Origin of the sequence: Nonomuraea sp. NPDC003804, assembly GCF_040610675.1 — a bacterium.
In the GTDB taxonomy this organism is placed as follows: Bacteria; Actinomycetota; Actinomycetes; order Streptosporangiales; family Streptosporangiaceae; genus Nonomuraea.
The window spans coordinates 1-54,965 of record NZ_JBEXMT010000023.1; the positions used below are offsets into that span (position 1 = coordinate 1).

60 protein-coding genes and 1 pseudogene (1 of these 61 running past the window's edge) are annotated in these 54,965 nt (G+C 67.5%); 33 read left to right on the forward strand and 28 right to left on the reverse strand.

The genetic code is table 11. From position 1 onward, the window contains the following. Positions 1–485: 485 nt before the first annotated feature. Complete coding sequence (locus ABZX22_RS28605) at positions 486–1,157, reverse strand: response regulator transcription factor (protein WP_354914513.1); 672 nt, start codon at positions 1,155–1,157, stop codon at positions 486–488. Further along, positions 1,154–2,368, reverse strand: a complete 1,215-nt coding sequence (locus ABZX22_RS28610; protein WP_354914515.1) for a sensor histidine kinase — start codon at positions 2,366–2,368, stop codon at positions 1,154–1,156. Before ABZX22_RS28610 ends, ABZX22_RS28605 begins: the two co-directional genes overlap by 4 nt. 289 nt (positions 2,369–2,657) lie before the next feature. Between ABZX22_RS28610 and ABZX22_RS28615 the strand changes: the two genes are divergently transcribed. The 5 genes from ABZX22_RS28615 (at position 2,658) to ABZX22_RS28635 (ending at position 9,287) form a co-directional block, all read left to right on the forward strand. Next, on the forward strand, positions 2,658–3,809 hold the full coding sequence (locus ABZX22_RS28615; RefSeq protein WP_354914517.1) for a monooxygenase: 1,152 nt from the start codon (positions 2,658–2,660) through the stop codon (positions 3,807–3,809). Beyond that, on the forward strand, positions 3,806–4,333 hold the full coding sequence (locus ABZX22_RS28620; RefSeq protein WP_354914519.1) for a Rieske (2Fe-2S) protein: 528 nt from the start codon (positions 3,806–3,808) through the stop codon (positions 4,331–4,333). Before ABZX22_RS28615 ends, ABZX22_RS28620 begins: the two co-directional genes overlap by 4 nt. Positions 4,334–4,388: 55 nt before the next feature. Continuing rightward, positions 4,389–6,560 (forward strand): MMPL family transporter, encoded by a 2,172-nt coding sequence (locus ABZX22_RS28625; protein ID WP_354914521.1) that lies wholly within the window; start codon positions 4,389–4,391, stop codon positions 6,558–6,560. 287 nt (positions 6,561–6,847) lie between these two features. Then, positions 6,848–7,201 (forward strand): hypothetical protein, encoded by a 354-nt coding sequence (locus ABZX22_RS28630; protein ID WP_354914523.1) that lies wholly within the window; start codon positions 6,848–6,850, stop codon positions 7,199–7,201. 415 nt (positions 7,202–7,616) lie between these two features. Beyond that, the gene (locus ABZX22_RS28635) at positions 7,617–9,287 is read left to right on the forward strand and encodes a protein kinase (protein ID WP_354914525.1); all 1,671 of its coding nucleotides are present in this window, start codon (positions 7,617–7,619) and stop codon (positions 9,285–9,287) included. Between the two features lie 369 nt (positions 9,288–9,656). On the opposite strand, the gene ABZX22_RS28640 is transcribed toward ABZX22_RS28635, so the two are convergent. The 3 genes from ABZX22_RS28640 to ABZX22_RS28650 form a co-directional block, all read right to left on the reverse strand. Beyond that, positions 9,657–10,577, reverse strand: coding sequence for an RICIN domain-containing protein (locus ABZX22_RS28640; RefSeq protein WP_354914527.1), 921 nt, complete (start codon positions 10,575–10,577; stop codon positions 9,657–9,659). Beyond that, positions 10,550–11,239, reverse strand: coding sequence for an endonuclease/exonuclease/phosphatase family protein (locus ABZX22_RS28645; RefSeq protein ID WP_354914528.1), 690 nt, complete (start codon positions 11,237–11,239; stop codon positions 10,550–10,552). The genes ABZX22_RS28640 and ABZX22_RS28645 overlap by 28 nt, the downstream gene beginning before the upstream one ends. Before the next feature lie 421 nt (positions 11,240–11,660). Continuing rightward, positions 11,661–12,245 carry a hypothetical protein gene (locus ABZX22_RS28650; protein WP_354914530.1) on the reverse strand — a complete coding sequence of 195 codons (585 nt, stop codon included), beginning with the start codon at positions 12,243–12,245 and terminating at the stop codon, positions 11,661–11,663. A gap of 365 nt (positions 12,246–12,610) precedes the next feature. Here ABZX22_RS28650 and ABZX22_RS28655 point away from each other — a divergent pair, with 365 nt between their 5' ends. Beyond that, complete coding sequence (locus tag ABZX22_RS28655) at positions 12,611–13,339, forward strand: SDR family oxidoreductase (RefSeq protein ID WP_354914532.1); 729 nt, start codon at positions 12,611–12,613, stop codon at positions 13,337–13,339. A gap of 43 nt (positions 13,340–13,382) precedes the next feature. Here the strand turns inward: ABZX22_RS28655 and ABZX22_RS28660 are convergent, their stop codons facing one another. Further along, a complete protein-coding gene (locus ABZX22_RS28660; RefSeq protein ID WP_354914534.1) occupies positions 13,383–14,111 on the reverse strand; it encodes a TetR/AcrR family transcriptional regulator C-terminal domain-containing protein in 729 nt (242 codons plus the stop codon). A gap of 190 nt (positions 14,112–14,301) precedes the next feature. Here ABZX22_RS28660 and ABZX22_RS28665 point away from each other — a divergent pair, with 190 nt between their 5' ends. The 5 genes from ABZX22_RS28665 to ABZX22_RS28685 all read left to right on the forward strand — a co-directional run bounded on the left by ABZX22_RS28665 (position 14,302) and on the right by ABZX22_RS28685 (position 18,428). After that, complete coding sequence (locus ABZX22_RS28665; protein WP_354914536.1) at positions 14,302–15,771, forward strand: MFS transporter; 1,470 nt, start codon at positions 14,302–14,304, stop codon at positions 15,769–15,771. Positions 15,772–15,892: 121 nt separating this feature from the next. Then, the gene (locus ABZX22_RS28670) at positions 15,893–16,639 is read left to right on the forward strand and encodes an AfsR/SARP family transcriptional regulator (RefSeq protein ID WP_354914538.1); all 747 of its coding nucleotides are present in this window, start codon (positions 15,893–15,895) and stop codon (positions 16,637–16,639) included. A gap of 233 nt (positions 16,640–16,872) precedes the next feature. Then, positions 16,873–17,310, forward strand: a complete 438-nt coding sequence (locus ABZX22_RS28675; RefSeq protein ID WP_354914540.1) for a transposase domain-containing protein — start codon at positions 16,873–16,875, stop codon at positions 17,308–17,310. Further along, entirely contained in the window at positions 17,310–17,840 is a 531-nt protein-coding gene (locus ABZX22_RS28680) for a transposase (protein WP_354914542.1), read from the forward strand. Before ABZX22_RS28675 ends, ABZX22_RS28680 begins: the two co-directional genes overlap by 1 nt. 12 nt (positions 17,841–17,852) lie before the next feature. Next, positions 17,853–18,428 carry a hypothetical protein gene (locus ABZX22_RS28685; protein WP_354914543.1) on the forward strand — a complete coding sequence of 192 codons (576 nt, stop codon included), beginning with the start codon at positions 17,853–17,855 and terminating at the stop codon, positions 18,426–18,428. A 24-nt stretch (positions 18,429–18,452) separates the two neighbouring features. On the opposite strand, the pseudogene ABZX22_RS28690 reads toward ABZX22_RS28685, so the two are convergent. The 7 genes and pseudogenes from ABZX22_RS28690 to ABZX22_RS28720 all read right to left on the reverse strand — a co-directional run. Then, a pseudogene (locus tag ABZX22_RS28690) lies at positions 18,453–18,689 on the reverse strand (IS5/IS1182 family transposase); the annotation flags it as partial. A gap of 63 nt (positions 18,690–18,752) precedes the next feature. Continuing rightward, positions 18,753–19,022, reverse strand: a complete 270-nt coding sequence (locus ABZX22_RS28695) for a hypothetical protein (protein WP_354914544.1) — start codon at positions 19,020–19,022, stop codon at positions 18,753–18,755. Then, positions 19,019–20,137 carry an acyltransferase gene (locus tag ABZX22_RS28700; RefSeq protein WP_354914546.1) on the reverse strand — a complete coding sequence of 373 codons (1,119 nt, stop codon included), beginning with the start codon at positions 20,135–20,137 and terminating at the stop codon, positions 19,019–19,021. Before ABZX22_RS28700 ends, ABZX22_RS28695 begins: the two co-directional genes overlap by 4 nt. 66 nt (positions 20,138–20,203) lie before the next feature. Then, entirely contained in the window at positions 20,204–20,602 is a 399-nt protein-coding gene (locus ABZX22_RS28705; protein WP_354914548.1) for a TIGR03618 family F420-dependent PPOX class oxidoreductase, read from the reverse strand. A gap of 26 nt (positions 20,603–20,628) precedes the next feature. Continuing rightward, positions 20,629–21,426 carry an SDR family oxidoreductase gene (locus ABZX22_RS28710; protein WP_354914550.1) on the reverse strand — a complete coding sequence of 266 codons (798 nt, stop codon included), beginning with the start codon at positions 21,424–21,426 and terminating at the stop codon, positions 20,629–20,631. Positions 21,427–21,452: 26 nt separating this feature from the next. Next, complete coding sequence (locus ABZX22_RS28715) at positions 21,453–22,853, reverse strand: FAD-binding oxidoreductase (RefSeq protein ID WP_354914552.1); 1,401 nt, start codon at positions 22,851–22,853, stop codon at positions 21,453–21,455. Then, positions 22,822–23,022: a hypothetical protein gene (locus tag ABZX22_RS28720; protein ID WP_354914554.1), complete on the reverse strand. Its 201-nt coding sequence runs from the start codon at positions 23,020–23,022 to the stop codon at positions 22,822–22,824. The genes ABZX22_RS28715 and ABZX22_RS28720 overlap by 32 nt, the downstream gene beginning before the upstream one ends. A gap of 27 nt (positions 23,023–23,049) precedes the next feature. On the opposite strand from ABZX22_RS28720, the gene ABZX22_RS28725 reads away from it, so the two are divergent. Further along, the gene (locus ABZX22_RS28725) at positions 23,050–24,300 is read left to right on the forward strand and encodes an NAD(P)/FAD-dependent oxidoreductase (RefSeq protein ID WP_354914556.1); all 1,251 of its coding nucleotides are present in this window, start codon (positions 23,050–23,052) and stop codon (positions 24,298–24,300) included. 128 nt (positions 24,301–24,428) lie between these two features. Then, positions 24,429–24,614, forward strand: coding sequence for a winged helix-turn-helix transcriptional regulator (locus ABZX22_RS28730; protein ID WP_354914815.1), 186 nt, complete (start codon positions 24,429–24,431; stop codon positions 24,612–24,614). Between the two features lie 69 nt (positions 24,615–24,683). Here ABZX22_RS28730 and ABZX22_RS28735 read toward each other — a convergent pair whose 3' ends face one another. From ABZX22_RS28735 to ABZX22_RS28765, 7 genes are read right to left on the reverse strand one after another with little or no spacing between them, the layout of a single operon-like run. Further along, on the reverse strand, positions 24,684–25,523 hold the full coding sequence (locus tag ABZX22_RS28735; RefSeq protein WP_354914558.1) for an LLM class flavin-dependent oxidoreductase: 840 nt from the start codon (positions 25,521–25,523) through the stop codon (positions 24,684–24,686). Between the two features lie 23 nt (positions 25,524–25,546). After that, positions 25,547–26,473, reverse strand: a complete 927-nt coding sequence (locus tag ABZX22_RS28740; RefSeq protein ID WP_354914560.1) for an NADP-dependent oxidoreductase — start codon at positions 26,471–26,473, stop codon at positions 25,547–25,549. Between the two features lie 9 nt (positions 26,474–26,482). Beyond that, positions 26,483–26,773: a DUF6295 family protein gene (locus ABZX22_RS28745; RefSeq protein ID WP_354914562.1), complete on the reverse strand. Its 291-nt coding sequence runs from the start codon at positions 26,771–26,773 to the stop codon at positions 26,483–26,485. 15 nt (positions 26,774–26,788) lie between these two features. Beyond that, a complete protein-coding gene (locus ABZX22_RS28750) occupies positions 26,789–27,532 on the reverse strand; it encodes a dienelactone hydrolase family protein (RefSeq protein WP_354914564.1) in 744 nt (247 codons plus the stop codon). A 25-nt stretch (positions 27,533–27,557) separates the two neighbouring features. Further along, positions 27,558–27,896: an antibiotic biosynthesis monooxygenase family protein gene (locus tag ABZX22_RS28755; protein WP_354914566.1), complete on the reverse strand. Its 339-nt coding sequence runs from the start codon at positions 27,894–27,896 to the stop codon at positions 27,558–27,560. A gap of 16 nt (positions 27,897–27,912) precedes the next feature. Further along, positions 27,913–28,245, reverse strand: coding sequence for an antibiotic biosynthesis monooxygenase (locus ABZX22_RS28760; RefSeq protein ID WP_354914568.1), 333 nt, complete (start codon positions 28,243–28,245; stop codon positions 27,913–27,915). Positions 28,246–28,271: 26 nt separating this feature from the next. After that, the gene (locus tag ABZX22_RS28765) at positions 28,272–29,894 is read right to left on the reverse strand and encodes an FAD-dependent monooxygenase (RefSeq protein WP_354914570.1); all 1,623 of its coding nucleotides are present in this window, start codon (positions 29,892–29,894) and stop codon (positions 28,272–28,274) included. A gap of 175 nt (positions 29,895–30,069) precedes the next feature. On the opposite strand from ABZX22_RS28765, the gene ABZX22_RS28770 reads away from it, so the two are divergent. The 17 genes from ABZX22_RS28770 (at position 30,070) to ABZX22_RS28850 (ending at position 46,158) form a co-directional block, all read left to right on the forward strand. Continuing rightward, positions 30,070–30,750: a 4'-phosphopantetheinyl transferase superfamily protein gene (locus ABZX22_RS28770; RefSeq protein WP_354914572.1), complete on the forward strand. Its 681-nt coding sequence runs from the start codon at positions 30,070–30,072 to the stop codon at positions 30,748–30,750. A 176-nt stretch (positions 30,751–30,926) separates the two neighbouring features. Then, on the forward strand, positions 30,927–31,205 hold the full coding sequence (locus tag ABZX22_RS28775; protein WP_354914574.1) for an acyl carrier protein: 279 nt from the start codon (positions 30,927–30,929) through the stop codon (positions 31,203–31,205). A gap of 17 nt (positions 31,206–31,222) precedes the next feature. Continuing rightward, positions 31,223–32,248, forward strand: coding sequence for a methyltransferase (locus ABZX22_RS28780; RefSeq protein WP_354914575.1), 1,026 nt, complete (start codon positions 31,223–31,225; stop codon positions 32,246–32,248). Positions 32,249–32,261: 13 nt separating this feature from the next. Continuing rightward, on the forward strand, positions 32,262–32,510 hold the full coding sequence (locus tag ABZX22_RS28785; protein WP_354914577.1) for an acyl carrier protein: 249 nt from the start codon (positions 32,262–32,264) through the stop codon (positions 32,508–32,510). Then, positions 32,510–32,968 carry an SRPBCC family protein gene (locus ABZX22_RS28790; RefSeq protein WP_354914579.1) on the forward strand — a complete coding sequence of 153 codons (459 nt, stop codon included), beginning with the start codon at positions 32,510–32,512 and terminating at the stop codon, positions 32,966–32,968. Before ABZX22_RS28785 ends, ABZX22_RS28790 begins: the two co-directional genes overlap by 1 nt. A 66-nt stretch (positions 32,969–33,034) precedes the next feature. Beyond that, complete coding sequence (locus ABZX22_RS28795; RefSeq protein WP_354914581.1) at positions 33,035–34,531, forward strand: amino acid adenylation domain-containing protein; 1,497 nt, start codon at positions 33,035–33,037, stop codon at positions 34,529–34,531. A 15-nt stretch (positions 34,532–34,546) separates the two neighbouring features. Beyond that, a complete protein-coding gene (locus tag ABZX22_RS28800; protein ID WP_354914583.1) occupies positions 34,547–34,876 on the forward strand; it encodes a TcmI family type II polyketide cyclase in 330 nt (109 codons plus the stop codon). Beyond that, the gene (locus tag ABZX22_RS28805; protein WP_354914584.1) at positions 34,864–35,304 is read left to right on the forward strand and encodes a cupin domain-containing protein; all 441 of its coding nucleotides are present in this window, start codon (positions 34,864–34,866) and stop codon (positions 35,302–35,304) included. The genes ABZX22_RS28800 and ABZX22_RS28805 overlap by 13 nt, the downstream gene beginning before the upstream one ends. 3 nt (positions 35,305–35,307) lie before the next feature. After that, complete coding sequence (locus tag ABZX22_RS28810) at positions 35,308–36,576, forward strand: beta-ketoacyl-[acyl-carrier-protein] synthase family protein (protein ID WP_354914586.1); 1,269 nt, start codon at positions 35,308–35,310, stop codon at positions 36,574–36,576. Next, positions 36,569–37,789 carry a ketosynthase chain-length factor gene (locus tag ABZX22_RS28815; RefSeq protein WP_354914588.1) on the forward strand — a complete coding sequence of 407 codons (1,221 nt, stop codon included), beginning with the start codon at positions 36,569–36,571 and terminating at the stop codon, positions 37,787–37,789. The genes ABZX22_RS28810 and ABZX22_RS28815 overlap by 8 nt, the downstream gene beginning before the upstream one ends. Positions 37,790–37,814: 25 nt before the next feature. Continuing rightward, a complete protein-coding gene (locus tag ABZX22_RS28820; RefSeq protein WP_354914590.1) occupies positions 37,815–38,138 on the forward strand; it encodes an antibiotic biosynthesis monooxygenase family protein in 324 nt (107 codons plus the stop codon). Between the two features lie 3 nt (positions 38,139–38,141). Next, positions 38,142–39,887 (forward strand): acetyl-CoA carboxylase carboxyltransferase subunit alpha, encoded by a 1,746-nt coding sequence (locus ABZX22_RS28825; protein WP_354914592.1) that lies wholly within the window; start codon positions 38,142–38,144, stop codon positions 39,885–39,887. Further along, positions 39,865–40,341, forward strand: a complete 477-nt coding sequence (locus ABZX22_RS28830; RefSeq protein WP_354914594.1) for a biotin/lipoyl-containing protein — start codon at positions 39,865–39,867, stop codon at positions 40,339–40,341. The genes ABZX22_RS28825 and ABZX22_RS28830 overlap by 23 nt, the downstream gene beginning before the upstream one ends. A gap of 9 nt (positions 40,342–40,350) precedes the next feature. Next, entirely contained in the window at positions 40,351–41,700 is a 1,350-nt protein-coding gene (gene accC / locus ABZX22_RS28835) for an acetyl-CoA carboxylase biotin carboxylase subunit (RefSeq protein WP_354914596.1), read from the forward strand. A 5-nt stretch (positions 41,701–41,705) separates the two neighbouring features. Next, on the forward strand, positions 41,706–42,458 hold the full coding sequence (locus ABZX22_RS28840; RefSeq protein ID WP_354914598.1) for an alpha/beta fold hydrolase: 753 nt from the start codon (positions 41,706–41,708) through the stop codon (positions 42,456–42,458). A 27-nt stretch (positions 42,459–42,485) separates the two neighbouring features. Then, positions 42,486–43,823, forward strand: a complete 1,338-nt coding sequence (locus tag ABZX22_RS28845; protein WP_354914600.1) for a cation:proton antiporter — start codon at positions 42,486–42,488, stop codon at positions 43,821–43,823. A gap of 565 nt (positions 43,824–44,388) precedes the next feature. Continuing rightward, complete coding sequence (locus ABZX22_RS28850) at positions 44,389–46,158, forward strand: BTAD domain-containing putative transcriptional regulator (protein WP_354914602.1); 1,770 nt, start codon at positions 44,389–44,391, stop codon at positions 46,156–46,158. Here ABZX22_RS28850 and ABZX22_RS28855 read toward each other — a convergent pair. Further along, positions 46,151–47,194, reverse strand: a complete 1,044-nt coding sequence (locus tag ABZX22_RS28855) for a sugar phosphate nucleotidyltransferase (protein WP_354914604.1) — start codon at positions 47,192–47,194, stop codon at positions 46,151–46,153. The genes ABZX22_RS28850 and ABZX22_RS28855 overlap by 8 nt on opposite strands. Before the next feature lie 65 nt (positions 47,195–47,259). After that, positions 47,260–48,273: a methyltransferase gene (locus tag ABZX22_RS28860; protein ID WP_354914605.1), complete on the reverse strand. Its 1,014-nt coding sequence runs from the start codon at positions 48,271–48,273 to the stop codon at positions 47,260–47,262. A gap of 296 nt (positions 48,274–48,569) precedes the next feature. Between ABZX22_RS28860 and ABZX22_RS28865 the strand changes: the two genes are divergently transcribed. Together ABZX22_RS28865 and ABZX22_RS28870 are read left to right on the forward strand one after the other, a co-directional pair. Further along, on the forward strand, positions 48,570–49,484 hold the full coding sequence (locus ABZX22_RS28865) for a helix-turn-helix transcriptional regulator (protein ID WP_354914606.1): 915 nt from the start codon (positions 48,570–48,572) through the stop codon (positions 49,482–49,484). Between the two features lie 85 nt (positions 49,485–49,569). After that, positions 49,570–50,634, forward strand: a complete 1,065-nt coding sequence (locus ABZX22_RS28870; protein ID WP_354914608.1) for a histidinol-phosphate transaminase — start codon at positions 49,570–49,572, stop codon at positions 50,632–50,634. 50 nt (positions 50,635–50,684) lie between these two features. On the opposite strand, the gene ABZX22_RS28875 is transcribed toward ABZX22_RS28870, so the two are convergent. After that, positions 50,685–51,290 (reverse strand): MFS transporter, encoded by a 606-nt coding sequence (locus ABZX22_RS28875; protein WP_354914610.1) that lies wholly within the window; start codon positions 51,288–51,290, stop codon positions 50,685–50,687. On the opposite strand from ABZX22_RS28875, the gene ABZX22_RS28880 reads away from it, so the two are divergent. Continuing rightward, complete coding sequence (locus ABZX22_RS28880) at positions 51,226–51,576, forward strand: hypothetical protein (RefSeq protein WP_354914825.1); 351 nt, start codon at positions 51,226–51,228, stop codon at positions 51,574–51,576. The genes ABZX22_RS28875 and ABZX22_RS28880 overlap by 65 nt on opposite strands. A gap of 356 nt (positions 51,577–51,932) precedes the next feature. Here the strand turns inward: ABZX22_RS28880 and ABZX22_RS28885 are convergent, their stop codons facing one another. The 5 genes from ABZX22_RS28885 to ABZX22_RS28905 form a co-directional block, all read right to left on the reverse strand. Continuing rightward, a complete protein-coding gene (locus tag ABZX22_RS28885) occupies positions 51,933–52,280 on the reverse strand; it encodes a glycosyltransferase (protein WP_354914817.1) in 348 nt (115 codons plus the stop codon). Positions 52,281–53,101: 821 nt separating this feature from the next. Continuing rightward, entirely contained in the window at positions 53,102–53,596 is a 495-nt protein-coding gene (locus ABZX22_RS28890; RefSeq protein ID WP_354914612.1) for an MBL fold metallo-hydrolase, read from the reverse strand. After that, the gene (locus ABZX22_RS28895; protein ID WP_354914614.1) at positions 53,569–53,904 is read right to left on the reverse strand and encodes a hypothetical protein; all 336 of its coding nucleotides are present in this window, start codon (positions 53,902–53,904) and stop codon (positions 53,569–53,571) included. The genes ABZX22_RS28890 and ABZX22_RS28895 overlap by 28 nt, the downstream gene beginning before the upstream one ends. 27 nt (positions 53,905–53,931) lie before the next feature. After that, positions 53,932–54,768: an alpha/beta hydrolase gene (locus tag ABZX22_RS28900; protein WP_354914616.1), complete on the reverse strand. Its 837-nt coding sequence runs from the start codon at positions 54,766–54,768 to the stop codon at positions 53,932–53,934. 19 nt (positions 54,769–54,787) lie between these two features. Next, positions 54,788–54,965 carry the 3' end of an alpha/beta hydrolase gene (locus tag ABZX22_RS28905; protein WP_354914618.1) on the reverse strand. Its footprint extends 647 nt past the window's final position, so only the last 178 of its 825 coding nucleotides appear in the window; its start codon lies beyond the right edge, outside the window — the gene reads right to left on this strand; it ends in the stop codon at positions 54,788–54,790.

The window sequence follows — 54,965 nt, forward strand, 5'->3', positions numbered from 1 at the left end:
GATCCGCCGCCGTCAACGCACCGGCATACTCAACAGGCTGGGACACGCGGACACGCTCGCACGTCCCAGCCTGATCACGCAGCGAAACCAAGCAGATACCAGGCGCGATCTAGTGATGTAGTACTAGCCGTGTCACATCGGAGGAGGAAGCCATGACTGCGCCGAGCAGGAGCAGGAAACGGGCCCTGGTCGTGGGGCTCGGCGTCAGCGGCATCGCCACGGCGATCGCCTTTCGGGGCATCAGCTGGGATCCGGTGATCGTGGAGAGAGCGCCGGGCCGTCGATCGGGTGGTTACTTCGTCGTGCTTTTCGGCGCCGGTCGGGCTGCCGGCAGGCGCAGGTCTCTGGCTCAGGGGCGGCGGTCGCCGGTGACTGCTCGGTCAGACCGCAGGCCGCCGCTTGGGGCGTTCCACCGCGTTGGACAACGGCAAGCTCACCTCCATCCGGATGAGCTCGTCGCTGCGCGAACGCGGCGTGGTCGTGCCTTACAGGGCCGGGCTGACCAGCCCTGTCTGGTAAGCGATGAACACCAGCTGCGCACGGTCGCGCGCCTCCAGTTTCGCCATCGCGCGGCTGACATGGGTGCGCGCGGTGGCCGGGCTGAGAAACAACGCGGCACCGATCTCCTGATTGCTCAGGCCCTGCCCCACCAGGGCCAGGACCTCGCGCTCGCGATCGGTCAGCACCGCGAGCCGGTTCGCTGCGACCCTGGCGACCGTTCGCCGAGCGGTGAGCTGGCCGATCAGGCGCCGGGTGATCCGCGGCGCGAGCAGCGCCTCGCCGGCGGCGATCACCCGGATGGCGTGCAAGAGCTCGGCCGGTCCGGCATCTTTGAGCAGGAAGCCGCTGGCGCCGGCCTGCAACGCATCGAGGACGTACTCGTCGGTGTCGTAGGTGGTGAGGATGAGGACTCGCACCTGCTCCAACCCGCGCGTCCCGGTGATCTGGGCGGTGGCTTGGATCCCGTCCAGCTTCGGCATGCGGATGTCCATGAGGACGACGTCGGGGCGGGTGGCGCGAGCCGTTTCGACGGCTTCGGCGCCGTTGGCGGCTTCGCCCACCACCGTGAGGCCCTCCTCGAGGTCGAGCAGGACCTTGAACCCGGATCGCACGAGCCTCTCGTCGTCGGCCAGCAACACCTTGATCGGAGCGTTCACAGGCGTGCCCCGCTCAGCGCGAGGGGCAGCCGGGCCCTGACCTCGAACCCGCCGCCCGGAAGCGGCCCGGCGTCGAGCTCCCCGCCCAGCAGTTGACAGCGTTCGCGCATGCCGAGAATCCCGCGACCCGCTGGGCGCGGATCCGCCGAGCGATGGCCTGGGGCGGCACGGCTCCCCTCATCGGTCACGCGGATCTCCAGGGCCTCGATCCCGGGGTTCAGCGCGACCGTCACCCTGGTGGGACCGGCGTGGCGGACCACGTTGGTGATCGATTCTTGAACGATGCGGTAGGCGGCGCTCCCCACCGCGCTGGGCAACGGAGCCGCGGGCGAGGTCTCCTCGAGCTCGACCTCCAGCCCGGCCTCACGCGCCTTGGCGGCCAGTTCGTCGATCTGCCCCAGACCTGGGTACGGCTCGCGCCGGCCGTCGTCGCCATTGTCGTCGCGGAGCACCCCGAGGATGGCTCGCATCTCGTGGAGTGCCCGGGAACTGGTCTGCTCGATGGCATGCAGCGCCTCGCGCGCCACGTCCGGCCGCTTGTCGAGCACGTGCGCGGTGACACCGGACTGGACGTTGATGATCGCTATGGCGTGCGCGACGGTGTCGTGAACCTCGCGCGCGATCCGGAGCCTTTCGGCGTCGACCCGCGCCCGCGCTTCCTCCTCGCGCGTCCGTTCGGCCAACTCGGCCCGCTCCTGCGCTTCGGTCGCGATGACCTGCCGTGTCCGGACGGACTCGCCGAGCGCCGCGCTCATGACCGACGCGCCGATCCGGAAGAACACCCACCCGACGGCGGCGCGTGGCTCGATGTCGGCAGCGGCGACCAGCCAGACGGCGGTGAGCACCGAGGTGCCCACACCGGCGATCACCAGCGACCGGCGCCCGTCACCGTAGGCGGTGAGGGTGTACAGGGCGACGAAGAGCCCGAGCCAGCCAGGCCCGTCCGGGAAGTCGAGGCTGTAGTACACCGAGCTGGCGAGCGCGGCGGTGACGAACGCCGGCACCGGCCATCGGCGGCGGACGGCGACGACCACGCCGCTCACGATCAGCAGGCCGAACCCCAGATGTCCGAGGTCGGTGAGTGGGCGCTGCACCACCTCGCCGGTATTGCGGACGATCGTGCCCTGAACCTGCATCACGGTGATGAAGAGCGCGAGTAACACGTCCTGCGCCTGCGCCGGCAGGCGCGACCACATCACGCGATGTTTCATGCCGCGATCCTACGGTTCCCGCGCGTGGGAGCACTCCGCTCAGCTGCGCGAGCGCCTACGACGACGGACGTAGCCGGGCACGAGACGGCTACGCAGAACTGCGTAGGCGCTGCCGTCGCTGGTCGGAGGCCCACGGCGGCTCGGCAACGCGACGATGAATCCCGCGAAAGACCTGCGAACACCTCCATGAGGGCAGCCCATCAGCTGGACGCATGCCATGCCCAGCGCTTGGGCGTGCCCGTGCCAGACACGAAAGGTCATCATGAGAATACGGATGAGGCACCGGCGCATGACTGCCCTGGCAGCGGGTTCGGTGGCCATGGTGATGGGGCTCGCCGCCTGCACGTCGGAATCCGCGGATTCCGTGGCAGCCCCGGCGCCGCACCAGGGCCATGGCAGTTCCTCGCCCGCGGCATCGCAGCCGCTGCGGACCGGCGAGCGGTTCGTCAACCTGACCATGCCGGAGTCGTATACGCCGTCCGCTCCCCAGGGCGGCACCGATGACTATCGGTGCCTGCTGATCGATCCACACGTGACCAAGCCGATGTTCCTGACCGGAGCCCTCTTCCAGCCCCAGAATGCGAAGATCGTGCACCACGCCGTCGTCCAGGTGGTGGCACCCGAGGCCGCAGCGCGGGCGCACGCCAAGGACGCCGAGACGCAGGGCCCCGGCTGGACCTGTTTCGGCGACACCGGGTTGGGCCGGGTAGCGGGGACCTACGCCAGCGCCTGGACCCCCAACGGCACAGAAAGCGTCCTGAAGCAGGACGTCGGCTTCCCCGTCAAGCCCGGCAGCCTGATCGTCGTTCAGGCGCACTACAACCTGCTGGCCACCGACGGCCGCACGGGCGAGACGGACCGGTCCAGCGTCCGGTTGCGACTGACCGACGGCACGGCGGCCACCAAACCCCTGCGCACGCTCCCTCTGCAGGCGCCGATCGAACTGCCCTGCGCCAGTGGGGAGTCCGGTGTGCTGTGCGACCGCGCCGCCTCGGTCGTGGATGTCACCAAGCGCTTCGGCGACAGAGTCGGGGGCATCGCCCAGCAATTGCTGGAACTCTGCGGCAACGGCAAGCCGGTGCCCGGCAACACCCAGCGCTGCGATTACCCGATACAGCAGCCCATGACGGTGTACGCGGCGCTGGGACACATGCACATGCTCGGGCGCTCGATCAAGGTCGAGCTCAATCCCGGCACCGCCCAGGCCCAGACCTTGCTCGACGTCCCCACCTTCGACTTCGACAATCAGAAGACCTGGCCATTGCCCACCCCTGTCGACGTCAAGCCAGGGGACACGCTGCGGGTCACCTGCACTCACGACGCCAGTTTGCGGAAGCAACTGCCGGCGCTGAGCAAACTCCCACCGCGATACGTGGTCTGGGGCGACGGCTCAAGCGATGAAATGTGCACCGGCTTCATGATCACCTCGGCTGCCGCATGAAGATGATGCGCCGGGTACTGCTGCCGCTGCGCGCGAAGGTGCGTCGCAAACTCGGTCTACTGACGCGTGGCACGCCGGATGAGGGGCCGGCCGTGCAGGAGGACGTCAAGCGCCGAACCGCGCTACGGGGCGGTCTGATCGCGGCCGCGACGACCGTTGTCGGAGTGGCCGCGGGGAGCGCGCTGACACTCGCCCGGCGCCCCGAGACCTCCCCGGAGGACTCGCCGAGCACCGGGCCGGTGATCGCTGCCGCCGCCGACATCACCGCCGGATCGGCGAGACCCTTCACCGCGCCGAACGGGGCACCTGCCTATCTCCTGCGCCCGACCCCGGACACCTTCCTGGCGTTCAACGCCACCTGCACCCATCAGGGTTGCCCGGTCTCCTACGTCGGTCCCGGATTTCGCTGCCCTTGCCACGGCTCCACCTTCGACGAGAACGGCCAGGTGACCGGAGGGCCGGCGCGCGCATCGCTGATCGAAATCCCGGTCAAGGTCGTCGACGGCCAGGTCACGATCGCCTGAAGGCTCTGGGACAGACGAGTCCTTCGGTTATTGCCAACGACGTTGAGGAGAAGAATTGAGCACGTCCAACACCGATGGAGCCCTGGCCAGGCTGGCCCGATTCTGTTATCGGCGCCGCCGTCTGGTCCTGCTTGCCTGGATCGTCGGCGTGATCGCCGTGGCGGTGGTCGGCTTCGGGTACGGCGCGGCCCCCGACAACGACTTCACCGGCGGAAATTCCGAATCCGCCAAGGCGCAGGAATTGATCGAGCGGCATTTCCCCGAGCAGGAAGGCGACACGCTGACCCTCGCGATCAAGGCGGACAAGGGAATCGATGATCCCGCCGCCCGGCAGAAGATCGAGAAGGTCCTCGCCGGGCTCGCCGACTCTGCTGTCACCGGACCGATGACGTCGCCGTATGACGACAAGAGCCTGGTGACGGCGGACCGTCGGATCGCCCGCACGACGATCCCGCTGAGCGACAAAGAGGTGGACAAGACCGAGGTCAAGCCTCTGGTGGACCTGGTAAAGGCGGCCTCCGACGACAGCGTCACGCTTGGCCTGGGCGGGTACATGGCGGAAAAGGCTGAGACGCCCCCGCAGGGTCCGGCCGAAAGCGTCGGCCTCCTGGCGGCAGCGGTGATCTTGTTCATCGCCTTCGGCTCGCTGGTGGCGATGGGTTTGCCGATCGTGACCGCCCTCCTGGCGATCGCGGCCGGCCTCGCGCTGATGAAGCTGGTCGGTTACCTGGTTCCCGGGCCGGATTTCACCTTGGTCTTCGGCGCGATGATCGGGCTCGGGGTCGGTATCGACTACGCCCTGTTCATCGTGACCCGGTACAAGGACAGCCTGCAGGAGGGCGATGACCCCGAGAGCGCCACGGTCAAGGCCCTCACCACGGCCGGGCATGCGGTGCTGTTCGCCGGCGTCACCGTTGTGATCGCGTTGCTGGGCCTGGTCGTCATGGGGCAGCGGCTGATGACCGGGGTGGCCGTCGCCACGTCGGTGATCGTGCTGGTGACGATGATCGCCGCGGTGACCCTGCTGCCCGCGTTCCTGGGCTTCACCGGCTACAAGATCAACTCGCTGCGCCTGCCCCGTCGCGCGCCGCGGGGCAACCAGCCCGTCACCGGTGCGTCCCGGCAGCGCCGTACCCCCGCCGAGCGCTGGGCCGGCACGGTGCAGCGCAGGCCGGTGATCGCCGCGACGCTGGCCGGCGCGGTTCTGCTGGTGCTGGCCGCTCCCACCTTGTCCATGCGGCTGAGCCAGCCTGACGCCAGCGTTCAGCCCCACGACAGGAGCAGCTACACCTCCTACAAGATCCTGTCCGAAGGCTTCGGACCCGGCTACGGCGCACCGCTGATCTTCACCACGCAGGTCGACTCCACTGGCGCCGACCTGAGCCCCGTCGTCGAAGCGGTGCGCAACACCGACGGCATCGCCTACGCCACACCACCTCGCGTCAGCCGGGACGGGCGGGCCGCCACCTTCATCGCCTTCCCCTCGACCGGCTACCAGGATGAGGCGACCGCGAACCTGGTGTACAAGCTCCGCGACGAGGTGCTGCCCAACGCACCCGGTGGCCGGAACGTCCTCGTCGGCGGCCCGAACGCCGCCACCATCGACGTCGCGGAGGAGTCCGGCTCGCGCCTGCCTCTGATGATCGCGGTCGTCATCGCGATCTCCATGGTGCTTCTGATCGCCCTGGTCCGGTCGGTCACGATCGCCCTGCAGGCGGCGGTCATGAACCTGCTGTCCATCGGCGCCGCTTACGGGGTGATCGTCGCGGTCGTCCAATGGGGATGGTTCGGCCCCGCCCTCGGCTTTCCCGCCGCCATGCCGGTCACGACCTGGGTCCCGATGATGATGTTCCCGGTCCTGTTCGGCCTGTCGATGGACTACCAGGTCTTTCTGATCTCCCGGGTCCGTGAGGAATACGAGCGAACCGGCGACACCCGCACGGCCGTTGCCCGAGGGCTGGCAGGGACCGCCAAGGTCATCACGGCCGCCGCCGCTATCATGATCGCCGTCTTCACCACGTCCCTGCTCGGCCCGGACATCGCCGTCAAGCAGGGAGGCCTGGGCATGGCCGTCGCCGTGCTCATCGACGCCACCATCGTCCGGATGATCCTCGTTCCCGCCGTCATGGAGCTGTTCGGCAAGGCCAACTGGTGGATGCCCGGACGCCGGGCGTCGAAGTCGGCCCCGGCCGCACCGGCCAGGCTCGAAGAACAGGCCGGAGTCTGACCCCTCGCCGAACCGGCGTGCCGGAAACCTACGGGCGGGTTCCGCACCGGCCGAGGTGGCCCGCGAGTTCGGCATGAACGCCAGCACCCTCGCAGCTGGGTGAACGTGCGCAAGGCCGCCCACCCGGACCGTGAGCGGCCGTTGGCCCAGGCCCGGGCGGCTACACCGAGGTCTTCCAGCGCTGGGAGCCGTTCCGCACCCTGCGCACCCTGACCGCGCTGGCCGCTTTCGTCCTCGTAGTCACTGTCGCCGTCGTTGCCCGACCCGCTACCCGCTAAGGAAGAATCATGTTCTTGCGCATCGCGATCATCGCCCAGACCGTCGCTCTGCTGCTCCAGGCGGTGACCGCCGGGATGCTGCTAGCCTCGCCCGGCGGCTGGATGGCGCACAGTGCCACGGCCCCCGGTGTCGTGGTCACCGTGCTGCTGTGCCTGATCGCCGCGCTGGTGTCACGGCGGACAGGCGCCATCGTGCCCGCCGCTGGCATGCTGATCATGACGCTGGCCCAGATGGCGCTGGGCATGGCGCACGTGAAGAGCCTGCACGTGCCGCTGGGCGTGCTGATGTTCGGCGTGAGCATGGTGCAGCTGGCACGGGCCTGGTCCGTCAGCCGCACTGAGACGGCGTCGGCATCGCGATGACCAGACAGACGGCAGGCGCTGCGGCTGCTGGGCGTGGATGCGGCGCTGAGAAACTCTGGCTGCTCGCTGGCCGGACCCCGCTGCCCCAGCCAAGATCACCCGGTCGTCGACTCGCCGCCTTGCGGCCGGGTGGGCGCTGGTGGGAGCACGCACTGGAACAGCGGGAAGCCGCATGGGGTGCGCCGACACGGACACGAGTCGTGCCTCTGCCCGAGGTTCTCCCGGCCGCTCAGACTCCCAGGTGGGCATACGCACTCGCCATCCCGACGCGCTCGCTGCGAAACGCATGATTCCGGTGAGACCACGTCAGCTGGTATACAGGCCTACCGCAAGCGACAAGATCTTCCTTCGGGACACGCGCCCATTTGGGATCATCGTCCCCGACCGGTGCAGATCTCGACGCGAAAGAGGTGCCATGGCCGACCTCCTGCACGACGGCGATCCGACCCTCATCGGCTCCTACCGGCTGCACGCGAGGCTCGGCGGGGGAGGTATGGGGCAGGTGTTCCTGGGCCGTTCCCCGGGCGGGCGCCTGGTGGCGGTCAAGGTGGTCCGGCCAGAACTGGCCGGCAACGCCGACTTCCGGCGGCGTTTCGCCGCCGAGGTGGACGCGGCCCGTAAGGTCGGCGGGTTCTACACCGCGCAGGTCGTGGACGCCGACACCGATGCCGCCCGGCCGTGGCTGGCCACCGCCTACATCCCCGGTCCCTCCCTGCACCAGGCCGTCGACGAGCACGGGCCGCTCCCTCTGGAGTCGGCCGCGGTGCTCGGCGCGGGGCTGGCAGAAGGACTCGCCGCCGTGCACGGCTGCGGGATGGTGCACCGCGACCTCAAACCCGCCAACGTCATTCTCGCCGAGGACGGTCCCCGCCTGATCGACTTCGGCATCGCCCGCGCCCTGGACGCCACCAGCCATACCCAGACCTCCACCGTGCTGGGCACCGCGGCGTTCATGTCCCCTGAACAGGCAGTGGCGCAGGAGGTCGGGCCGGCCTCGGACGTGTTCTCGCTCGGCTGCGTGCTCGCATTCGCCGCCACCGGCCGCGGCCCGTTCGGAGCCGGCCCGGCCCACGCGGTCGTCTACCGCGTCGTGCACACCGAACCCGACCTGCGCGCGGTGCCCGCCCCGCTGGCCGATCTCGTGGCCGCCTGCCTGGCCAAGGACCCCGCCGCCCGGCCCGGCCTGCAGTACGTGCTGACCCGCCTCACCGCTCTTGCGACACCCGGCCAGGGACGGTGGCCGGAGGCGCTCACCCAGGTCATCACCGAACGCCGGACCACGGCACTGACCGCCCTGCACGACCCGGCCGCTGCAACCGGCGGTCTCCAGCAGATGCCGCCGCCGCCAGAGCACACTGGTCAGCAGCGTTCACCCCAATCGTTGCTGGTCAACGAACGCCGCCGGCGCCGCGGCAGCGGACCGAAGTTCCCCTCCACCGGCTACCAGATCGCCGTGTACGTGCTGCTCGCCCTGTTCGCCCTGGTGTCGGTGTCCACGGTGGCCCACCAGATCACCGTCCTCGACGACGCCGGACGGTACTACGACGAGTCGACCTTCGACGACATGCGCGATCTCCACGAGAGGGTCGGCGCCGTCCTATGGGCGGCCCAGATCGTCTCCGGCCTGGGGCTGGCGGCCTCGTGGCTGCTCTGGTTCCACCAAGCACGCGTCGCAGCCGAACAGCTCGCGCCCGGAAGGCTGCGATACCAGCCCTCCATGGCCGTGTACGGCTGGCTCATCCCGATCGGCAACCTGCTGCTGCCCAAACAGATCGCCGACGACATCTGGCACGCCTCCAGCCCGCCCGGACGCGACGGCACGACCGCGCCGGCCTGGCTCCTGCACGCGTGGTGGGCTCTGTGGCTGGCCACACTCCTGACCTGGCCCCTGTTCTGGATCGAATGGACCACACTTCTCGGGACAAGCTCCATACTCCGGGAGGATGGCGAGATCCTGACGTACGAGTTCAGGCTGAGAACCTGGCCCAGCCTGGCCGTGCACGCGCTGGTCGTGCCGACAACGATCGTCACTGCCCTGTTCGTGCGGCGGCTAGGCACCATGCAGGCGGCCAGACTCGACAACTGACCGCCGAGCACCTCCACGCCGGCTGTCGGGTTCCGGCCGTCAGGTGCTCGCCGGGTCCGTCATCGAGGCGCCGGTGTCGGGCCAGGGCTCGCGGGGTGACGACAGTCGGCTCCGAACCCGCCGGGCTTCACTCCTCTGCCTGCTCCTCCTTCAGGCGCGTCTCCTCGCCCGATCCGCAGCGGCTTCGATCATGGGTCATATGGGCAAGCATGATCGCGAGTTCGTGGCCGAGGAGTGGTTCGATCGGTATCTGACTGAACGGCAATTCTGGTGGGCGGCTGGGGCGCGAGCGGACCGCCGCCCGCGCCCCAGCCGGTTACTGGGTCACCATGACCCAGCCGGGCACGGGGACGCCGGGCGCGTACCGGTTCACGGTGAGCTGGTCGTTGTCCGGTGCGGGAGGGTTGAGGAACACGCGGTCGGAAGGCGAGGTGTAGTTGCTGAGGAACACTCCGCCCGAGCCGTTGGGCGTGCGGCACCACAGGTAGCCGTCGTCGTTGGCGCGGAAGTCGCCGATCGTGACCGCGCTGTGGTCCAGGGGCTCTTGCGGGTGGCCCGCCGTCGAGTTGACGTACTTCTGGTCGATGACCAGGTAGGAGCAGTCGTCCGCGCCGGTCTGGCCCCCGGGGATCGTGATGAAGCGCTGCCAGGGCCGGGCGACAGGATCATCGGGGCGGGATCGGTCTCGAGGAGGTCGGCCTCGATCGCCAGCGGCGGGTTGGCCGACCCGAACAGGAGGACCTCGTTCATCTGCTCCGCCGTACCGGCTGCCTGGAGGAACCAGCGCTGGCCGGTCGAGCCGTCGAAGTCGCGGCCCGCCAGCGCCCCACCGCTGGTGAGGACGGTGAGCACCTGCTGGGTGGCGTGGTTCTCCAGCGTCCAGGTGCCGTCGCCCTGGTAGACGGGGCGCCAGAGCTGGTCCATCGCCTCGTTCGGCCACAGCACCATCCGCGCGTCGCGGGCGCCGGCCTCCTGCCCCAGGTAGCGGCCCGCCCACGGGTTGCCCGCGATCAGCCGGTAGTAGCCGGGGAACTCGGCTTCGGCCGACAGGCGGAACACCTGGGTCGGCGCCTGGGCGGAGCGCGACTGGTCGCTGACCGCGTGGCTGCTGCTGCCGCTGCCGGAGGGTCCGGCCAGGTTGGTGGTGGCGGCGTTGCGCAGCACGACCGTCTGCGGCAGCGGGGGCACCACCTGGGCCGGGGGCGCCGCGGGGTCGGGCAGGTTGCTGAGTTCGAACGTGACGGGGAAATGATCGGAGATGGTCATCCTGCTGGACATGCCGATTGACATGACGTTGGGCTGCCCGGCGCCGACGGGGACGACCGCGTAGTCGAGGACCCGCGACGTGACCGGATCTCCGTTGGCGGGCTGGGGGTGTGCGGGGCGAACACCCTGAACTCCCCGGCGAGCACGGTGGACAGCGACCGGTCCGGCGTGCCGTCCGTCGGCGGACGCGGCGCGCGGTTGTAGTCGCCCAGGGCGATCCAGGGCAGGGGCGTCCCGCCGGGTCCCGCGGTGGCCATCCGGGCGCGGATGTTGCGCAGCAGACCAGGGTCGTCGTTGCCCGCGCCGTTCCCCGAGAGCCCGTGAATCGTGAAGTAGACGACACCGCCGATGTTGACGCCGAGCGCGGGCCGGCCGACCCAGCCGTCGTCCAGCCCGGCCTGGACCACGTAGATGTTCTGCGGCTGGACCTGCGTGCGGGTGGCGATGGCCAGGTTCACCCGGCCGGTGGCGCTGTTCCAGGCATCGTCCGTGCGAAGCCAGTACAGGTAGCGCGGCCTGCCTCTGGTCCCGCCGTACTCGTACTCGCGGACCGGGGGCAGCGAGCCGTCCCCCAGGTAGAACACGTCCTGCGGGACGTCCCGCAGATGCCTGGCGGTGTTGGGCGGGCCGCCGGCCTCCTGCAGCAGGGCGACGTCGGCCCCGGTCTGCGTCATCAGCGCGTTCACGCCCAGGGTGTACCATTCGTTCGACTCGGCGCTTATTGTGCTCAACTTGAACGATAGGCCTTCTATCAGCATTAGCCACCAATTGGTGCGCTCCGCCTCTAGGTCCGGCTGGTTATTCAGGAGATGGTGTCGCCTCTCCTCTGTCGTGCTGGAGAGGAGAAGCGGCGCATAGTTGTCATTCTGGGAATGTGATCCCATGTCGAGCGGATGCATCCCTTCCTATGACGAGGGTTTCAGGCCCAGGTCTGAAGTGCCCGCTGTGGTTATTGATCTCCAGGCCGAAATACTTTCCGCCTGCCCCTGCAATGTGCGCTTCTCCGGCCGCGAGGACGTCATCCCCTCCACTTAGTACAGAGTGGAATATTTCCTGATTACCTACCATTTTGGGCACTGCGACGATATCGCCGTTGCGAAGCCAGGATCAGACGGCGGGCGGCGCGAGGTTGAGCGCCCGTGCCACCCGTTCGAGCACGTCGTCCCAGGGGCGGGCGGGAACGACCGGCACTCCAGCCGCTTCGGCCTGCGACGCCAGCCAGTCGCCGTACAGGCGGCTCACCACGGCCCGCCCGTGCTGCGCCCCTGCCGAGGGCTCGCGAAGCCGGTAGTTCTCGGCGATCTGCTCCTCGTCGCCCTCGTGCAGGAAGACCGCGCGCACGCCGTCCAGCTCCGCGGCCGTGGACGGCAACAGGTAGTCGCCCTCGACGACCACCGGCGTCATGGTCTCGAGATGGTTGGCGACCACCGCCCGCACCGCGGGGACGAGCGCCCGCGCCACGGAGATCTGCATCTCCACGATCCGCTCGTGAGGCAGGTGGACGGCCTCGGGGTTGGCCCGCCAATAGTGCAGCGCGGGCAGCTGCTCCGGCGTGGTCATGGCCTGCAGCGCCTCGACGATGTCGTCGATCTCGACGATAGGTGAGGCCAGGCGGCGCGCCAGGGGATAGGACACCTGGCTCTTGCCGGTCCCCGAAGCGCCGCCGAGCAGGATGATGGGGGCGTCGTTCACCCGTGGACCCTATCCGAGGACCTCGGCCGGCCGGTCCTGACCGGCAGGCGAAGACGACCGGCCCCGAATCCGTAAGGGGACGGACGTGCCATGACTCGATCCGCTCAAGGAATCGAGCCTCCATCAGACTCGGAGCGGTTCAGTTACGCAGCATGATGAGTTCTTAACAGAGCCGCTGCTGATGCGCTCGGGCGGAGGTCGAACGGGTCGGGCTTCAGCATGACCTCGCGCAACCCGGCCGACCGAAGCGGCGACAGCGTCTGCGAAAGCAGCGCGCATGCTCCGCCGTACCAAGAGTGGGACAGCCTGTCCTAGGTTAGGTTCGCCTCTCTCTGCCAGGGGCGTCTTCGCGCACAGTGGTAATCATGAGAATCTCGCTGGTTACCGGCGCTAACAAAGGGATCGGGTTCGAGATCGCCCGCCAACTGGGCGGGACCGTCCTCCTCGGCGCGCGCGACGAGGAGCGGGGCAGAAAGGCAGAGCTGGAACTGCGGGCTGAGCACGTTGACGCGCGGTTCGTCCACGTCGATGTCACGGACACCGATACCATCGAGAAAGCGGCAACGTGGATCGGCGAGGAATTCGGGCAGCTGGACGCGCTGATCAACAACGCGGGTAGTTCCCTTCTCGACTGGAACGTGTCGCCGAGCGAGGTGCCGCTCGATGCGGTGCGCCGTACCTACGAGGTCAATGTGATCGGGCCGATCGCGTTGATCAACGCGATGCTGCCACTGCTGCGGAAGGCGCCGGCCGCTCGGATCGTCAACGTGTCCAGTCGGCTGGGCTCGCTCACGTCCACCACCGACTGGGATTCGGGGGTCGGGAGAGTGAACCTCCTGGCCTACAACTCCTCGAAGAGCGCGTTGAACTCTATCACGGTGTCGTACGCCAAGGAGCTGAGAGACACTCCCATCAAGGTCAACGCGGTCAATCCCGGGTTTTGCGACACGGACATGGCTGCTGACATGGCCCGCGGTAACAGAGGGCTGCGCAGCGCGGCCGAGGGAGCGAGGGCGGCGGTCATGGCGGCGTTGCTGCCGGAGGACGGCCCGACGGGGACGTTCTTCGGAGAGGACGGCCCGCTTCCGTGGTGATCCAGCGGTCCGTCCAGGGCGCGCCGGCCTTCGTCGGCGCGCCCTAATCGTTGCCGGCGGGAGCCTTGGCCAGTTCGGCGGCGAACCCGCTGATGATGCCCCTGAGACCGAGCTCGAAGCGGTCAGTGAGGCCACGCTCGGTGAATCCTTCGGTGACGGCGACCAGGTTCGGGAAGCGGTCGGCCGGAAGGCTGCGAACGTACTCATGCATCTCGGCCAGACGTGCCGGTCCGTCGCCGCCTCGGCCGAAAGCGATCTCCTGAGAGGCGAAGCCGATCGCGAAGTAGATCAGGACCAGGTAGCAGTGGCTCGCCAGCCGGTTGTCGAACCCCGCCCAGCGCAGGGTACCGATCACATGTTCGGCCAGGCGTAGCCAGTTCGGCCCGAGCGGCACCCGGCCGGTCAGCAGGCGGGTGGCCTCGGGGTGGGCGAGCAGCACCCGACGCAGCTCGCGGGCGACGTCGGCGAGCCGGTCCGTCCACTCGCCCTCCTCCTGCGTGGGCAGTCGGCATTCCCCGAGCACGGCGTCGATCAAGAGCTCGAACAGCTCGTCTTTGCTGCGGACATGCCAGTAGAGCGAGGGCGACTTGATGTTCAGCTCGGTTGCCAGCCCGCGCATGCTGAACCCGTCGAGCCCCTCACCCTCGATCAGTTCGAGCGCCGCCCGCACGATCTCCGCTCGGTCGAGGCGCGGCTCGGAGGCCGGCTCCTCCCAGAGGGCGACCGGCGTGCGCCGTGGCCGAAGTTTGCCCGGTCGGGGTGGCTCAGTCATGAGATTTCGTCCGTTCGCTAGTGCACCCCAGTCTAGCATTGTTAGGAATGCCTATCACTGCTAGGCTAAATCTAGCGCTGTTAGGGAATCGATGGTTGGAGGCCCCGCAATGGACAGACAGCTACCTTCTGTCGCGGCCCAAGTGGTCGCGGCCCCCGAAGGCGAAAGAGGGCAGCCCGGATGGCGCCCTTTGATCGCGATCGTCACCGCGGTGGCCATGCTCATGATGAGCGCCACCGTGGTCACCGTGGCGCTGCCCGACATCCAGCGGGACCTCGGTGCCACGCTCACCGACCTGCAATGGGTGGTGAACGCGTTCACCCTGGCGATGGCGGTGTTCCAGCTGACCGCCGGCTCGCTCGGAGACCGCGTCGGTCGCAGGCGGATGTTCCTGATCGGCGTCACGCTGTTCGCCGTCGCCTCGCTGGCCTGCGGGCTCGCCTTCAGCCCGGCGGTTCTCATCGCTGCGCGGGCGGCCCAGGGGCTGGCCGGCGCGATCATGTTCGCCACCACGCTGGCGCTGGTCGCCCAGTGCTACACGGGTCAGGCAAGAGGCGTCGCGTTCGGCGTCCGGGGCGCCGTGGCCGGTGTCGCGGTCGCGCTCGGCCCGCTGCTCGGCGGCTTCCTGGTCGCCGGGCTGAACTGGCGGTGGATCTTCTTCGTCAACCTGCCGCTGGCCGCGTTCACGATGCTCCTCGCCTGGCCGAGCCTGCCTCGTCGTGAGGTGCTGCACCGGGGCCGGAGTCTGGACGTCGGTGGGCTGGTCACGCTGACGGCCGGTCTCGTCCTGCTGATGTTCGCGCTGCTGCGCGGTGAGGAGATGGGCTGGTCCAGCACGCCGGTGATCGTCATGCTCAGCGGTGCGGCTGTCGCGATGGCCGCGTTCCTGTTCATCGAGGCGCGTCACCCCGAACCGATGCTCGACCTGGCGCTCTTCCGTAACGTCAGCTTCACCGGCACCCAGCTCAGCACCATCGCCACGCACGGCAGCTTCTTCGCGCTGCTGGTGTATCTGTCGCTGTTCTTCCAGAACCAGCTCGGCTACAGCGCGCTGATGACCGGACTGTGCTTCCTCGCCGTCAACGTGCCGATCCTGCTGACTGGTCCGGTGGCGGGGGCCTTCATGGATCGCCTGCCGCCTCGGCTGCTGCCCACGATCGGACTTGTCCTGGTCGGCGTGGGGCTGCTCCTCATGAACGGGCTCACCCTCGGCTCGTCCTGGACCGCACTCGCCCCCGGCATGGTGGTGGCCGGGCTCGGGCTGGGCGTCACGTTGCCTGCCCTCGGTTCCCTCGCCATGGAAGTCGCCGACGAGCGCAAACTCGGCATGGCGGCCGGGGTCAACAACACCTTCAGCCAGACCGCCATGGCCGTGGGCATCGCCGTGTACGGCGTCGTCCTGGGACACCAGGTCACCGCCACCATGACCCGCGACCTGTCCGGCAGCGGCCTCGACCTGGACGGCCTCACGCAGGCAGCCTCCAGCGGAGCGATCTCGGAAGCGGTCGGGCACCTGCCGGGGTCGGTCAGGGACTCCGTGGTGCAGGCCGCCCACCAGGGCTTCATCGCCGGTCTCAACCAGCTCTTCTTCGTCGTGGCCGGGGTCGCCTTCGTCGGCGCGGCGCTGACCGCGGTCCTTATCCGCCGACGGTCGGTCTGACAGACCAGAGGAGACGAGACGCGGTACCGGCATCGTCCGTGGTACGCGGCCCTGGCGCCCGTTACCACGGACGTGCGGGGCAAGGCGCAATTCCTGCGGACGTGAGGATTGGTGTCCGACGATGGAAGACGAGATGCTGTTCAGGGTGCTCGGTCCGGTCGAGGCACGGTGGCGTGGCCGGAGTCTCCCCATTGGCGGAGCGAAGCGGCGATCCGTCCTGGCCGCCTTCCTCCTGCAGCCGGGTGAGCTCGTCCCCCTCGACGAGATCGTCCATGTGGTGTGGGGGCCCGAGGCGTCCTCGACCCTGAGGAACGCAGCGCAGGCACACATCTCCCGGCTGAGGAAAACGCTGTCGCTGACTCCAGGAGTCCAGATCTCGGCTCGCTCCGTGGGCTATGTCCTGCAGGCGGACCCCGAGTGCATCGACCTCCACAGGTTCCGGCGTCTGGTGAGAGAGGCCAGAGCCAGCCGCACGGCAAGGGGCGCGGCCCTCCTCTACCGCAGCGCGCTCGAGCTCTGGCCTGATCAGCCGCTCGCTGACATAGATTCGCCCTGGCTGAGCCGGCGCTTCGGCACGGTCCTCGAAGAGGAGCGGTTCGCCGCGGTGGACGGCTGGGTCGAGGCCGAGCTCCAGTTGCACGGCTACGACGCCATCGTGGCCCGGCTGACCGGGCTCGTGGCGGCCCACCCGCTGCGTGAGACCTTCAGGGAACAGCTGATCACCGCGCTGTACGGGACGGGCAGGAAGGCAGAGGCCCTGGCGGCGTATCAGCAGGCTCGTCACTACCTGGCCGAGGAACTCGGGGTCGAGCCAGGCGAACGGCTGCGAAAGGTCTTCGAGAGCATCCTGTGCGTGGACCGCCGATGAAGACGTGGGCTTCCCCCAAGGCCAGGTAGTTAAGGCTTTCGTGGTGCCGTCAAGCACGTGAGTTCCCAGGACATAGGGACGGAGATCCAGTAGAACGGTGATCTTCCACAACCAGCCGTCGAAGAACTGGATCTCCGTTGATTGCCGAGTATGCCAGCTCTGCTGTTTCCCGCGCTGTCGAGACGGGCTCCTTGCCCCGCCCGGCAGCCGAGAGATTGTTCGCTCCCGGGCACTTGGGTGAGCTGACCGCGCTTGTGCCGTTCGAGCTCGTCGACGCGGTCCTTGATGAGACACGCAACGTGCAGCGTCGCCTGCGCGGTCTGCCCTCGCGTGTCGGGGTCTACTTCCTGCTGGCGATGTGCCTGTTTCCCGAGGTTGGCTACCTGCTGGTCTGGCAGAAGCTGACGGCCTCGCTGACTGCCCTGCCGATCGTGACGCCCACCGCCAAAGCCCTGCGTGACCTGCGCCGCAGAGTCGGCAGCGCGCCGATGCACCGCCTGTTCGAGGTGCTGAGCGGACCGCTGGCCCAGCCCAGAACTCCCGGAGCGCGGTTCGGGCCCTACCGTACGGTCTCCTTCGACGGCTGCAGCTCGCTCAAGACCCCCGACACCGCCCGTAACCGGGCCTGGCTCGGCGGCCGGCCACGGCGGCTACCCCCCTGCTGGAGCTGATGACCCTTGTCGAGACCGGAACCCGGGCTCTGATCGGCGCGGTCTTCGGCCCCACCGGCGAAGGCGAGACCGGCTATGCCCGGCGCCTGCTGCACCTGCTGAAACCGGACATGCTCGTGTTATGGGACAAGGGCTTCGACGGCAATGCCTTCCTCGCCCAGGTCAGCGCCACCGGCGCGCAGTTCCTCGGCCGACTGCGCAGCAACCGGCGCACCCCCATCCTGGCCTCACTCACCGACGGCTCCTATCTCTCGATGATCGGCACCTTGCAGATCCGTATCATCGAGGCCCGCGTGACGGTGACCTGCACGGATGGCACCACCTTCGCCGGCACCTACCGCCTGGCCACCACGTTGACCGATGCCCGCCGCTATCCGGCCACCGCCTTGGTCGGCCTCTACCACCAGCGATGGGAACACGAGTCGGCCTACTACGCGCTGCGTCACACGATCATGCAGGGGCGGACACTACGGTCGGGCGACCCCGCAGGGCTCGAGCAAGAGATGTGGTCGGTGCTCACGCTTTATTAGCTCCTTCGGACGGTGATGGTCGACGCCGCCGAGTCCCGGCCCGGCACCGACCCGGACCGCTGCGGCTTCTCCATCGCTCTGCACGCCGCGCGCGACCTGGTGATTCGGCCGGGCGACCACCCCGGCCACGCCACCGGCCTGATCGGATCCATCGGACGCCGTGTCCTGGCCGCACTGCTCCCACCCCGCCGCCCGCGCGTCAGCACCCGCAAGGTCAAATCGCCCATCTCCCGTTACAACGAACGACTCAACGACGGCAGACCCGACCACAGCCGCACCATCACCAGCCTCGACATCACCCTCCTGCCGCCCCCACCCGCGCTGCCTGCCGCGTCCCGAGACGAGCGGCCCCACGCCCCGGCCGACCGCCGCAGACAACAACAGGTCCTGGCCCTCCTCCACCAAGACCCCAACCGCCCCTGGCCGGCTCGCGACATTGCCCGCCACCTCGGCGACGTCACCCTGAACACCATGTATCGGCAGCTGTCACGCTGGGCCGACGGCCGACTCATCCGCAAGATCGGGCCAGGCATCTACACCGCCGGACCAATCTCCCCAGACCTCTTGCCAGCAACCCAGAAACCTTAACTACCTGGCCTTGGGGCAAGGCCCCGTGTCGACATCCGACAGTCCGTGCAGTGTCTGCAATACCACCGCGGCCGCCAGCACCTGCGGCGGCATGCTTGGCCGCCCGTTGGCCGAGGGATACATGTCCGCGAACATCTGCGCCGGGAACAGCGCCTGGCGATGCTCGGCCAAGAACGCGAACAGACTGCCGGACGGGATCAGCTCCCGGCAGGTCTGCCACACGTCCGGCCCGACAAGCTCTCCGGCCCACTCACCCTGCACACCGACCACTGTGACCCGATTTCATGAAGAACGAGGCCAGAACACAAGATCTTCAGTGAACTTCTAGGCGTCGTTGTCGAGCGACCTGAGCTTCTTCTCCTGGTCCTCCATGGCATGGCCGAAAAGGCGTTCCGTGAGCGCGCGCTCGCGATGCTCGTGTTCCATCTCCAGCTCCCGGCGCCGGGTGATCTCCCGCTCCTTCTCGAGCTCCAGACCTGCAATGCGTTCCAGATGACGCCGACGCCTGCTGGTGTGGAAGGCGATCCATGGCGCGATGAGAACCGAGAAGACCACCGCTCCGCCCAGAAAGAAAGCGGCCAGCTCTTCGATCATGACATCCTCCGCGTAGTGATGGCGTCCCCCACCGTCTCCGCCAGCAGGCCGAGACGTTCCCTTCGACGAGGCGCGCTCCACCGCCGCATCGCGGGTCGCTCCACGAACCTGTGCAGCAGCCCCGACAGCGCGACGGTGACCAGCAGTAGTGCCGCCTGAATCCCGACGGCTGAAAGCGTGCTCCATCGACGCTCGGGACCGAGCAGAAGATGACCGTAGTGGAGAACGAGCAGGTGAAGCAGGTACATGGCGAAAGAGACGTTCCCGAGCCAGATCATGGGCCGGCTGCCGAGCCTGGTCACCCGTCCACGGGCGTCGTCCCGGGCGGCGGCGGCGATCAGGAGCGCGAGCGGGACGGCAGTGGGCGCCACCATGGCCCAGGGGGAGGGCACGAGCGACCACTGGACGACGCAGCCGATCGCGAGCGTCAGGAACGCCGGCCCCCGGCCCAGGTTGATCCAGCGACCAGAGATCACGATGCGAGCCATGATGATCCCCAGCACGAACTCCAGCAGCCGGACCGGCGGAGCCGTGTAGACGGCCCAGTAGTGCCACACGGACATGGGAAACCAGGGGACACGAGGCAGTTGGGGGAGTAGCACCTGGGCCGTGAGCGGCACCGCGACGATCAGAACCACGACCGCTCCTGCCGACGCCCACAGCCAGGCCGGACGGATACGGCCGACCCACCGCAGCAACCAGGGGAAGGCCGCGTAGAACAGCAGCTCGCAACTCAGCGACCAGCTCGGGATGTGCAACGCGTTGATCACTTCCATGTCCGGCACCCACGCGTGGACAAGGACGAGACTCGGGCCGGTCTGGGTGACGGAGAATCCTTCTCCCGCCGCGATCGCGAGCAGGACGGCGGCGAACCAGGTCACGAAGTGGTTCGGGAAGATCTTGAAGAATCTTCGGCGCCAGAACAGGGTGAGGCTGTCCTCCGGACGCGCCGACCAGGTGAGGACGAACCCGCTGAGGACGAAGAAGAACGCCACGCCCATCCAGCCGAAGCCGATTCCCACCCGCATGGTGGCCTCAGCCAGCTCGTCGTCCGCGTAGAAGGCTTGAGCGGAGCTGTGGCAGAAGAAGACGAGGAAGGCGGCGACGAACCGCATGCCCGTCAAAGAAGGCAGGCGGGACTGGGTCGTATCTGTACCTTGTGCGACCATGACGCGCGCTCTCTACGGAAGGCCGGAGTAGATGACGTTGTCCGGGGTGACGCGTACCGTCACCCGCTGTTCGTCGGGAGACCGGTGCGAGTAGTTGGTCACGCCCCAGTACTTCTTGGCGATGACATCCGTCACGAGATCGGCGCCTTCCTGCTCCAGGCGAGCCAGTCCGGAGACGCTCACGCTGTGGAAGGCGTGGTTGGGGTCGAGGACGCTGATCGACACCCGGGCGTCCGCGCGCAGAACCTTCTCCTTGACGCGGCCGATCGCCGTGGTGAAGACCACGTCGTCCCCGTCCACGTCCACGCAGACAACCGTGCTGTGCAGGCGCCCGTCTGAGCGGACCACTGTGGCCCAGGCGAAGTAGGGTTCCCGCAGTAACGCCTTGGCCGCCTCATCAAGCAACGACATGCCCTCTCCCTTTTCTCCTCGATGGGTCACAGATCCGGCATGCCGAAGTCGACGTTGGGCGTGTCGATCCCGCCGTCGATCTCGAATACCTTGCCGGTCACGTACGCGGCGGCGGGCGAGGCGAGATACAGGACGGCGGCCGCGATCTCCTCCGCGACGCCGACCCGTCTCATGGGGGTGAGGCTCTCCAGTTGAGCGCGCAGTCTGTCGTCGCTCAGCACGTCTTCGAGTACGGACGTCGCCACCGCACCCGGCGTGACGGCGTTGACCCGGATCCGCGGGGCCAGGTCCCGGGCCGCGAGGCGGGTGTACTGAGCGAGCCCGCCCTTGGCCGTGCCATAGGCCAGCCAGCCACGTGCGCCGACCCTTCCCACCGTCGAGGTGATGTTCACCACCGAGCCACCCCTGTCAAGCAGGTACGGCACGGCCGCGCGGGTCAGCGTGTGCGCGATGCCCACGTTGAACGCGAAAGCGGCCTGGAGGTCCGCCCAGGAGGTGTCGAGGAAGGACTTGATGTCGGCGCTGCCGACGTTGTTGACGACGATGTCCAGGCGCCCGAACGCGTCCACCGCCACCTGGACGAGACCGGCGGCCTCGTCCAGGTCGCTCAGATCGGCAGGCACCGTCAGCGCCCGCCGTCCCGCGAGCTCGATCTCACCGGCCACCTTGGCCAGCTCGTCCTTGGAACGGGCCGAGATCACCACGTCAGCGCCTGCCTGTGCCAGCGCTGTCGCGGTCGCGGCCCCGATCCCGCGCCCGGCGCCGGTGACCACCGCCACCTGGCCGTCCAGGCGAAAGCTCTGCAGAATCGTGTCAGCGAACACCGTCTCTCATCTCCTGCCGGGAAATGTCATGGGGACTTCGGGAGCGCCGGGGGGACGTTGGCGTTGAAGCGGAACACGTTCTCGGGGTCGTACGCCGACTTGATCTCCACCAGCCGGTCATGGACGGCGGGGCCGTATGCCTGGCGGATCTCACTGCGCGATTCCTCGCCGGTCACGAAACTGACGTACGGCCCGCCCCGCACGTGCGGCTGGACCGCCGAGGCCGTGGCCTTGGTCCATGCCGTGAGCTCGCTGGCGACGTCGTCCTGCGCGGCGAGGGCGTTGACCGCCAGGTGGTGTGTCGCCCGCCGGTGGGGAAAGGCGGTGTCGTCGTCGGCGACGCTGGTGATGGCGCCGCCCAGCTGTTGAACCTGGATCATGGCCAGAGGGCTTGGCAGCTCCGTCGCGGCGTCGACGAACGCGTCGATAAGCGTGTCGTCCAGGCGGCCGAGGAAGGCGCTGTAGCCGTATGCGCGCTGGCGCTCGGGAAAGCGGCCCGGCGGTTGCTGCAGTTCCAGATAGCTCACGGGCCGGATCGTGTCCGCGGCAGGAGAGCCGAAGTCCCGGATGGCGCGCAGCAGGGAGGCTGCGGTCGCCGGCGGTCCGTATGCCACTGCTCCCAGGAGCAGGACTGGCTCGCCGTGCAGTTCCGAGGGAATGAACGGGGCCGGTGGCGCCTTCATGAGGGTCAGCCGGAGTGCCGTTTCGACCGGCGCGTCCTCGCACTGCTCCTGGTAGAAACCGAGGACCTCAGGAGCTCTGTCCAGGGGGTACACGAGCGTGCCCGCCATCAGTTCGCGGACCGGTCGCAGCCGGAACTGGAACCGGGTCACCACGCCGAAGTTTCCGCCGCCGCCACGCAGCGCCCAATAAAGGTCGGGATGCCGCCGCGGTGAGGCTTCAAGGAGTTCGCCGTCCGCGGTCACCACGTCGCAGGAATGGAGGTTGTCGCAGGTCAGCCCGGCCAGCCGGTGCAGCCAGCCGAGCCCGCCGCCGACGGTGACGCCGCCTACACCGACCATCGGCGCGTCGGCCCCGGTCACTGCCAGGCCGTGTTCCTGCGTTGCCCCGTCCAGCACGCCCCAGGTCAGGCCCGCGCCGACAGTGGCGATCCGTTCTGTGGCGTCGACGTGGACGCTGGACAGGCCGCGCAGGTCCACGACCAGCGCGTCGTCGGCTGTTCCGTAACCGGCGAGCCCGTGACCGCCACCGCGCACCGCGATGGGCAGGTCGTGCCGGCGGGCGAAGCGGACGGCCTGTTGCACGCCCATGGCCGTGGCCGGACGTGCGACCATCGCCGGCTCCCGCACGACATCCACATTCCAGACCCGGCGTGCGAGATCGTACTCGGCATCGCCGGGGAGGATGACGAGACCGTCGAAGTCGCGTCGCAAGTCATTCGCCGCGGCGGCGGAAGTCGTTTTCATGGGGCGGTTCCTCCGTGCTCAGGCATTCGGCAGCGAGCATGACAGGAGGCATTAAAGAACTGCTGAAGAGGCGCTGAAGATTAATTGCCGGATATTCGCGGAGTGGTTCTGACGTGCTTTCCCAGCGATTTCTTAGAGCTTCTTGAGCAGTCGGCGGCAGCGTGGCCATGAGAATAGCGAGGATGAGGAGAACACGATGCCAAGCCAATCGTCAGAGGGTGCCGAGCACGACGTCATCGTGATAGGCGGAGGACCAGCGGGTGCCTCGGCCGCCGGTCTGCTCGCCCGGCAGGGAATCGATGTCCTGCTGCTGGAACGGGAGAAGTTCCCCCGCTATCACATCGGCGAATCTCTCATCACCGGATGCGTCGGGGTCCTCGACGAGCTCGGCATACGGGAGCGCGTCGAGAACCACGGATTCATCAAGAAATACGGCGGCAGTCTGGTATGGGGCCAGGACGGGCGTTGGACGTTCACGTTCGTCGAGGGCAAGCCGGAGTTCCCCCACGCCTACAACGTGCGTCGCGCCGACTTCGACGCCCTGGTCCTCACTCGCGCCCGCGAACTGGGCGCCAAGGTCGTCGAGGAGGCGATCGTCAAGGAGGCGATCGTCGAGGACGATCGCGTCGTCGGGGTCAGGTACCACCTGCGCGGTGGTGAAGAGGTCGAGAGCCGCGCGAAGCTGGTGGTCGACGCCTCGGGGCAGGCGCGCGTGCTGGGCCGGAGCCTGACCGAGGTCGACTGGCACGAGGACCTGAGGAACGTGGCCGTGTGGAGCTACTTCCAGAACGGCGAGAGCCTCACCGGTGACGAGGCCGGCAACATCTTCATCGAGCATGTCCCGGGTGGCTGGTTCTGGTACATCCCCATCTCCGACGGCACGCACAGCGTGGGTTTCGTGACCGCCGTCGAGGACGCCACAGCGAGCGGCCTGGAACTGCCCAAGCTGTTCGCTGCCAAGATCGGGGAGTCGACCCACATCAAGCGCATGCTCGAGAGCGCTTCCCAGGTCAGCGCCTTCCGCAGCGCCCGCGACTGGTCGTACGCGTGCGACCGGCTGACCGGACCGGGGTGGATGCTCATCGGAGACGCCGCGGCGTTCGTGGACCCGCTGTTCTCCACCGGAGTTACGCTGGCCATGCTGTCCGCGAGCGCGGTCGCCAAGGCGATTCCCGCCGTGCTGGACGCCCCCGATCTGGAGGCGTCGATATTCGAGCGCTACGAGAAGTCCTATCGGGAATTTCTCGGGAACATCATCTCCTTCGTCCGGTACTTCTACAACGCCGGACTCGATCGCGCCGCCTACTACGAATACGCGCAGGCCCTCGTCGATCCGGGAAAGCTGTTCTTCCCGCGTAAGGACTTCGTGACGCTGATCTCCGGGCTCAACCAGTTGCACCCGATCTTCGAACTGGAACTGGAGGGCTCCGGTACTCCCACCGGATGAATTGTTCGTAGGCTCGGGAGCCGGGATTCGCCGTCAGGCGCATCCCGGCTTTCCGCGTTTCGGCGGCAGGAAGCCGGGCTGGGGACCTTCGGCGTCGCCGAGCCGGAGGTTGACCCCGACGTCGGCCGATTGAACGGCCAAGGCACCCTCGCGATCGGCAGGCGGCCCCAACTGTCCCTGTCACCGTCTCCTACGAGCTGACCGACCTCGGTCTCTCGCTCCACCACATAACGCGCGGGCTCACAAACTGGGCGCAGACGCACATGGCCGAGGTCCTCGCAAACCGCGAGAACGACGACTCTCGCACCTCCTGACGGCGAGGCGAAGGCACGCAAGCGCATGCTCCGCGAACCGTGAGGTTCGCGGAGCATGGGCGGGGGCGCTTACCCGATGGCCTCGGCGAGCAGATCAACCTGCTCGGGGTCGGGATTGACGGGCAGGAGGATCAGCTCGTCGTTCCCGGCCTTCTCGTACGCCTCGATGGTGCTTCTGATCGTCTCTTTGTCCTTGAGCGTGGCAGCGGCGATCTTCTCGGCGAACGGCCCGGCGAAGGCGTAGTAATCATGCAGGTACTTCTTGGCGTGGTGGTCGGGGTCGGGGCCGAGCGAGAAGTAGCAGAGCGCCTGAAAGCGCGGGCGATCCTCCCGGCCCGCGGCCCGCCAGGCCTGCCGAGCACGCTCAGCGCCCTGCGCGAAGACCTCCGCGCCGTCCGCGCCGGCGATCCATCCGTCTCCATGCCGAGCGGCCCGCTCGAAGGAACGGGGCGCGAAACCGCCGATGATGATCTGCGGTGCCGCCGACCGCGGTCCGATACCCCGGCCACCTGACCAGATATCGCGCATCTCTGTGATCATGAGGTCGAAGGCTCTGCCCCGCTTGTCAAACGCGAGCCGGGACGCCTCGTAGTCGTCCGCCCGGCCGCCAGGAGCGAGCCCGAGCACGAGCCTGCCGCCCGACAGGCGGTTGACCGAGGCCACCTGTTTGGCCAGCATGGCCGTGTTCGCGTGCAGGGGGGCGATGACCACGACCGTGGCCAGCCTGATCCGCGTGGTCACCGCCGCCGCGGCGGCGAGGGTGATCAGCGGTTCGTAGTTGTCGTACACCAGGCGGTCGATGGCGCCCAGGCTGGAGAAGCCGAGGCGTTCCGCCCGGCCCGCCCATTCCACGACCTGTACGGCCTCGGCGCCGGGAATGTTCGACGGCAGTCCGATTCCGATGTCCATAACGCCTCCCTGTCCGGCCGGACCTACGGCTTCAGGACCAGGCGGCCGCGCAGCCCGCCCTTGGCCATCAACGTGTGCGCCTGACCGGCCTGCTCGAGAGGGAAGGACTGGAAGACCCGGAGGGTCAGACGCCGCTCCTCGACGAGGGAGACCAGCTCACGCAGTCTCGCCCCGTCGCTTTCCACGTGCACCTGGTGGACCTGGATGCCGCGCGCGGGCGAGGGCGTCTTCGGAGGCGTGAGGCCGGCGAACGCACCGCAGTCCCTGACCGCGTCCAGCATGGCGTGGCCGATGGTGGCGGCGTCGGCGAGCCCGTCGACGCCGCCGGGTGCGGCGGCCCGCAGCGCCCCGACCGGGTCGTCAGAACGCGGTACGAAGCGTGCGCCGAATCCGGTGACGAAGGCCTCGTCCTGACTGGAACTCAGCCCGATGACCTCGATTCCGCGTCGGCGCGCCAGCTCCACGACGTACCCGCCGACCGCGCCGCCGGCCCCCGTCACCGCGAGCGTCTGGCCCTCGCTCAGACCGAGGAGGTCCAGCACGCGCATGGCGGTCAGGGCGTTGATGGGCAGCGTCGCCGCCTCGTCCATGGAGACGGTCGTGGGCGCGGGGGCCAGAGCACCGGCCTTCAGGACGACGAACTCGGCCTGGGTTCCCGCCTTCGTCTCCAGCCAGTCCGACATTCCCACGACCCGATCACCGGGTGTGAACCCGGAGACGCCGGGGCCGACAGCGTCCACGGTGCCCGACGCGTCCCAGCCGAAGACGTAGGTCGGGCCTGCGGGGAGCATCGGGCCGAGCCAGCCCGCTCGCGCCACGAGGTCGAAATTGTGGATGGGGGCCGCGTGCACCCGCACGCGTACCTCTCCCTGCCCAGGCTCGGGCGTCGGGAGGTCGAGGACCGACAGGGCCTCCGGGCCGCCGAATGACGTGATGCCAACTGCTCGCATGGTGGCTCCTCAGGTTGCGTGACCGCTCAGTGCCGGCTCCTCGAGCAGGCCCGTGGGGACCGAGCTGAGGGTGGAGACGATGGCCTGCGCCAAGGCGCGGGCGGTCTCCGCGGTGAGCTCCACCGCCACCCTCGCCGAGGGCCCCTGGTCCGGGTTGAGAAAGTCGATGTTCAGCGTGTGCGCGTACTGCGCGTGCTGTGGATGATCGAAATAGACGGTCGCCTCGCTCACGTCGAACCAGTCACTGGCTCCCCTGGCGCTGCCCGTGGCGGCGACCTTTTCGGTGAGATAGGTGCACATCGCGAATCGTCTCCTTCAGGATGCGAGGTGGCGGCCGTAGAAGTCGAAGACCTTCTTCCAGCCCTCGTAGGCGGCCTTGGGCCGGTGGCTCTTGCGGTCCACGTCGAAGAACCCGTGGCCGGCGCCCTCGAACGTGTGGAACTCGTAGGTCTTGCCGTGCTGCTTGAGTTCGACCTCGAACTCGGCGGTCTCCTCGGGGGAAGGCGTCGAGTCGTCCTGTCCGAAGAGCCCAAGCAGGGGGCAGGACAGGTCCTTGGTCAGATGGACGATCGGCTCGATCTGGAAGGGCATGCCCTCTGGCGGCTTGCCCACGACGAAGGCGCCGTAGCAGTCCACTGCCGCGTCCAACTGCAGCCGGCAGGCGGCCAGGAAGGACTGGCGTCCGCCGGAGCAGTAGCCGATCACGCCGACCTTGCCGTTGGACGTCGTGAGCGAGCGCAGGTAGTCCGCCGCGCCCCCGACGTCGCCGACCAGGCGGTCGTCGGGAACGCCGCCAAGTGCGCGGGCGGCCGCGGAGGCGTCGCCCGGGTCGGCGCCCGGCGCCTCCCGGTAGTAGAGGTTGGGGCAGATCGCGAGGTAACCGCGGGAGGCGAACTTGCGGGTGATCTGCTTGTGCGCCTCGTCGTAGCCCGGCATGTGGTGGATCACGACCACGCCGCCATGGGGGCCGGCGTTGAGCGGGCGGGCGACGTACGCCTCGACCTCGTCTCCACCCGCACCGGTGATCTTGACGGTCTCGGCCAGCATCGCGTCGTACATGTCTTCCCTCTTCCGGTTCGGTGGCTCAGCCCTGGACCTGGTGGGCCACGTCGCTGCTGTAGGCGACGCGGCAGGGATTGGGATCGACGGAGGTGATGATCCCGCTGACTTCCTTGAAGTACTTCTGCAGGTCACTCCGGGCGCGCATGGCGTCGAAGTCGTCCTTCGTCCGCCACTCGGTGAGGCTGATGAGCCGGGTGCCGTCGTGGCTGAGGTGCATGCTCACCGAGACACACCCGGGATGGCGCCCCATGACCTCCGCCCCCTGGGACATGACGTCGAAGAGCTGTTCCTGGTGCTCCGGGGTGGTCGTGAAGATGTTGACCATCGTGAAGTGGGCGTCTTCAGGCGCGATTCGTGTCATGTGATTCACCCTTCGGTTAGTGGATTCCGTCGTTTTCATGCGTGTAGGCGACGCGGCAGGCGATCAGGTCGACGTCCGTGACGAGCTCGCGGACCTCCTGGAAGTGGCCCTGCCGTCCGGGCTGGGCCCGCATGGCGTCGAAGTCCTCCGGCTTCTCCCACTGGGCGTAGCCGACGACCTTGGTGCCGTCGTGGCTGAGGTGGACGCTCCCCGACACCAGTCCTGGAAAGCCCTTCAGCTGCTCCTCACCTGCCGAGATGACCTCGAAGAGCCGCTGCTGGTTTTCGGGTTTCGTGGTGAAGACGCTGATGGTCGTGTAGTAGCCGTCTGAGGCGGAGATAGTGGCCATGGTGGAACCTTTCGGGGGGAGGTCTGCTATCGAGCGCAGATTCGGGACAACACGCTTCCCAGGACGTGCTCTGGGTCGGTCACGTGATCCGCGGAACGCCAGCCGACGAACCCGTCGGGGCGGATCAGCAGCGCGCCTCTGGACGTGATGCCTGCCGAGGCGGGCAAGCGGCCTTCCCGGTCCGCCACCTCTCCGCCGATCTGATGGACCTGGAGCGGGATGCCCAGGCGTTCGCCGGCCTCCCGCCCCGCCTGCGCCCACGACGTGGCGTCGGCTCCGCAGAGGAGTACGAAGCAGCCCCTGGCCAGGTCGACGGTCGAGACCTGCGCGCCGTCCTTGGCGAGCCAGACGTGCGGTACGCGCATGCCGGGACGGCCGTCGATGTTCAGATCGTGGCCGAGCGCCTCGTCATAGGGCTCTCCGTCGATGGCATCGGAGGTGTAGCGGTAGGCCGTGGTGACGACGGTCTGGTCGCGCTGGTCGTGCACCGCGGAGTCGTGCGGCCCGCTCCACTGCATATGACGCATCCAGGCCTGATCAGCCGTCTCCTTGCCGACCGGGCGGCGTTCCGCCTCGTAGGTGTCCAGCAGGTTCCGGCCCGCCCACCCTTGGAGCACCCCGGCCAGTTTCCAGGCCAGGTTGTTCGCGTCCTGGATCCCGGCGTTGGCGCCGAAACCGCCGGTCGGGGGGAGCACATGGCAGGCGTCGCCGGCGAGGAAGACCCGGCCGTCCCGGTAGGACTCGACGATCTCGTGGGCCATCCACCAGCCCATGGTCATGTGCACATCGATCGAGAGGTCCGGCTCGCCGGTCGCCTTGCGGATCAACTCGACGCACCGCTCGTGCGAGATCTTGCCCTCGACGATGTCCTCGGGGCCGCAGAAGAGCCCGAAGATCCATCGCTCGTCGTCGAGCTTGAACAGCATGCCCGGCGCTTCGCGGTTGGCCAGGTACAGAATGAGGAACCTGCGGCCGCCGAGTATGGCATCCAGATCCGCTTTGAACAGCACGTTCAGCACGTGCCCCACCGTGCCGTTTCCCGTGCGCCCGATCCCCAGGCTCGTTCGGATGGACCCGCCGGCGCCGTCGGCCGCGATCAGGTATTGGGCGCGAACCGTCGACTCCACTCCGGTGCCGCGATCGCGGACGGCCGCGGTGATGCCGTCGTCGTCCTGCGTGAACCACAGCATCTCCGTGTTGAAGCTGATCTGGGCGCCCCGCCGTACGGCTTCGCGCGCCATGATGGGCTCGACCTTGTCCTGGCCGCACCACACCGGCTCCACCGGCCCGATGTCGTTGAACTGATTCGAGCCTTCCTCCATCACGACGACGTCGCCGCGTACGACGTCGGCCAGTGAGCCGGCCCGCAGGATGGCGCGGGGGAGCTGGTGCGGCGGCAGGTCCTGCGCCGACCAGAACTTTCCGGGGATCACTTTCTCGGCCACATCCCACACCGCCTGCTGAATGTCAACGGTGCGGAAAAGCTCCATGGTCCTCGGGCTCACATGTGTGGACCGCAATAGCTGGGATGTGGTCGTGTTTCGTTCGACCAGATAGCAGTCGACGCCTTGCTGGCGGAGGAAAAGCGCGGCGGCGAGTCCGGTCAGACCTCCGCCCGTGATCATAACGGGAACCTCGACGTCTGGCATGATGCTTCCTATTCGGAGTCGGGCTGATTAATCTGCCGCTTTCGCGATTCACGCTCGCCGGACGACCTCTAAGCCCGCTGAAGAACCAATCAAGAAGCACGTCAGTCGCCCTGACAGGACCCGAATTCTTCCTGGCGAAGGATGCGAAGTGATCTCTGAAATCCTGCCTCGCCGCGTGGCCGCGGCCGAGGCCTTCCACGATCCAGCCGACGCCTGGCTGTACCCCGAGGAGCTGGCGGCCGTGGCCCGTGCGGTGGAGAAGCGACGCCGTGAGTTCGCGACCGTGCGGCTGTGCGCTCGGCGCGCCCTGGCCGCGCTCGGCGTCCCGCCGGTGGCCGTCGTCCCAGGTGAGCGAGGAGCGCCGGGATGGCCGGAGGGCGTGGTGGGAAGCATGACGCACTGCCCCGGTTATCGGGCTTCGGCCGTGGCCTTCACCCGTGATGTCGTCGCTCTCGGCCTTGACGCCGAGCCGAACACGCCGCTGTCGCGGGCCGCGCTGGAGGCCGTGACCGTGGGCGAGGAGCGAACTCTGCTGGCGGAGCTCCTGGACGAGTGGCCGCACGTGCATTGGGACAAGCTGCTGTTCAGCGCCAAGGAGTCGGTCTACAAAACCTGGTTCCCGCTGGCCGGACGCGGCCTGAGATTCACCGAGGTCGAGGTGGTGATCGATCCGGGCGGTGCTTTCGCCGCTCGCCTGCCGGCGCCTGCTCCAGCGGCGGGCGGACGAGACCTGCCCGAGCTCACGGGCCGGTGGCTCGTCCGCGACGGCCTGATCCTGACGGCCGTGGCGGTGTCCGCCGGTGCACACGAATATGGCCACGATAATTCTGTGCGGAATTCTTCGATAACGCTCTAAAGAAGCGCTCGTGAATCACTGAACAGATTCGGGCTTGACAAGTCGAGGGCGGGTGCAGAATCTAGAAAACAGGCTGCCGAAGCATGCCTAATCCGACCGTGGTTCGTCCGGTACGAAGTGTTCTCCTGTCTTGGCGCGGGTGAAATCAGCGCTGAAACCAAGAAGGGCGGGAACCCGTGGAAGAGTTGACCCTGGAAAAACTCATCGAGCTTACCCGGACATATGCGGGAGAAGCCGAGGAAGCCGCCCTCGGCGACGACATCATCGACGTCCTCTTCGAGCAGCTCGGATACGACTCCGTCGCCCTGTTGGAAGTGCTCAGCCAGATCAAGCACCGCTACGGACTCGATCTGTCGGACGAGACGGTCGGCAGGCAGCGTACGCCTCGCGACGTGCTCGCCACGGTGAACGAGGCGATCCGGAACAGCCGGGCCGCGACCGTCCTGTCGCAGTGAGAACGGGAGAGAGAACAATGGCCGACAATCCCATCCCCGACAACCTTCACGCCCAGCACCTGATCCTTCTCGCCTGCTCCGGCCGGCTGTCGCAGATCGTCAACGTCCTCGTGGAGCTCGGCATCGCCGACCTTCTGGCCGATGGTCCCCGTGCGGTGGACGACCTCGCCCGGCAGGCCGAAGCAGACGACTCCGCGCTCTACCGGGTCATGAGGTGCGCGGCGGCCGTCGGCATCTTCGCCGAGGGGCCCAGGCGGGTCTTCAGTCTCACCTCCCTGGCCGACGGCCTGCGGTCGGACAATCCCGATGGCGTCCTTCCCCTGGTCAAGTACAACAGGATGGAGCTGACCGACCGGCCGTACGGGGAGATCCTGCACAGCGTTCGGACTGGAGAACCGGTCTTCGAGCGGGCCTTCGGGATGTCCTTCGGGCAGTACCTGGAGCAGAACCCGGAGGTCGACGCCTTCTACGACGCCTTCATGTCGCACTGGAGCCGTCAGTTCGCCGAGGAGGAGCTGGCCCAATGGAATCTTGGGCGGTTCCACCGAATCGCCGACCTGGGAGGTGGCGATGGCTACTTCATGGCACAGGTGCTCAAGCGTCACCCCCAGGTCACCACGCACCTGGTGGACTTCCCGTGGATGGCGGACAAGGCCGAAGCGGTTTTCGCCGAGCACGGTGTCGCGGAGCGGGCCGTCATCCAGACCGGTGATCTCCGGACCGACCCCATCCCGGACACGTGCGACGCCTACTTCCTCAAGGCGGTGCTGCACGACCTGGCGGACGAGGAGGCCGGGCTGATCCTCCGCCGGGTCAGGGAGACCATCGCCGACCGGGACGCCCGGCTGCTCGTGGTCGACTCCGTCCTTGACCCCGGCAACGCCTGGGATCACGGAAAGTTCCTCGACGTCGACATGCTCGTGCTCCACGGCGGCCGCGAACGCACCTGGGACGACTGGAAATCGCTGTTCGCCGACGCGAAGTTCGAAGTGATCTCAGAGCCGATCTACCACTGGACCCTGCTCGAGTGCAGGCCCATCTGATCAGGAGGGGCACATGGAAACCGTCATATCCGAGGTCGGGCTGCACGACATCCTGACCAGACACCTCGGTCTCGAGCCTGACGTCATCGCCGGCGCGGCACAGGGGTCGCTCAGCGACCTGGGCGTCGACTCCATCGGGGTGATTGAGCTGGAGAAGGTCATCTTTGACCAGTACGGCATCAACCTGCCCGAAGGGCTCCAGGCCATGACCATCGACCAGATTCTCCACCACGTGAACACGGCAACGAGGAGTGGGAACTGATGGCATCCAAGACCGACAACTCCATCTACATCGAGGCGCCCATAGAGCTGGTCTGGCGCCTGACCAACGACGTGCGCGGCTGGCCGGACCTTTTCACCGAGTACGCCAGCACCGAGATTCTTCACGAGGAAGGCGACACGGTCCGCTTCCGGCTGACCATGAAGCCCGATGACGACGGCACGGTGTGGACCTGGGTCAGTGAACGCACCGTGAACCCGGCCACCCGGTCGGTCGCCGCCCACCGCGTCGAGACCGGACCGTTCGTGTACATGCGGATCTACTGGACCTTCGCACCACAGGGGACGGGAACGCTGATGCGCTGGCGTCAGGAGTTCGAAGCCAGGCCCGACGCGCCGTTCGACGACGCCGGCATCACCAAGCGGATCAACGACAACACCGCCGTCCAGATGGCGGTCATCAAGAAGAAAGTCGAGCTCGCCGCCACCACCCCGGCCTGAACAGCCAGCGTTCCCGATGGGACTGTCATGGTAGATCGATCATTGTACGAGTGGTTCTCGGACTCCGTGGTCAAGCATGGGGACGCGATCGCGCTGGAGGTGGCCGGGGACCGGCTCACCTACCGCCGGCTCGACGATCTGGCGGGCGCCATCGCCGCTGAGATCATCAGCAGGCACGGTTCCGTACCCAGCAGGGTAGGTCTGTACGGCATGCGGTCGCTCGCCGTGTATGCCGGCTATCTGGCGGCGCAGCGGCTGGGCGCGGCAGTCGTCCCGATGAACCCGGCGTTCCCACGAGCGCGCAACGAGCGCATCGTGAGTGACGCTCGCGTGGAGATCGTCCTCTCCCAGGACCCCGAGCTCGAACTCCTGAAGCCCGTCCTCGGGCTGGACGACGAGACGCTCGCGGAGCTGAGATCCAGGCCGGCGACGCGATCGTGGACGGTCCCGAAGCCCTCGGACGTGGCCTACATCCTCTTCACGTCCGGCTCTACCGGTATCCCCAAGGGAGTGCCCATCCGCCACGGCAACGTCTCCGCATATCTCGAGCACGTGATCCCGCGTTACGAGCTGGGGCCGGGCAGCCGGGTCACTCAGACCTTCGACCTGACGTTCGACCTGTCGGTCTTCGACCTCTTCGCCAGCTGGGGCTCCGGCGCGACGCTGGTGGTGCCGACGCGGGGAGAGCTTCTGGCTCCGGCTCGTTTTGTCGTCAAGCAGCGCATCACCCACTGGTTCTCCGTGCCGTCGGTCGTGTCGATGGCGCAGCGACTGGGCCGCCTGCCCGTGGGAAGCATGCCCGAACTGCGCTGGAGCCTGTTCTGCGGCGAGCAGCTGACCGTGACGCAGGCCGCGGCCTGGCAGGCCGCGGCGCCCGGCAGCGTCATCGAGAACCTCTACGGCCCCACCGAACTCACCCTCAGCTGCGCCCAGTACCGGCTGCCCGCCAAGCCCTCCGACTGGCCCTTCCCGGTCAACGGAACGGTGCCGATCGGTCACCTGTACCCGGGCATGGAGGCCATGGTCGTGGGCGAGGACGGTCGCACCACGACAACCGGGGAGCTGTGCGTCCGCGGTGCCCAGCGATTCGCCGGCTACCTCGATCCCGCCGACAACGCAGGGAGATTCATGCGCTCGTCGGGAGCCACGGCCGAGGTCCACGAAGGCGTCGAGCCGCCGGGCGAGGACCTGTGGTACCGCACGGGCGACCTGGTCAGGATCGAGCCGGCGGGCTTCGTCCACCTGGGCAGGACCGACCATCAGGTGAAGGTGCAGGGCTACCGCGTGGAGCTGGGTGAGATCGAAGCCGCCCTGCGCGATCAACCTGGAGTCCGGGACGTCATCGTCGTTGCCATCGCCGAACCCGCCGGCGCCACCGTCCTGCACGCCGTCTACACGGGCGACGCCGATCCGGACGGCACACTGCACACAGCGCTCGGCGCCAGGCTGCCCGGTCACATGATTCCGCGGACGGTGACCCGCTGGACGGATCTCCCACTCAACTCCAACGGAAAGATCGATCGCGATGCGATCAAGAAGGAACTCGGGTCGAACATCCGCTGACCACAGGAGCCTGAAATGAAGCGCGTTCTCTTCATCGATCGCATGAAGCCAGACGACACCGACAACGTGGCGGAGATCTGGGCCGCCCATGACAAGACCGGCCTGCCGCAGGAGATCGGCGTAGTGGGAAGAACGCTCTTCAGCTTCCGCGGCCTCTACGTCCATCTGGTGGAGGGGCACGCGGACCTGCCGGGCGACCTCACGGAGCGCATCTACGCCGCCCGCACGAACCCGCTGTTCATCGAGACCAGAGACAGCCTGGCGAGATATCTGACGCCCTACTCCGGCGCGCTCACGAACTTGAAGGACACCAAAGCGGAGGAGTTCTACCGATGGCAGGCATGAGCGCGGACGGGCCGAACGTGCTGAAGGTGGCGATGAAGGATGTCCAGCCCAGCCGGCGGCTCGGCGGGAGCATCCGGCCGCTGCTGACCCCGGCCTCGGTCGGGGCGAGCTCCGGCTTCCTCGGGACCATGACGCTCGACGGCGGGGAGTTCGTCGCCGCTCACTATCACCCGTACTCCGATGAGTTCATCTTCGTCGCGCACGGCTCGGTCGTCCTCCGTGTCAACGACGGGGAGGAACTCCACCTGGACAGCGGCGAGGCCGCGATGGTCCCCAAGTACACGCCGCACAGGATCGAGAACCGCGGCGAGGGCCAGGCGCTGGTGGTGTTCCAGATCGCGCCGCTGGCTCCCAGCCCGGAGGTGGGGCACGTCGAGGTGGAGCCGGTGCCTTCCCCGGTCGACGCCCCGCCGGCCGTGGGGGGATGAGCGATGCGCAGAGCCGTGATCACCGGAATGGGCGTCATCGCCCCAGGCGGAGTGGGCACCAAACCGTTCTGGGAACAGATCACCTCCGGCCGGTCCGCGACCCGGCCTGTCACGCTGTTCGACGCCACGGGCTTCCGCTCGCGGATCGCCGGCGAGGTCGACTTCGATCCGCTGGCCGCGAATCTGTCGCGTGAACAGGCCGAGGGGCTCGACCGCATGGTCCAGTTCGCCGTGGTCTGCCTGCGTGAGGCACTGGAGGACAGCGGGCTGTGGATGGCCGGCCTGAATCCGGAGCGTACCGGTGTCAGCGTCGGAACGGCCGTGGGCTGCACGATGGGGCTGGAGAGCCAGTACGTCGCGGTCAGCGGTCGCGGCAGTGAATGGCTCGTCGACCACCGCCGGGCCGCGGAGCAGCTGTTCGACTTCTTCGTGCCTTCGTCGCTGGCCCGCGAGGTCGCGTGGGCGGCGGGTGCCGAAGGACCTGCCACGGTCGTGTCCACCGGCTGTACCTCCGGGCTGGACGCCGTGGGCCACGCCCTTGAGCTGATCAGGGACGGCTCGGCGGACGTCATGATCACCGGCGCGTCCGACGCGCCCCTGTCGCCCATCACCTACGCGTGCTTCGACGCGTTACGTGCCACATCTCCCGACAACCACGATCCCGCCGGCGCGTGCCGTCCCTTCGACAGGACCCGCAACGGCTTCGCCCTCGGGGAGGGGGCGGCGATCTTCGTCGTCGAGGAACTGGAACACGCCCGGCGGCGCGGCGCCCATGTCTACGCCGAGCTCGCGGGATTCGCCACCCGTTGCAACGCTTACCACATGACCGGGCTGCGACCTGACGGCAGGGAGATGGCCGAGGCCATTCGCGAGGCGATGCGGCAGGCTCGCCTGGCCCCCGAGGACTTCGACTACATCAACGCGCACGGCTCCGGTACCAAGCAGAACGACCTGCACGAGACCGCGGCGTTCAAGGACGCCCTCGGCCCGGCGGCCTACGGAATCCCCGTGAGTTCGATCAAATCGATGATCGGCCACTCGTTGGGCTCGGTCGGCTCGATCGAGATCGCGGCGTGTGCGCTGGCGATCGAGCACGGCGTCGTCCCTCCGACGGCGAATCTGCACGAACCTGATCCCGAATGCGACCTGGACTACATCCCGCTCGTCGCCCGCGAGCGCGAGGTGGATGCGGCGCTCAGCGTCGGTAGCGGGTTCGGCGGGTTCCAGAGCGCGGCGATTCTGCGCCGGCTGAAGGACCGGGAACATGAGTGAGCGGATCGTGGTGACGGGAGTAGGCGTGGTCGCTCCCAACGGGCTCGGAGCGGGTGATTTCTGGGCGGCGACCCTGGCGGCCGACAGCGGGATTCGCCGCCTGACCCGGTTCGACCCCTCGTCGTACCCCACTCAGGTCGGCGGAGAAGTGCTCGGCTTCGCCCCCGCGCAGCACGTACCGGGGCGGCTGGTGCCACAGACCGATCGGGTCACCCAGTTCGCGCTGGCCGCCACCGACTGGGCACTGGAGGACGCCGGCATCGCCGTCACGGACCTGAACGAGTACGAGATCGGAGTGATCACCGCCAACGGCTGTGGTGGGTTCGAGTTCGGGCAGCACGAACTGCAGAAACTGTGGAGCGAGGGACCGCACCGGGTCAGCGCCTACCAGTCCTTCGCCTGGTTCTACGCGGTGAACACCGGTCAGCTCTCCATCAGGCACGGCGCCAAGGGACACAGTTCGGTGATGGTGGCCGAGCAGGCGGGAGGGCTTGACGCACTGGCTTGTGCCCGCAGGCACCTGCGCAAAGGGAGCGTCAGGATCGCCATCACCGGAGGAATGGACGCACCGCTCTGCCCCTGGGGGCTCACCGCCCAGATCCCCAACGGGCGGCTGAGCACGAGCCACGATCCGCGCCGCGCGTTCCTCCCATTCGACCGGGACGCGAACGGATACGTCCCCGGAGAGGGGGGTGCGATCCTGCTCCTCGAAGAGCGCGAAGCCGCGCTCGCACGAGGCGCCCCACGGATTTACGGGGAGATCGCAGGCTATACGGCGTCCTTCGACCCGGCGCAGGGAACCGGCCGTCCGCCCGCACTGGCGCGGGCGATCCGCGGCGCGCTGGACGACGCAGGCGTCGAGCCGGCCGAGGTCGATGTGGTCATCGCCGACGCGAGTGGCCTGCCCGCTCTGGACGAGGTCGAGGCGGAGGCGATCAGGCAGGTGTTCGGCCCCCGGGCGGTCGCGGTGTCCATCCCGAAGACGATGACGGGCCGGCTGTACTCCGGCGGCGGGCCGCTCGATGTCGTCAGCGCGCTCATGATGATCAAGGAAGGCGTCGTGCCCGCCGCCGCCAACGTCAGCGACGTGCCGGACCAGTACGAAATCGACGTGGTCAGGGAGCAGGCCAGACAACTGCCGATCCGGACCGTGCTCATCGTGGCCCGCGGCCATGGCGGATTCAACTCCGCGCTGGTCGTGAAAGCCGTGTGAGGAAACCAGGCCGATGGAGGCTTTCATGGGGAAGATCGTCCCGGAAGACGATTACTACACGCTCATCAACATCTTCACGGTGACACCGGGAGACCAGAAACGCATCTACGACGTCATCGTGGAGGCCACGGACATCATCCAGAGGTTTCCCGGCTTCGTCTCCGCCAACGTTCACATGAGCTACGACGGCACCCGTGTCGTCAACTACGCCCAGTGGCGCAGCAAGGAGGAGTTCGACCTGATGCAGCGCCATCCGGACGTCCAGGGCCATTTCAAGGAGTGCCGCGCGGTGACCGACGACATCAACTCGATCTTCTGCCAGGCGCGCTACACGCACGGGGCGGAGTGAGCCATGACGACGACGAGTCCCTCTCCGGTCGTCGCGCTGCGGGTCTCCAGGTTCGGCGGCACCGAGGACGACTGGCTGCGGTGCTTGGGCTGCGACGAGCTGATCTACCGGCGGCGGCTGGAGCGCAATCTCAAGGTCTGCCCCGAGTGTCAGTACCACTTCCGGCTCTCGGCGCAGGAGCGGCTGGACCTGCTGCTCGATCCGGGCAGCCTGGCGAGATTCGGCGGCGACGTGGTGCCGGTCGACATCCTCGGGTTCGTCGACACCAAGCCGTACACCCAGCGGGTGGCGGAGAGCCAGATCCGGACGGGCAACCCGGCCGCGGTCGTGTGCGGCACAGCGCGGCTGGACGGTCTGCCCCTGGTGATCGCGCTACTGGACTTCACGTTTCTCGGCGGCAGCATCGGAGGCGCCGCCGGCGAGCTGATCGCTCGCGCCGCCCGGCGCGCGCTCGAAGACCGGGTCCCCCTGCTCATCGTCTCGGCCTCCGGCGGCGCCCGCATGCAGGAGGGCGCGATCTCCCTCATGCAACTGGCCAAGACGAGCCAGGAACTCGGTCGCCTCCATGCCGCCGGAGTGCTGGTCGTCAACCTCAACACCGATCCCACGTACGGCGGGGCCACCGCGTCGTTCTCGATGCTCGGCGACGTCATCATCGCGGAACCCGGCGCGCGCATCGGTTTCGCCGGCCCGCACGTCATCGAGCAGACCATCCGTCAGGAGCTCCCGGCCGGTTTCCAGACCGCGGAATTCCTTCGAGACAACGGTCAGATCGACCTCGTGGTGCCCCGCGAAGGGCTGCGCGGAACGCTGTCACGCCTGCTGCGGCTGCATGCCCCGGGAGAACGGAGCGAGCCCGCGGCCGCGAGGACACCGCCGAGCCTGGTCACCCTGCCGGAGCGACTGTCCAAGCGGCCCGCCGTCGACGTGGTCGCCCAGGCCCGCAACATCGAGCGGCCGACGACGCTGGACTACTGCGCCAACGCCTTCGACGACTTCTTCGAGCTGCACGGCGACAGGCTGGGCGGAGGCGACGACCCTGCGATCGTCGGCGGTCTGGCCCGCCTCGGTGACCGTACCGTCGTGGTCATCGGCCATCAGAAGGGGCGCGAGGTCAGCGAGCTGGTGCGCCGGAACTTCGGCATGCCCCAGCCATGGGGCTACCACAAGGCCTATCGGTTGATGGAATACGCGGAGAAGTTCGGATTTCCGGTGGTCACCCTGGTCGACACTCCCGGTGCCTTTCCCGGGATCGAGGCCGAGCAGCGCGGCCAGGCGTACGCGATCGCCCGCTGCATCACCCGCATGGCCGAGCTGTCGGTCCCGACCGTTTCCCTGATCACCGGTGAGGGCGGCAGCGGTGGCGCGCTGGCGATGGCCGTCGGCAACAGGGTGCTGATCCTCGAGAGCGCCTACTTCTCCGTGATCAGCCCGGAAGGCTGCTCCACCATTCTGTTCGGCAGCGCCACGTCCGCGCCGAGGGCCGCCGAGCAGCTCAAGCTGACCCCACCCGATCTGCTGCGCCTCGGAATCGTGGACGGGGTCGTGCTGGAGCCCCGCGAAGGAGCCCACACCGATCACACCGTGGTGGCGGAGAACGTCAGAACCGCTCTGGAGTCGGCGCTGGACGAACTGCTCGGCATCCCCGCCACCGAGATCGCGGACCAGCGGTACCGGCGATTCGCGAGGTTCGGAGACCCGGCGTGCCAAATGGAACTGATCGGAGGTGGCGGCCGTGGAGGAGACTGACGGCTCGGTCACCGTCCGGCAGGTGCGCGAGCTGAGCACGACACTGCAGACGATCGCCGGCGCCCTGCCCGGCCGGGTTCACAGCATCTCGGTTCGCGCGGGCGAATGCTCCGTCGAAGTGATCTGGAGCGACGGCGAGGAGGCCCGCTCCCCTCAGGTGGAGCGTGCCGTTGCTCCGGCCGAGCCCGCCGAGCCGGTTCCGGACGACGTGCTGAGCATCACCGCACCGATGGTGGGAACGTTCTACGGCCGCCCGTCACCGGATGAACCCGCCTTCGTCGACCTGGGGGACCTGGTGGAAATAGGGACGCAGGTCGCACTCGTCGAGGCCATGAAGATGTTCACACCGGTGATCTCGGAGTTCCGCGGCCGGGTGGTCGCGGTTCGCGGGACGGACGGCGACATGGTGGAGTTCGGCCAGCCCTTGGTCGACCTGCTCCCCACGGATGAGTGAGGGGCGATCGTGTTCGCCAAGATTCTCGTCGCCAACCGAGGTGAGATCGCGGTACGGATCATCCGGGCCTGTCGCGAGCTCGACATTCCCTCCGTCGCCGTCTACTCCACCGCCGATGCGGAGTCGTCGCACGTCGCCATGGCCGACGAGGCCGTCTGCATCGGCTCTCCAGCGGCCCGAAGAAGCTACCTGAACATCCCCAACGTCATCGCGGCCGCGCTGAAGGCCGGCGCCGACGCGATCCATCCAGGTTACGGGTTCCTTTCCGAGGATCCGTACTTCGCCGAGATCTGCGCCGGCAACGGCATCGCCTTCATCGGCCCCGCGCCGCAGGTGATGGAGGCGGTGGGGGACAAGGCCACCGCGCGCAGGCTGATGGCCGAGGCAGGCCTGCCACTCCTGCCCGGCACGACGGAGCCGGTCACCTCCCTGGATGCCGCGATGGCCATCGCGGAACGGATCGGCTATCCCGCCGTCGTCAAGGCCGTGGCGGGCGGCGGCGGACGGGGGATCGCGGTCGCCTACTCCCCGGCCGAGCTGCGGCGCGCCTATCAGGCGACCAGGTCGAGCGCCCAGGCCGTGTTCGGGGACAGCCGGGTCTACCTGGAGCGATACCTGCCCACCGTCCGCCACATCGAGTTCCAGATCCTGGCCGACGCCCACGGGAACGTGGTGCATCTCGGCGAGCGCGACTGCTCGGTCCAGCGCCGCCACCAGAAACTCCTCGAAGAGGCGCCTTCTCCCGCGCTGGATGCGGATCTGCGTGCCGAGATGGGGGAAGTGGCGTTACGCGGCGCGAAGGCGCTGGGCTACCAGGGTGCGGGCACCATGGAATTCCTCCTCGACGAGGACGGCAGCTACTGGTTCATGGAAATGAACGCCCGCATCCAGGTGGAACACCCGATCACCGAAATGGTCACGGGTGTGGACCTGGTGCAGGAACAGATCCGGGTCGCGGCGGGAGAGCGACTGGGCCTGGAGCAGTCGGACGTCCTGCTGCGCGGGCACGCGCTGGAGGCACGGATCAACGCGGAGGACCCCGACCGGGAGTTCACCCCGACTCCTGGCAGGCTGGCCGAGTTCCGGGCGCCCGGCGGTCCTGGCGTCCGCGTCGATTCGCACTGCGAGGCCGGTGGCCAGATCCCCCCGTACTACGACTCCCTCATCGCGAAGGTCATCGCCTGGGCGCCGGACCGTGCGGCGGCCCTGGCTCGCATGCGACGGGCACTGGGCGAGTTGCGGGTCGAAGGGCCAGGGGTGCGTACCACGATCCCGTTCCACCAGAGGGTCCTGACCGACGCCGCCTTCCAGCGCGGCGACGTGTGGACGAACTTCCTGACCGTACGCCTGGGGATGTGAGGCCCGTGAAGACCTTGCCGGAAAGCTCCGCCCGCTGGTTCCTTGGGTCGCCCCCGCCTCCCGAGGCACACGTCATCCTCTTCTGCCTCCCCAACGCAGGGGGAGGGGGGACCAGCTACGCGAAGTGGCGGCGCCACCTGCCCGGTTCGATCTGGGCACAGCCGGTGCAGTTGCCGGGGCGGGAGAACAGGTTCACCGAACCGCCCGCATTCGAGCCGCGCGATCTGGCGGACGCGTTGACCGACTACATCGATCGCCCCTACGCACTGTACGGGCACAGCATGGGAGCAGCCCTGGCCTATGACCTTGCCCTGGAGATGTGCCGGCGTGGCCGGCCACCGGCATCCCTGTTCGTCGGCGCTTGCAGCCCGCCGCATCTGCCGAGCGCGTGGGTGCGTCGGTGGGCGACCCTGGCCGACGACGCGCTGATCGACGAGATCGCCCAGCTTGGCGCAACTCCGTTGGCGGTACTCGAACATCCGTCTCTGCGCGGGCGACTCGCTCGCGTGCTCAGGTCGGACCTCGAGTGGCTGGCCGCCTACCGCGCCTCAGCCACGTCCGAGCTGACCATGCCCATCGTCGGATTCGCGGGGAAAGCCGATCCCATCGTCGAGCCGGAGGGCATGAAGCACTGGGACGAGCTGGCGGCCGGCGACTTCCGGTTGCACGTGCTACCCGGCGGACACCTCTTCCACATCGAGGATCCGTCCACACTGCTCTCCCTGCTCGCCTCAGATCTGCGCGGCGCCCCCCGCTGAGCCCGCATCCCTGCCAGAGGAGTCTCTGTGGTCCTCGCCGTCAGCCCTGTCAGCCCCGTCGCCCCGCTGGGCGCGCACGAACTACTCATCTTCCTGTTACAGGTGGGAACGCTGCTCCTGATGGCGCTCCTGCTGGGCAGACTGGCGATCCGCTGCGGAATGCCCAGCATCGTCGGTGAGCTCTGCGCCGGGGTGGTGCTGGGGCCGACTGTGCTCGGCCATGCCGCACCGCATCTAGCGAACTGGTTGTTGCCCGGCGACCCTGGGCAGCTGCATCTTCTCGACTCCTTCGCCCAGGTGGGTGTGCTGCTCCTGGTCGGGCTCACCGGCGCGCATATGGATCTGACGTTGGTGCGGCGCCGTGGGCTCGACGCGATCAGGATCAGCATCGCGGGAATCGTGGTGCCGCTCGGCCTCGGCGTGGCCGCCGGATTCCTGTTCCCCAGCGCGCTCGTCCCGCAGACGGCCGACCGGAGCACGTTCGCGCTCTTCCTGGGCGTGGCCATGGGAGTGAGCGCCATCCCGGTGATCGCCAAGACGCTGGCCGAGCTGCGGCTCCTGCATCGCAATATCGGGCAGCTCACGCTCTGCGCCGTCGTGGTCGACGACATCGTCGGCTGGCTGCTGCTGTCGGTCGTCGCGGCCATGGCCACGACTGGTCTCCGCGGTGGAGCGGTCGTCCTGTCGCTCATCTGGGTGGCCGTGGTGTTCGCCCTCGCCTTCCTGGCACGTCCCCTCGTACGCGGAGCGCTTCGGGTGGCCGGACGAGCCTGCGACACAGGTGTCACGCTCGCCCTGGTCGTCGTGCTTGTGTTGCTCTCGGCGGCAACGACCCATGCCATGGGGCTCGAGGCGGTCTTCGGCGCGTTCGTGTGCGGAATCATGCTGGGTGGATCGGGCGGACTGAGCTCTGTCGAGACGGGGCCTTTGCGGACGATGGTCATGTCGGTGCTCGCTCCGCTGTTCTTCGCGACCGCGGGGCTGCGGATCGACCTCACCGCCCTGAGCCGACCTCCCGTCCTGCTGGCCGGTCTGGTGGTGCTGGGCCTGGCCGTCGCCGGGAAATTCGCCGGTGCCTACATCGGGGCGAGGATCAGTCGGCTGGGTCACTGGGAGGCGCTGGCCCTGGGGGCGGGGATGAACGCGCGCGGGGTCATCGAGGTCATCGTGGCGATGGTCGGGCTCAGGCTCGGGGTGCTCAACACGGAGATGTACTCGATCGTGGTCCTGGTGGCCATCATAACCTCGGTGATGGCTCCACCCCTGCTCCGCCTCACCATGGCGCGGGTCGAACACACGGCGGAAGAACGGCTGCGCGAGGAAATGTACGAAGGGGAGTCGGCCCGCGGGACGGGCGTGTCCTGAGTTCCGGCTTTACCGCTGTCTATTTCGTGATTACGGTGAGCGACGTGCCGAACGCGTTGCCGTCGCATTCTTGTTAGACAGACTTGTATTTCTGTGTATACCCCACTAGTAAACACCAGTAAGCCGGGTTAATTTGAACTGTCCTCAGACTCCCGCCCCACCGGTACGGAGGGCGGATCCTGTCGTTGGCGGCCCAACACGGAGGGGCTGTCCTTGTTGCAAGATCTTTTTCGCCGGAAAACTCCGCAGGTACGGGGGATACCGACAGATCGGGCAAACGCTTGCTAATGGTCGGTTCCATAATTATAGTGGCACTGCCGAGCACTGCTAGTCTGCACCGAGCACTGCTAGGTAATCAGGTTCGGCGGAGGGGTCCGCCAGGGCTCTCCGTGGTTTCCGGTCGCGCCTTGGGCCGCTTGAGCTGGTTCTTCGTCATGGCCAGCGGGAGAACTGCTAATCACAAGGGGGCGTCATGCAGTTTCGGCTACTGGGGAACCTGGAAGTGTGCAAGGGGCATGATTGGCGGGTCTCCTTACCGCCCAAGCTCCGTACGATCCTAGCGCTGATGCTGATCATGAACGAACACACCGTGCCGCTCAGCAAATTCATCGACGAACTTTGGTTGACCGAGCCGCCGGTGACCGTGATAGCCACCATGCAGACGTACATCTATCAGCTTCGTAAGCTTCTTGATATCGGCGGCGCGGTACATGCGAAAGGTGTCGCACTCCTGACGGAGTCAGCCGGATATGCGTTGAAAGTTCCGCCGGAAAACATCGATCTATTCATCTTCGAGCGCTGCTTCAAGGAGGGCAGGATATCGCTCGCCGAGGGCGACTACGAGCGGGCGGTCCGGTCTCTCAACAGCGCGTTGTCCGTATGGCGCTCCACGGCATTGGCGGATATCGGGAAGGGCCCGTTTCTGGAAGCCTATTCTGCCCAGTTGGAGGAGGCCCGGCTCCAGGCGCTGGAGCTCCGCATCGAAGCGGACCTCCATCTCGGCCGGCATCTCGACGCCATTCGCGAGCTGAAGTCGCTCATCATCACTCACCCCATGCACGAGGGATTCCATACGAAGCTCATGCTCGCCCTCCACCGTTCGGGCCGACGTCACGAAGCCCTGGACACCTACAACAAGCTGCGCAAGTCAATGGTCGACGACCTCGGCCTCGAGCCGTCCCTGATGGTTCAGCGGCTGCAGCGGGCCGTGCTCGCCGACGATCCCTCGCTCATCCGCCAGGGTGCGGATTCACCCGCCGCTCCCTCGATCGTCGTGCCACCCGCCCAGCTTCCCCCGGACACCGCTGACTTCTCCGGCCGGGCGAGCACCTTGACGAACATCGAACTCATGCTGGAAAAGGGAGGCGACAATTCGCCGCCAAGCGTGGTCTCGCTGACGGGAATGGCGGGGGTGGGGAAGACGGCACTTGTCGTACGGCTGGGGCATCGGCTGCGGCGGCACTATCCCGACGGTCAGTTCTTCACGAGGCTCACCTCATCGGACGGCACGCCCGTCGATCCCCGTTCCGTGCTGGAAGGGTTCCTCCGCGCCATCGGCTTCCGGCCAGATCAGGCCACGGCCACTCTGGAGGGGCGCAGCGAGCTGTTTCGAAGCTGGTGCGCGGAGCGGCGGGCGCTCATCGTGTTGGACGACGCCGCGTCGCCGGAGCAGGTCCGGCCACTGCTTCCGGCCGGAGCGCACTGTGCCGTCCTGATGACGAGCCGATCGCCGCTCTACGGACTGGACGGCGCACGGACCGTGGAAATCGAACCGCTCTCGACGAACGAAGCGGTCGAACTGCTCGCGCGGATCTCGGGCAACCAGTGGACGGAGCGAGAGCGTAAGGCCGCCCACACCATCGCGAAGCTGTCCGACCATTTACCCATCGCCATTCGCGCCGTAGGCTCCAAACTCGCGATGTCGTCCCACCTTTCGGTGGACAAACTTGTCAACAGGCTCGCGGATCAGCGCCGCCGCCTGGCCGAGTTCGGATCGGGCGACCTCGACCTCCGGGCCCGGCTGAGGCGGAGCTACTGCAAGCTCGACAGCACCGCTCGGCGGGCGCTCTCCCTCATGTCCGGGAGACAAGACACCGCCTTCTCCGTCGACGACGTCGCCGCCATGCTGGGAAAGGATCCGATGGAAGCCGACGCGATTCTCGATCAGATCTTCGCGGAACGCCTGCTCCAGCCCGTGGGCGACCAGGCGGTGGGAGAGATCCAGTACTGGCGGCCTCCCGACCTCGTACGCATCTTCGTGCAGGAGCTTTCCGACAGCGGCCTCCCCCCGGTCCTGCACATCCCCGCGATCGCGCAGCCCGCGAAAGTCATCTAGCGGCGCCGCGGGCGGCCGGATCCAGCAGCACGGTGCTGTGGTCGCCGATCACGAGATTCGGCGAACGGCTGTCTGCCGGGCTCAGGGCCACGATGGCGTGCTGTCCGATCACCGAGTCGCTGATGCCCCGGATTCCGTGAATGGACGCGTTGTCCAGGACGACCGATCGTTCGATAGCGGTGTCTCGGAGAACGCAATCGCGGCCGATGACAACGCCAGGGCCGACTCGACTGCCGGAGATCTCCGCTCCGCTGCCGATCAGCGCGGGCCCGATGATGTGTGAAGCGTGTACGTCGGCGCCTTCCTCGATCACGACCTTGCCGGCCACCGAGCTGGCGGTGCAGATCCTGCCGCCGATGTCCTGCCGCTGGAACGTCGGCGACGTCGCCGACGTCGCCAGCGTCGCCAGCACGGCGCGATTGCCGCGGAGAAGGTCGTCGACGGAGGTGAGACTCGTCCAGTAACCGTCGAAGACGTGCGCGCGGACGGCGGCGCCATGGTCGATCAGCCACTGGATCGAGTCGGCAAGGCGCAGTTCCCGGCGCCACGTGGGCTGGGTGCACAGGATGGCCTGATGGACCACGGCAGAGAACACGTACAGGCCCATGGGGACCTGCTCCCCGGACGCCTCGGCCATCCCGGTCATCGCCAGCGCATCCAGGCGCAGGCTGTCGAACTCGGCAATGAGCGCCCGCAGATCTCCGAAGAGCAGGTTCTCACCGGTGAACAGGACGAAGTCATCGTCGCCCAGGAACTCGCGGGCGATCGCCACGCCTGCGGCCACACCCAGCCGGCGATCCAGCGGCAGGTACTGAACGTTGAGGGAGAACCGGGCCCCGTCGCCTACCGCGTCCATGACATCGGTCGCATCGCGGCCGGTGACGATCCCCACGTCCTCGATGCCGGTCGCCCGGATGGTCCTCAGCCCGTAGAACAAGGCGGGCTCGTTGCAGATGGGCAGGAGCGCCGGAAGCGTTGTGTGACTGAGCGGGCGAAGTCCTCGTCCGGCGTCCGCGGCGATGATCAACGCTTTCATGTCATGTACCTCGATCGATGTCTGCGCCCGGCAAGCTGCGCTGCTCGCCGGGCGCGGGGATTCGGCTATTTCTTGCAGGCCGTCACAAGCCTTTCCGTGGCGGTGAGGCTCTTCACCGTGATGTCGGTGAAGCCGGCGTCGAGCAGCCAGGCGCGGCACTCGGCGGCGGTGTACTCGGCAGCCCCCGATCGCACCAGCTTCATGTTGAGGCTCATCAGGAGGCTGCGGACGGGGCCGGATCGGTCGTCGTCGATCAACTCGTCGTAAATGAGTAGCGCGCCACCGGGACGGATCGCCTCGAAGGCCCGCTTCACCAGAACGGCCCTGGACTCCTCGTCCCAGTCGTGCAGGACGTGGCCGAAGATCATGACATCGGCCTCGGGCAGCGGGTCTGTCAGGAAGTCGGCCGCATGGAACTGCGCCCGGTCACCGACGCCGAACTGAGCCACATGCTCTTCGAACAGGCCCTTCAGCGGAGGCATGTCAAGGCAGATCCCGCGCAGGTGCGGGTGAGCCTTGACGAGGTGGGCGGTCAGGTTCCCCCGAGCCCCACCGAGATCGACGAAGGACTCATGGCTGCTCCAGTCGAAACAGTCGATGAGTTCGGCAGTCACCGCTGCCGAGGCGCTGTCCATCGCGGCCATGAAGCCACGGACCCGGTCGCGATCCTGGTAGAACTTCCCGAACGAGTCGAACCCTTCCTGAAGCTCGCCGGTCCGCAGCAGCTCGGTGAGGCGTCCCCAGGCCGGATACAGCGCGTATCCCATGAACGTGAGAAACCCGCCGACGTAGGAGGGCTTCGTCTCATCCAGATATCGCTCCGCCGACGGGGAGTTGGCGTACGACTCGCCGTCGCAGACCAGCAGCCCGAGAGCCACGAGCGCGTCGAGGAAGTCTGCCGAACTCCTGGGGTGCAGGCCGCATCGCCCTTCGATCTCCGCCCGGGTGGCGGGGCCCTCCGCCAGCAGTGTGAAAAGCCGCAGTTCCACCGCGCTGAACAGGGTCCGGGCCCGCCAGAAGCCAGTCGCGATTCCCATCACGGATTCCAGATCCGCACCGGCCGGATTAGCCGACTCCATAGAGCTCTCCTCTCCTGGAACACCGGACGCGCGCCGGGCATGGTGCGCGAACCTGAATAACAAAACCCATCCTCTCGACCGGCAATCAAGAATCTCTGAAGAACTGGTCGGGAGTTTTCCTGCGGATGCCGTGCCAAATCGATCGTCTTCTCCCGGGTCTGCCCCGGTGTGCCCGTACGACCTGGGCTTTCATCGAGCTGTGCGCGGATATATGTACGCGCGGGCGTTAGCCGATCGACCTTCGTGAGTAAATTGATGTATCGCTCTGGGCCGATTGCTGCGGCATGCTGGGCGGCATGGACGGATTCGAACTCGCGGAGTTTCTCAAGGGGCGCCGGGCACACGTTTTGCCGGAAGACGTAGGGCTACCGGCGGGGACACGCCGGCGCACCCCTGGGCTGCGCCGGGAGGAGGTCGCCCGCTTGGCCGGGATCTCGGTCGACTACTACATGCGGCTGGAGCAGGCGCGCGGCTCGTCGCCGTCGCAACAGGTGCTGGGCGCGCTCGCGCGCGCACTGCGACTGGCCGAGGAGGAGCGGACCTACCTTTACCACCTGGCAGGAAAAGAGCCGCCACCACCGGAGGCCCCGCCACAGGACGTCCCCCAGGATGTCCTCCTCCTTCTGTCAAGACTGGAGGACAATCCCGCCTACGTGATGGACGCCAAATGGGACGTGCTCGCCTGGAACAATCTCGCGACCCGACTCATCACGGATTTCCCCCGGCTGCCTCCGCGGGATCGGAATTTCATCCGGTGGGCCTGCCGCACCCGGCTCCCTCTTCGCGAGGGTGGCCTATACGCCCTCCTCAGGGAGGGGGTGGCGGACCTCCGCGCAGCCAGTGCCCGGTATCCCCTTGACGTCGGCGTGAAGGAGCTCGTCTCGGAGGTCAACGCCGTTCCGGAGTTCGCCGCCATGTGGGCGAAACGCGAGATCGTAAGAGACCGCCGCATACGCAGGGTCATCTCCCACCCTATTCTCGGCGGGCTGGAACTGTACCGTGACGTGCTCTTCGTCCCTCATCGCGACCAGCGGGTCGTCCTCTATACCGCTACCTGTGGATCGCCTTCGTACGAGGCGTTGCGGCGACTCAAACCACCTCAGGCGCCCTATGGCTCTGATCAGATGAAAGTAAACGCCCGAAATGAGCCGAGCGTGTCAAGAGATGTCAATCCTCTGTCAACGTCGTTTGGCAGTGTGAGGTTTGGTTGACTGGACAGAAATCGATTCACCTCGATTCGGATTCGGGCTACACGTCTATTGGCAGTTCTGTCGAGCAGACCATGTGGAGTCGTTTATGGCGGAGAAAGGCCCTCGCTTGCGAGACGCGCTGACGGTGCTGTCAGCCGACGGGCTGAAGAGGGGCGTTCGGGACGAGAGGGCTTATCGGTCCCATCTGAACGAGAACCCGTACCCACCGCTTCCCGGCGTGCTGGCGACGTCACGAAGTGCCGTCGGGCGGCTGAACCGGTATCCAGACGATCTCTGTGTTGACCTGATGGGTGCGATCGCGGAGCATCACGGGGTCACGACTGATCGTGTCGCCGTCGGTGCCGGGGGAACCGCCATGGTCCAGCAACTCCTCCTTGCCGCCGTCGGACCCGGTAATGAGGTGGTCTACTCGTGGCCGTCATTCGAGCGTTATCCGATTTTGAGCAGGATCGCGGGCGCCACTGTCCGTCCGGTCCCGTTGTCCGGGTTCGATCAGGATCTGTCCGCGATGGCCGGCGCGGTCACGGAGAAGACCAGCTTGATCTTCGTGGGCAATCCCAATGATCCGACGGGCACGGCTCTGCAGCGTGATCGTCTGTATGCCTTCCTGGAAAGGATTCCCAAGGACGTCCTGGTCGTGCTGGACGAGGCGTATCGCGACTTCGCCGATCCCGACACCGCCAACGGCATCGAAGTCTCGCATGACTGGCCCAACCTTGCGGTCGTGCGTACGTTCTCCCATGCCTATGGCCTTGCCGGGCTCCGTGTGGGATTCACGATCGCCCATCCATCGGTGGCGCTGGCCGCTCGGAAGACGGCACTGCCGCTGGGCGTCACGACGGTGGCACAGGAGGCGGCGATCGCCTCTCTGGGCGTCCATGACGCGCTCTTCGTCCGGGTCAGATCCCTGATCGACGAGCGCGACCGGCTGCGCGACATCCTGCTTGACCAGGGCTGGACCGTCCCATCCAGCCAGGCCAGCTTTTTGTGGCTGCCGCTCGGACGCAAGTGCTCGGCGTTCGTCCAGGAATGTATCGCGCATGGCGTCATCGTCCGCGAGTTTCCTGATCACGGTGTGCGGATCACCGTACGCGAACGGGAGGCGAATGACCTCGTCGCCTTCATCGCATCGCGATTCTCCCCACGCTGAGCCTCCGCTCGGCGAACGTGACTCACTCGCGAGGAGTCACGCCGGCTGCATCAACCGACGCCGTGGAACTCCCCGGAGTTGTCCGCCCGAGCAGGGAGGAGCAGGGCGGTGACGACCACCGCCACGGACAGCACCGCGCCGAGGATGAAGGCCACTCGCATGCCGTCGAGGTTGGCGAGTGCCTCGGTGACGCCCGCGGACTTCAGAACATCGGCTCGCGCGCTCATCATGGTGATCACGGGCGCGGTGCCGAAGGCTGCCGAGACCTGCTGCAGCGTGCTCAGGATCGAGCTGCCGTGGGAGTAGAGGTGCGGGGGAACAGCTCCGAGCCCGAGAGTGAACACCGGGGTGAAGGTCGCGGCCAGACTCACCATCAGCAGCGCGTGCAGACCGAGGAGCTGCCAGTACGGCATGGTCATCGTGACCTGGGTGAAGCCGGCGAGCGCGAGCATGATCCCGATCGCGTCCGGGATGACCAGAACCCGGCCGCCGAACCGGTCGAATAGGCGGCCGACGGTCGGACCGAGCAGCCCCATCGCGAGGCCGCCCGGCATCATCAGGAGCCCGGTCTGCAGGGCGCTGAGTCCGCGGATGTTCTGCAGGTACAGCGGCAACAAGATCATCGAGCCGAGCATCGCCATGAAGGACACCGACATCAGGATCAGCGCGACAGTCAGCGGCCAGCACAGCTCCGGACCCGCCGGGCGCAAGCTCGTCCGGCTGTTCACCCCGTGGAGCGACAGTCCGTTGTACATGAGCGCCCAGCGGTTCGCCGAGTTCACCGTGGCCGACGACGCCGATTACGCCAGTGGGGTGAACCTGCTCGCGCACGAGGATGTCGCGCTCAAGGCGTACTTCGAGACCGCCGCCGATATATGGGCAACCTGGCCCCGTCCTCGGCGTTCAACCAGATCGGTGAGGTCCTGCCCACGATCGTGCTAGACGGCCGCGTGGTCGGCACCTGGACGTGGGACCCATCCGCCAAGCGGGTACGCCACCGGCTCATTCCCCGACTGGTACCAGCCGCCCGGCATGCCGAGGTGCGGGCAGCCGCCGCCCGACTCACGGCCATCTTGCGCTCCGGTCTGCACCGCGTCCGACCCTCGAGTCGCACAAGCCAACTGAGCCTGTGAAAGTCCGCGTTCCGGTGAGCCGTAACCAGTGGTGCTGCTAGCGTGGCGCTCTCTCATCCGTCACATGCGGGATCCCAACACGCATTCACCGTCGCTGGAAGAACTTCAGCGCCATGTCGCCGAGATGGAGCAGGAACGGGGCTTCACGCACAGCAGCATCGTCGATCAGTGCCTGAAGCTGGCTGAAGAGACCGGAGAGGTCTGCAAGGCGGTGCGCAAACAGGGTCGTACGGTCCATCCGTTGGCGTGGGGGCCGGTGGCGGTGATGGTGCGGGCGGGGCCGCCGGTGGCGGTCGCGATCGGTGGGGTGCCGCACGCCATGGCTTCGATGTAGACCATGCCGAACGGCTCGTTCACGGCGGGGGCGACCATGAGATCGGCGCAGTTGAGTCCGGCGGGAAGTTCGTCGTGGCCGCGCCAGCCGAGGAAGAAGACGTCGTCGTCGATGTCGAGGTCGTGAGCCAGGTCGGCGGGGTGGGGTCCTTCGTGTTCGCCGGGGTAGCCGCCCCACATCAGGAGCACGGGCCTCGAGCGCCTTCACCGCTGACACCTACACGTCGGTCTTCCCGCAGGTGGCGATGGCGGCGGCGGAGAAGACCGCGGCGCTGTTGCTCGGTGACAACGAAGGCCAAGGCGTTCTGCGGCAGCTTCGCGTGTAGCGAGAGGGAGAGGCTCGGCCGGGGGAGATGACGGCTTCGTTCCGCTGGGATCGCGGCGGAACGGGGCCGTTCCTCATGTGGCAGCGGTGGTGAGCGCGGTGATGTACGGCATGGTGATCATGGTGTGTACAGGGTTGGTACGGGCGAGCACGGTAGGAGCACGGATGGGCCAGAACAATGTTCCGCAAGGGTGCCGTGACATGCGTTACCGCAGGTGAAAGCCATGATCAAAGCGCGCCCTGCAGGATTCGAACCTGCGACCGTCGGATTAGAAGAAAGATCGTTTGCTGATTCGTCGTGTCAGTTAATGTCTGTCCGTCCCGCGCTGGGACGATTTCAGTGTCCGGCCGTGCCGTGACCTGCCCGCGCGTTCCGGGACGGACGAGCACGGACCGAGCACGGCTGACCCGCCGGTGTCGCATCACGCGTCCGTGTCACTGATGTGTTCGAGCCACATGGCCGACGCCGTGAAGTACCAGGTCAGCTCTGTCCGATGAGTTTTGATGCGGTACAGGCGACACGGCGCGTGCACGTCCTGGGCGTGAGCGCCAACCCCGCCGGCATCGGCTGCGAACTCGCCGGACTCGTCAAACCCCGACGGCGGATGGTGCGTCGTCAGGGTTTCCCTTGACGATGGCGGTGAGATACGCCACGCCGGCCGCCGCGATCACCGCGTCATGGTGTGACGGGTTCGGACGAGCCCAGGTCGGTGGGCACGCCGGGCCGTAGCCAGCGGATGACGGATCGGGAGCCGGGGTCGGCGGCCAGTACCTTTTGTGCGTGCCGTACCGGCTCGGCGAAGTGGGACCAGCCGTCGTAGTGCACTGGGACGGCCACCCGTGGCCGGGCCAGGGCGAGCAGGTCGACGGCTTCGCGACTGTTCATGGAGTAGCGCAAGGGGCCGGTCATGGGGAAGTGGACACTTCCAAGGTGAAGGATTAGCACGTCGACGTCCAGGTCTCGGGCCACGCGGCGCAGGGCTCGGGTCATGACGGTGTCTCCGGTGACCCAGACCGCGCTGCCCGGCCGGTCATCGACCGAGATGGCGAAGCCGATCACGGCTCCGGCGATGGGGCGGCTCAGGGGCGGGCCGTGCCGGCAGGGGGTGGTGGTGATGGTCAGCGGCGCTCTGCCCAGCGCGGTCAGCCGTGTTGTCTGGCCCGCCGCCAAGCCGCGGGTGTTGGGCAGGGCCAGGCGGCGCGCGCCTGGCCGAGTCGTGACCACGGTCGCCGCGCTGGGTAGCAGGGCGCGGCCGAGGCCGTCGAGGTTATCGGCGTGGTGGTCGTGCTGAGCAGCACGACGTCGACGTCGGCGAGGTCGGTGGCATCGAAGGCGGGACCGCGTTGCTTGACCGAAGAGGTGCCCCAGCCGAACCCGTACCGTCGTCCCGGCGAGTCGAAGGTGGGGTCGGTGAGGATGCGCCAGCCGTCCAGCTCGATCAGGGCGGTGGGCCCGCCCACGTGCGTGACGGTCGTCATGGGCGGGCCCGCTTCGTGTCCATTGGGTCAGACGCCTTCACCGGCGCGGGCGCAGGGGGCGGCGTGCTCCAGCGCCCAGGTCAGGGCGTAGTCGGCGACAGCCTCCCAGCCGGGCGCGCCGCAGGTCCAGTGGTCACGCCCGGCGAACTCGTGGTACTCGGTGACCGCGGGTGATTTGTGGTAGTGCTTGGCGTTGGACTTGTTGACCGAGGGCGGCATGATGTGGTCCTTCTCGCCGCCGATGAACAGCAGGGGCGCTCGGTCGGCGGCATAGTCCACCCAGGTGTCCTGGTGGCCAGGCTTGAAGTTGGCGAACAGCCCGTACTCCCACACCCAGTAGCCGGGCGCTGCGATGGCGTACCGCTCCCACGCCTTGCGCGACTCCTCTTCGGTCAGGGTGTTGGTGAAGGCGTAGTGGAACTCCTCGGGCGTGAACCCGACGGCCTTGTGCCGGTTGGCCGGGTTCTTCAGTGCCGGGAACAATGATCTGGCCTGGGAGATCGGGTTGACCCTGACGCCTTCGGTGGGTGCGGAATCGATGACGACTCCGGCGGTGCCGAGGCCGCGGGCCAGCAGTAGCTGGGTGAGCGTGCCGCCGAAGGAGTGGCCGATGATGATCGGCGGGGTGGGCACGGAATCGATGACGGCGGCCAGGTGGTCGACGGTCTCCGAGACGGTCAGGTTGGCGATGATCTCGGGCTTTTCGCGCAGGGCCTCAACTTCGATCTCGAAGCCGGGGTAGGCGGGGGCGAGCACGGTCATACCCTTGGCCTCGTAGTACTTGATCCACTCCTCCCAGCTGCGCGGGGTGACCCACAGGCCGTGTACGAGGACCACGGTGTCGGGGCGGAGGTTGTCGTTCACGTTAAGCTCCTTCGCAGGGTCAGGCGTTGATGAAGGCGAGCAGGTCGGCGTGCAGGCGGTCGCGGTCGGTGTCTGGCAGGGCGTGTCCGCTTCCTTCGTAGACCTTCAGGACGGCGCCGTCGATCAGCTTGGCTGAGCGCTCGCCGCCGACCTCGAATGGGACGATCTGGTCATCGTCGCCGTGGATGACTAGGACC

Excerpts from the sequence above, each read along its gene's own strand:
- ABZX22_RS28610 (WP_354914515.1), bottom strand. The coding sequence starts at position 2,368 with ATGAAACATCGCGTGATGTGGTCGCGCCTGCCGGCGCAGGCGCAGGAC.
- ABZX22_RS28615 (WP_354914517.1), top strand. The coding sequence starts at position 2,658 with ATGACTGCCCTGGCAGCGGGTTCGGTGGCCATGGTGATGGGGCTCGCC.
- ABZX22_RS28620 (WP_354914519.1), top strand. The coding sequence starts at position 3,806 with ATGAAGATGATGCGCCGGGTACTGCTGCCGCTGCGCGCGAAGGTGCGT.
- ABZX22_RS28630 (WP_354914523.1), top strand. The coding sequence starts at position 6,848 with ATGTTCTTGCGCATCGCGATCATCGCCCAGACCGTCGCTCTGCTGCTC.
- ABZX22_RS28635 (WP_354914525.1), top strand. The coding sequence starts at position 7,617 with ATGGCCGACCTCCTGCACGACGGCGATCCGACCCTCATCGGCTCCTAC.
- ABZX22_RS28640 (WP_354914527.1), bottom strand. The coding sequence starts at position 10,577 with ATGTCAATCGGCATGTCCAGCAGGATGACCATCTCCGATCATTTCCCC.
- ABZX22_RS28655 (WP_354914532.1), top strand. The coding sequence starts at position 12,611 with ATGAGAATCTCGCTGGTTACCGGCGCTAACAAAGGGATCGGGTTCGAG.
- ABZX22_RS28660 (WP_354914534.1), bottom strand. The coding sequence starts at position 14,111 with ATGACTGAGCCACCCCGACCGGGCAAACTTCGGCCACGGCGCACGCCG.
- ABZX22_RS28670 (WP_354914538.1), top strand. The coding sequence starts at position 15,893 with ATGGAAGACGAGATGCTGTTCAGGGTGCTCGGTCCGGTCGAGGCACGG.
- ABZX22_RS28680 (WP_354914542.1), top strand. The coding sequence starts at position 17,310 with ATGACCCTTGTCGAGACCGGAACCCGGGCTCTGATCGGCGCGGTCTTC.
- ABZX22_RS28695 (WP_354914544.1), bottom strand. The coding sequence starts at position 19,022 with ATGATCGAAGAGCTGGCCGCTTTCTTTCTGGGCGGAGCGGTGGTCTTC.
- ABZX22_RS28700 (WP_354914546.1), bottom strand. The coding sequence starts at position 20,137 with ATGCGGTTCGTCGCCGCCTTCCTCGTCTTCTTCTGCCACAGCTCCGCT.
- ABZX22_RS28705 (WP_354914548.1), bottom strand. The coding sequence starts at position 20,602 with ATGTCGTTGCTTGATGAGGCGGCCAAGGCGTTACTGCGGGAACCCTAC.
- ABZX22_RS28715 (WP_354914552.1), bottom strand. The coding sequence starts at position 22,853 with ATGAAAACGACTTCCGCCGCCGCGGCGAATGACTTGCGACGCGACTTC.
- ABZX22_RS28720 (WP_354914554.1), bottom strand. The coding sequence starts at position 23,022 with ATGGCCACGCTGCCGCCGACTGCTCAAGAAGCTCTAAGAAATCGCTGG.
- ABZX22_RS28725 (WP_354914556.1), top strand. The coding sequence starts at position 23,050 with ATGCCAAGCCAATCGTCAGAGGGTGCCGAGCACGACGTCATCGTGATA.
- ABZX22_RS28735 (WP_354914558.1), bottom strand. The coding sequence starts at position 25,523 with ATGGACATCGGAATCGGACTGCCGTCGAACATTCCCGGCGCCGAGGCC.
- ABZX22_RS28740 (WP_354914560.1), bottom strand. The coding sequence starts at position 26,473 with ATGCGAGCAGTTGGCATCACGTCATTCGGCGGCCCGGAGGCCCTGTCG.
- ABZX22_RS28745 (WP_354914562.1), bottom strand. The coding sequence starts at position 26,773 with ATGTGCACCTATCTCACCGAAAAGGTCGCCGCCACGGGCAGCGCCAGG.
- ABZX22_RS28750 (WP_354914564.1), bottom strand. The coding sequence starts at position 27,532 with ATGTACGACGCGATGCTGGCCGAGACCGTCAAGATCACCGGTGCGGGT.
- ABZX22_RS28755 (WP_354914566.1), bottom strand. The coding sequence starts at position 27,896 with ATGACACGAATCGCGCCTGAAGACGCCCACTTCACGATGGTCAACATC.
- ABZX22_RS28760 (WP_354914568.1), bottom strand. The coding sequence starts at position 28,245 with ATGGCCACTATCTCCGCCTCAGACGGCTACTACACGACCATCAGCGTC.
- ABZX22_RS28765 (WP_354914570.1), bottom strand. The coding sequence starts at position 29,894 with ATGCCAGACGTCGAGGTTCCCGTTATGATCACGGGCGGAGGTCTGACC.
- ABZX22_RS28780 (WP_354914575.1), top strand. The coding sequence starts at position 31,223 with ATGGCCGACAATCCCATCCCCGACAACCTTCACGCCCAGCACCTGATC.
- ABZX22_RS28785 (WP_354914577.1), top strand. The coding sequence starts at position 32,262 with ATGGAAACCGTCATATCCGAGGTCGGGCTGCACGACATCCTGACCAGA.
- ABZX22_RS28790 (WP_354914579.1), top strand. The coding sequence starts at position 32,510 with ATGGCATCCAAGACCGACAACTCCATCTACATCGAGGCGCCCATAGAG.
- ABZX22_RS28800 (WP_354914583.1), top strand. The coding sequence starts at position 34,547 with ATGAAGCGCGTTCTCTTCATCGATCGCATGAAGCCAGACGACACCGAC.
- ABZX22_RS28805 (WP_354914584.1), top strand. The coding sequence starts at position 34,864 with ATGGCAGGCATGAGCGCGGACGGGCCGAACGTGCTGAAGGTGGCGATG.
- ABZX22_RS28810 (WP_354914586.1), top strand. The coding sequence starts at position 35,308 with ATGCGCAGAGCCGTGATCACCGGAATGGGCGTCATCGCCCCAGGCGGA.
- ABZX22_RS28815 (WP_354914588.1), top strand. The coding sequence starts at position 36,569 with ATGAGTGAGCGGATCGTGGTGACGGGAGTAGGCGTGGTCGCTCCCAAC.
- ABZX22_RS28820 (WP_354914590.1), top strand. The coding sequence starts at position 37,815 with ATGGGGAAGATCGTCCCGGAAGACGATTACTACACGCTCATCAACATC.
- ABZX22_RS28825 (WP_354914592.1), top strand. The coding sequence starts at position 38,142 with ATGACGACGACGAGTCCCTCTCCGGTCGTCGCGCTGCGGGTCTCCAGG.
- ABZX22_RS28850 (WP_354914602.1), top strand. The coding sequence starts at position 44,389 with ATGCTGATCATGAACGAACACACCGTGCCGCTCAGCAAATTCATCGAC.
- ABZX22_RS28855 (WP_354914604.1), bottom strand. The coding sequence starts at position 47,194 with ATGAAAGCGTTGATCATCGCCGCGGACGCCGGACGAGGACTTCGCCCG.
- ABZX22_RS28860 (WP_354914605.1), bottom strand. The coding sequence starts at position 48,273 with ATGGAGTCGGCTAATCCGGCCGGTGCGGATCTGGAATCCGTGATGGGA.
- ABZX22_RS28865 (WP_354914606.1), top strand. The coding sequence starts at position 48,570 with ATGGACGGATTCGAACTCGCGGAGTTTCTCAAGGGGCGCCGGGCACAC.
- ABZX22_RS28870 (WP_354914608.1), top strand. The coding sequence starts at position 49,570 with ATGGCGGAGAAAGGCCCTCGCTTGCGAGACGCGCTGACGGTGCTGTCA.
- ABZX22_RS28880 (WP_354914825.1), top strand. The coding sequence starts at position 51,226 with ATGTTCTGCAGGTACAGCGGCAACAAGATCATCGAGCCGAGCATCGCC.
- ABZX22_RS28875 (WP_354914610.1), bottom strand. The coding sequence starts at position 51,290 with ATGTCGGTGTCCTTCATGGCGATGCTCGGCTCGATGATCTTGTTGCCG.
- ABZX22_RS28885 (WP_354914817.1), bottom strand. The coding sequence starts at position 52,280 with ATGTGGGGCGGCTACCCCGGCGAACACGAAGGACCCCACCCCGCCGAC.
- ABZX22_RS28895 (WP_354914614.1), bottom strand. The coding sequence starts at position 53,904 with ATGACGACCGTCACGCACGTGGGCGGGCCCACCGCCCTGATCGAGCTG.